The sequence below is a fragment of the Pseudomonas sp. NPDC087614 genome, assembly GCF_044743485.1.
Lineage (GTDB): Bacteria > Pseudomonadota > Gammaproteobacteria > Pseudomonadales > Pseudomonadaceae > Aquipseudomonas > Aquipseudomonas baetica_A.
The window spans coordinates 1-57,469 of the sequence record NZ_JBIUWN010000020.1 but is presented as its reverse complement, the minus strand read 5'-3'; the positions used below and the strand labels follow the sequence as shown (position 1 = coordinate 57,469).

Sequence of the window (57,469 nt, the reverse complement as noted above, 5' to 3'; positions counted from 1 at the left end):
TACCGACGAACAAGGATCCACCGTGCCGACTCCGCCTCCAGTTTCCCCGTTGGCCGCGAACATGGGCGACAGTCCGGCGCCCTTGTACGCGCGTGTCAAACAGATGATCACCCAGCAGATCGACAGCGGTAACTGGCCGCCGCACTACCGCGTGCCGTCGGAAAGCGAATTGGTCAATCAACTCGGTTTCAGCCGCATGACCATCAACCGCGCACTGCGCGAGATGACCGCCGACGGCCTGTTGGTGCGCATGCAAGGTGTCGGCACTTTTGTCGCCGAACCGAAGAGCCAGTCCGCGCTGTTTGAAGTGCACAACATCGCTGATGAAATCGCCTCCCGTGGTCATCGCCATACTTGCCAGGTCATCACCCTTGAAGAAGAGGCTGCTGGTTCCGAGCGGGCGCTGGCGCTGGACATGCGCGAAGGGCAGAAAGTCTTTCACTCGCTGATCGTGCATTACGAAAACGACATCCCGGTGCAAATCGAGGACCGTTTCGTCAACGCGCTGGTCGCCCCGCAATACTTGAAGCAGGACTTCACCCTGCAAACGCCTTACGCCTACCTCAACCAGGTCGCGCCGCTGACCGAGGGCGAGCATGTGGTTGAAGCGATTCTTGCCGAGCCGTCGGAGTGCAAGTTGCTGCAGATCGAGAAAGGCGAGCCGTGCCTGCTGATTCGCCGCCGCACCTGGTCGGGGCGTCAACCGGTGACGGCTGCGCGTCTGATTCACCCAGGTTCTCGTCATCGTCTGGAAGGACGCTTTCATAAATGAATGGTTTGAAAGTTTTACGCGCCGAAGGCTACCCGCGCATGCCGTGGAAGAACGGCGGCGGCAGCACTGAAGAAATCACCCGCGATGCGGGCGCAGGTCTGGAGGGTTTTGGCTGGCGCCTGTCGATTGCCGATATCGCGGAGTCGGGCGGTTTTTCGACCTTCGCCGGTTATCAACGGGTGATCACCGTGTTGCAGGGTGACGGCATGACCTTGTGTGTGGACGGTGACGACACCCAGCCTCTGTTACCCCTCGACCCGTTCGCTTTCGGAGGTGAAAGCCAAGTGTCCTGCACGTTGCTTGGCGGGGCGATTCGCGATTTCAACCTGATCTATGCTCCGCAGCGCTACAGCGCACGTTTGCAATGGCTGGACGGCGCGCAGCGGTTTTTCAGCTCGGCGGGGACGCTGCTGGTGTTCAGTGTCAGTGAGTTGCTGCAAGTGACAGTCGGTGAGGACAGGGCACAACTTGGCCGGCATGATTGCCTACAACTGGACGGTAACACCGGGTTGGTTGAAATCTCCGTCGATGGCGGTTGCTGCGTAATCGAGCTGACAGCACGCTGACCTGAATCGGGTCACACATCCTGTGGCGAGGGAGTAAATCCCCTCGCCACCCATGTATTCACACTTCTTGTTTCCCCGGCGCACCAATTTGTTACCGAACGCCCCAGCGTGGCGCAATACCACGCTTTCGTAACCCTCTCGCAATGCCCCAAACACACCCCCGCGAAAAATTTAACCCACGCCAGAAACCTTGATTCAGGCGTCCTCCAGCCTCGTCCGCTATGTTTCTTGAGCCGCCCTTCAACAAGTTGGCCGCTTGATTGCATATGCTTGTATGTACAAGTAAAGACGTATGCGTATGAGTCGCTCGAGACTCTCTGCAGCGTCCACTGATTCGCTTGCGCGCATTGAAGCGCACAGGCTGCTTGCCCACTGCCAGGGTTGGTTTGAATTGATCGCTGAGGAGTCTTTTTCGTGACTGACAACAAAATGACCGCTGCCCCTTTTACAAAGCACCGTGACGTCGAAATCCGTGCCGCACGCGGTAACAAGCTGACCGCCAAAAGCTGGCTGACCGAAGCGCCGCTGCGCATGCTGATGAACAACCTTGATCCGCAAGTGGCCGAAAACCCGAAAGAACTGGTGGTCTACGGTGGCATCGGTCGCGCGGCGCGTAACTGGGAGTGCTACGACAAGATCGTCGAGAGCCTGACCAATCTCAATGACGACGAGACCCTGCTGGTGCAATCCGGCAAGCCGGTCGGCGTGTTCAAGACTCACAGCAACGCCCCGCGCGTACTGATCGCCAACTCCAACCTCGTCCCGCATTGGGCGAGCTGGGAGCATTTCAACGAACTCGACGCCAAAGGCCTGGCCATGTACGGCCAGATGACCGCCGGCAGCTGGATCTACATCGGCAGCCAGGGCATCGTCCAGGGCACCTACGAAACCTTCGTTGAGGCCGGTCGTCAGCATTACAACGACAACCTCAAAGGCAAGTGGGTCCTGACCGCCGGGCTGGGCGGCATGGGTGGCGCTCAGCCTCTGGCCGCAACCCTGGCCGGCGCTTGCTCGCTGAACATCGAATGCCAGCAGGTCAGCATCGATTTCCGCCTGAAAAGCCGTTACGTCGACGAGCAAGCCACTGACCTCGACGACGCCCTGGCGCGCATCGACAAGTACACCAAAGAAGGCAAAGCGATTTCCATCGCGCTGCTGGGCAACGCCGCTGAAATTTTGCCGGAACTGGTCAAGCGTGGCGTGCGCCCGGACATGGTTACCGACCAGACCAGCGCCCACGACCCACTCAACGGCTACCTGCCGGCCGGCTGGAGCTGGGACGAATACCGCGCCCGCGCCAAGACCGAACCGGCCGCTGTGATCAAAGCCGCCAAGCAGTCGATGGCCGTGCACGTCAAAGCGATGCTGGAATTCCAGAAGCAAGGCATCCCGACCTTCGACTACGGCAACAACATCCGTCAGATGGCTCAGGAAGAAGGTGTTGAAAACGCATTCGACTTCCCGGGTTTCGTACCGGCCTATATCCGTCCGCTGTTCTGCCGTGGCATCGGTCCGTTCCGTTGGGCGGCCCTGTCGGGCGATCCACAGGATATTTACAAAACCGACGCCAAGGTCAAAGAGTTGATCCCGGACGACGCCCACCTGCACAACTGGCTGGACATGGCCCGTGAGCGCATCAGCTTCCAGGGCTTGCCGGCGCGTATCTGCTGGGTTGGCCTGGGTCTGCGCGCCAAGCTGGGTCTGGCATTCAACGAAATGGTCCGTAGCGGCGAGTTGTCGGCGCCGATCGTGATCGGTCGTGATCACCTCGATTCCGGCTCGGTGGCCAGCCCGAATCGTGAAACCGAATCGATGCAGGACGGTTCCGACGCCGTGTCCGACTGGCCTCTGCTCAACGCTCTGCTCAACACCGCGAGCGGCGCGACCTGGGTGTCCCTGCACCACGGCGGCGGCGTGGGCATGGGCTTCTCCCAGCACTCGGGCATGGTGATTGTCTGCGACGGTACGGACGAAGCGGCCGAGCGTATCGCCCGCGTGCTGCACAACGACCCGGCCACGGGTGTCATGCGTCACGCCGATGCCGGTTACCAGATCGCCATCGACTGCGCCAAGGAACAGGGCCTGAACCTGCCGATGATTACCGGTCAATAAACGCAACTCTGTGGGAAATGCTTTGGGTGGGGGTGGGCTTGCTCACGAATGCGGTGGATCAATCAGCACATGTTTTGAATGTGCCGACCCCTTCGCGAGCAAGCCCGCTCCCACCAAAAGCAACCCACGCAAGACGCTCAGTGAACTCGAATAACAATCCACAGAGGTTGAATCATGGCTGTTAATCCTGATCGTGCAGGCAACAAACCGTTGATCGAAAGGCGTTCGATCGACTACATCCCGGAAGCGGAAAGACACGGTCGTCTGTTTAGCCAATTCACCCTGTGGATGGGTGCCAACCTGCAAATCACCGCGATTGTCACCGGGGCGTTGGCCGTGGTGCTGGGCGGTGATGTGTTCTGGTCGTTGATCGGTCTGTTGATCGGTCAACTGCTGGGCGGCGGGGTGATGGCACTGCATGCGGCGCAAGGGCCGAAGCTCGGTCTGCCGCAGATGATTTCCAGCCGTGTGCAGTTCGGCGTTTATGGCGCGGCCATCCCGATTGTGTTGGTGTGCCTGATGTACCTGGGTTTCACCGCAACGGGCACGGTGCTTTCCGGCCAGGCGCTGGGCCAGTTGTTTGGCGTCAGCGACAGCGTCGGCATTCTGATCTTCGCCAGTGTCATCGTGCTGGTCACGGTGATGGGTTATCGGGTGATCCACTGGATTGGCCGCGTCGCCAGCGTCATTGGCGTGATTGCTTTCGTATTTCTGTTCTGGCGTCTGATGAGCCAGACCGACGTCGGTGCACTCCTGCAAATCCGTCACTTTAGCTGGAGCAGTTTTTTGCTGGCGGTGTCGCTCGCGGCGTCCTGGCAGATCGCTTTCGGCCCTTACGTGGCGGACTACTCACGCTACCTGCCGAGCAAGACGTCAGCGGTGAAAACCTTTTTCGCTGCGGGCGCCGGTTCGGTGATTGGCGCACAAGTGGCGATGATCCTTGGTGTGTTCGCTGCCGCTTCAGCCAACGGCCAGTTCGCCGGCCATGAAGTGGCTTATATCGTCGGTCTGGGCGGAACCGGTGCCACCGCTGCGTTGCTGTATTTCAGCATCGCGTTCGGCAAGGTCACCATCTCGACGCTGAACTCCTACGGCAGCTTCATGTGCATCGCGACCATCATCAGCGGTTTCCGTGGCCACCTGACGGTGTCGCGCTTGCAGCGTCTGGTTTTCGTGGTGGTCATCGTCGGGGCGGCAACGCTGATCGCATTGCTCGGTCAGCACTCGTTCCTCGGTGCGTTCAAGTCCTTCATTCTGTTCCTGCTGGCGTTTTTCACGCCTTGGAGCGCGATCAACCTGGTCGACTACTACTGCATCACCCGCGAGCGCTATGACGTGCCGGCACTGGCCGATCCAAATGGTCGCTACGGCCGCTGGAACGTCCTCGGTATCAGCGTCTATGTGTTCGGTGTGCTGGTGCAACTGCCGTTCATTTCCACCAAGTTCTACACCGGCCCGCTGGTGGCCGCCCTCGGCGATGTGGATATTTCCTGGATCATCGGCCTGGTGCTGCCCGCCGCCCTTTATTACGTGTGCGCAAAAAAATGGCACAGCACGGTGCCCGATCACCTGATTCTGCCGGTCGAGCAGGACAGCCATGCACAACCTGAGAAAAACAGGGCCAGTCGCGCTGCGGCGCAGGCCTGATTGGACGTGGACAGGGCTGGATGCCTCTTGACTGCCGTAAGCCCAACTCATGATTAGGAGCGTCACGACAATGAAATCGAACAAGACCCTGCTGACCACACTGCTTTCGATGGGCCTGCTCGCCAGTGCCGGCGCCACCCAGGCGGCCGGCTGGTGCGAATCGGGCAAACCGGTGAAATTCGCCGGGCTGAACTGGGAAAGCGCCATGCTGCTGACTGACGTGCTGCAAGTGGTGCTGGAGAAAGGTTACGACTGCAAGACCGATAGCTTGCCGGGCAACTCCATCACCATGGAAAACGCCCTGAGCAGCAACGACATTCAAGTGTTCGCCGAAGAATGGGTCGGCCGCAGCGAGGTCTGGAACAAGGCCGAGAAGGCCGGCAAGGTCGTTGGTGTCGGCGCGCCGATCGTGGGCGCCGTTGAAGGCTGGTACGTGCCGCGCTACGTGATCGAAGGCGACGCCAAGCGCAAGCTTGAGCCCAAAGCCCCGGACCTGAAAAACATCGCAGACCTGGGCAAATACGCCGCCGTGTTCAAGGACGCTGAAGAACCTTCCAAAGGCCGTTTCTACAACTGCCCGGCTGGCTGGACCTGCGAACTGGACAACAGCGAAATGCTCAAAAGCTATGGTCTGGAAAGCAGCTACACCAACTTCCGTCCGGGCACCGGCCCGGCGCTGGATGCGGCGGTGTTGTCGAGCTACAAGCGTGGTGAACCGATCCTGTTCTACTACTGGTCGCCGACCCCGCTGATGGGCCAGATCGACGCGGTCAAGCTCGAAGAAAAACCGGGCGTCGACAAGACAGTGAGCATCAAGGTCGGCCTGTCGAAAACCTTCCACGAGCAAGCCCCGGAACTGGTGGCCGTGCTGGAAAAGGTCAACCTGCCGATCGACCTGCTGAACCAGAACCTGGGACGCATGGCGAAGGAACGTATCGAGTCGCCAAAACTGGCGAAAATCTTCCTCAAGGAACATCCTGAAGTCTGGCACAAGTGGGTGAGCGACGACGCCGCCAGGAAAATCGACGCGGCCTTGTAGGTTGAGCTTCTCCGGCTGCCGGCATCGGCAGTCGGACGCTTGATCGCAACCCCTTGATTGAGAGTCTCTTATGTTTCCCGAAAGCTTTACCTTTTCCATCGCCGACTGGGTCAACGGTTGGGTCGATTCGCTGGTCACCAACTACGGCGATGTGTTCCGCCATATCTCCGACACGCTGCTGTGGGCCATCGTCAACCTCGAAGGCATGCTGCGTGCAGCACCCTGGTGGTTGATGCTGGCGATCGTCGGCGCCGTGGCCTGGCACGCCACACGCAAAGTGGCGACCACCGCGGTGATCGTCGGTTTGCTGTTTCTGGTGGGCGCTGTCGGCCTGTGGGACAAGCTCATGCAAACCCTGGCGCTGATGATGGTCGCGACGATCATTTCGGTGCTGATCGGCATCCCGCTGGGGATTCTCTCGGCACGCAGCAATCGCCTGCGTTCGGTGTTGATGCCGCTGCTCGACATCATGCAAACCATGCCCAGCTTCGTGTACCTGATCCCGGTGCTGATGCTGTTCGGTCTGGGCAAGGTGCCGGCGATTTTCGCGACCGTCATCTACGCCGCACCACCGCTGATTCGCCTGACTGATCTGGGCATTCGCCAGGTCGACGGCGAGGTGATGGAGGCCATCAACGCTTTCGGCGCCAACCGCTGGCAGCAACTGTTCGGCGTGCAACTGCCGCTGGCCCTGCCAAGCATCATGGCCGGGATCAACCAGACCACCATGATGGCCCTGTCGATGGTGGTGATCGCCTCGATGATCGGTGCCCGGGGTCTGGGTGAAGATGTACTGGTGGGCATTCAGACCCTCAACGTCGGACGCGGCCTCGAAGCCGGTCTGGCGATCGTGATTCTCGCAGTGGTCATCGACCGCATTACTCAGGCATACGGTCGGCCACGGCATGAGGTGAGCAAATGAACGACGCAACCGTGAGCAAGATCGAAGTCAAAAACGTCTTCAAGATTTTCGGCAACCGTGCCAAGGACGCACTGGCGATGGTCGGCCAGGGCAAGACCAAGGATCAGGTACTGAGCGAAACCGGTTGCGTGGTCGGGGTCAATGACCTGTCGCTGAGCATCGGCACCGGCGAGATCTTCGTGATCATGGGCCTGTCCGGCTCGGGCAAATCGACCCTGGTGCGCCACTTCAATCGTCTGATCGACCCGACCAGCGGCGCGATCCTGGTCGACGGCGTGGACATCCTGCAATACGACATGGATGCCCTGCGTGAATTTCGTCGGCACAAGATCAGCATGGTGTTCCAGAGCTTCGGCCTGCTGCCGCACAAGACCGTCCTCGACAACGTCGCCTACGGCCTGAAAGTGCGCGGCGAAAGCAAGCAGATGTGCTCTGAACGTGCGCTGCACTGGATCAATACCGTGGGCCTCAAGGGCTACGAAAACAAATACCCGCACCAACTGTCCGGAGGCATGCGCCAGCGTGTCGGCCTGGCCCGGGCTCTGGCGGCGGACACCGACATCATCCTGATGGACGAAGCGTTCAGCGCCCTGGATCCGTTGATCCGCGCCGAGATGCAAGACCAGTTGCTGGAGCTGCAAAAGACCCTGCACAAGACCATCGTCTTCATCACCCACGACCTCGACGAAGCCGTGCGCATCGGGAATCGCATTGCAATTCTCAAGGATGGCAAGCTGATTCAGGTCGGCACGCCAAGAGAAATCCTGCATTCGCCGGCTGATGAATATGTCGACCGGTTCGTGCAGCGGCGGGCGGCGGTGGTTTAGGCAGTTTTGTGTTGGCTGGTCCGGCCCCTTCGCGAGCAAGCCCGCTCCCACATTTGGAATGCGTCCCCTGTGGGAGCGGGCTTGCTCGCGAAGGCGTCGGTAAAGCTGCATCAATATTACGGTTGAGGTTTTAGATGTCCCAGGCTGAAAAAATCGTTATCACTGGCAGCCCCCTGCGTTGGCAGGACGTGGTCGCCGTCGCCCGGCACGGCGCGCAATTGGAGCTGTCGAGCGAGACCTGGGCGCGCATCGAAAACGCTCAGGGTATCGTCCAGCGCATCGTCGAAAGCGGCGAGCGCGCGTATGGCGTCAACACTGGTCTGGGCGGGTTGTCCAACGTCTCGCTCAAAGACGAACAACTCAGCCAGTTGTCGCGCAATACCTTGCTCAGCCACGCCTGCGGCGTTGGTCCGGTACTGCCTGACGAACAGACCCGCGCGATCATCTGCGCGGCGATCCACAACTACAGCCACGGCAAATCCGGCATTCATCGGCGGGTGGTCGAAGGGCTGCTGGCGCTGCTCAATCGCGGCATCACCCCGCAAGTGCCGTCGCAAGGTTCGGTGGGTTACCTGACCCACATGGCACACATCGGCATCGCGCTGCTGGGCGTGGGCAATGTCAGCTATCGCGGCCAGATCACCTCGGCGCAACAGGCGTTGGCCGAAGAGGGGCTGCAACTGGTGCCACTGGGGGCGAAGGACGGTTTGTGCCTGGTCAACGGCACGCCTTGCATGACCGGCCTCAGTTGCCTGGCGATTGCCGATGCCACGCGTCTGCTGCAATGGGCCGACGTGATCGGCGCGATGAGTTTCGAAGCCCAGCGCGGACAGATTGCGGCGTTCGATGCCGAGATCATCGCGCTCAAGCCGCACCCGGGCATGCAGCAGGTTGGTGTCAATCTGCGCGCCCTGCTCGACGGCAGTGAAGTGATCGCCTCAAGCAAAGGCATTCGCACGCAGGACGCCTTGAGTATCCGTTCGATCCCGCAGGTGCATGGCGCCGCGCGCGATCAACTGGCGCACGCGATCAAGCAGGTCGAAGCCGAACTCAACGGCTGCACCGACAATCCGTTGCTGCTTGGTACGCCGGATAACTTCCGGGTCATGTCGCAAGCCAATCCGCACGGCCAGTCGGTGGCGATGGCGGCGGATCTGCTGGCAATCGCCATGGCCGAAATCGGCTCGATTGCCGAACGTCGCCTCGATCGCTTGGTCAACCCGCACGTCAGCGGTTTGCCGGCGTTTCTGGTGGCCAACCCGGGGGTGAACTCGGGGATGATGATCGTGCAATACGTCGCCGCGTCGCTGTGTGCCGAAAACCGCCAATTGGCGCAGCCGGCGGTGCTCGACAACTACATCACCTCAGGCTTGCAGGAAGACCACCTGAGCATGGGCACCAACGCTGCGCTGAAGCTGCACCGCGCCCTGGAAAACTGCACGCAGATCCTCGCCATCGAATATCTGCTGGCGGCGCAGGCGTTTGAATTCTTGAAAGAGCAGCGTTTTGGCGCGGGCACTGATATCGCGTGGCGCCTGCTGCGTGAGAAAGTCCCGGCCTACGATCAGGACCGCTGGCTGGCGCCGGATATCGCCGCCGCTGCGAGCGTTTTGAAAGATACGAACGCGCTGCACAACGTATTACCGAATCTGCACTGACAAACACCCATACCAGCGTGCCAAGGCGCGGATCGTCCACAAGACGAGAAACGACGGATAACGGAATGCTCCGGAGCGACTGGTAGTTAATAACAAACTCTCAAAAGGAGCATTTAAATGACTGCGCTGAACCTGATCCCCGGCCAACTGAGCCTGGCCCAACTGCGTGACGTTTATCAGAACCCGGTCAAGCTGACCCTCGACAACAGTGCATCAAAGCAGATCGAAGCCAGCGTAGCCTGCGTCGAGCAGATCCTCGCCGAGAACCGCACGGCCTACGGCATCAACACCGGTTTCGGCCTGCTGGCCTCGACCCGCATCGCCAGCGAAGACCTGGAAAACCTTCAGCGTTCGCTGGTGTTGTCCCATGCCGCCGGTGTTGGCCAACCGATCAGTGATGACTTGGTGCGTCTGATCATGGTGCTCAAGGTCAACAGCCTCAGTCGTGGTTTCTCCGGCATCCGGCGTGTGGTGATCGATGCGCTGATCGCGCTGATCAACGCCGAGGTTTATCCGCACATTCCGCTCAAGGGGTCGGTGGGCGCATCCGGCGATCTGGCGCCATTGGCGCACATGTCGCTGGTGCTGCTGGGCGAGGGCAAGGCGCGGCACAAGGGCGAGTGGATGGAGGCGACCGAAGCGCTGAAAGTCGCCGGTCTGACGCCGCTGACGCTGGCGGCGAAGGAAGGTCTGGCGCTGCTTAACGGTACTCAGGTGTCTACTGCGTTTGCGCTGCGCGGTCTGTTTGAAGGTGAAGACCTGTTCGCTGGCGCCTTGGCGCTGGGCGGTTTGACGGTTGAAGCGGTGCTCGGTTCGCGCTCGCCGTTCGACGCGCGTATCCACGCCGCCCGTGGTCAGAAAGGCCAGATTGACGCCGCTGCCGCTTACCGTGATCTGCTCGGTGAGCGCAGCGAAGTATCCGACTCGCACCAGAACTGCGAAAAGGTTCAAGACCCTTACTCGCTGCGCTGCCAGCCGCAAGTCATGGGCGCGTGCCTGACCCAGTTCCGTCAAGCGGCTGAAGTGCTGGCGATCGAAGCCAACGCCGTGTCGGATAACCCGTTGGTGTTCGCCGCTGAAGGCGATGTGATTTCCGGCGGTAACTTCCACGCCGAACCGGTTGCCATGGCCGCTGACAACATGGCCCTGGCCATCGCTGAAATCGGCTCGCTGAGCGAACGCCGCATCTCGCTGATGATGGACAAGCACATGTCGCAACTGCCGCCGTTCCTGGTGGCCAATGGCGGCGTGAACTCCGGTTTCATGATCGCCCAGGTGACGGCGGCAGCGCTGGCCAGCGAAAACAAGGCGCTGTCCCATCCGCACTCGGTGGACAGCCTGCCGACGTCGGCCAACCAGGAAGATCACGTCTCGATGGCCCCGGCGGCCGGCAAGCGTCTGTGGGAAATGGCCGAGAACACCCGCGGGATTCTTGCGGTGGAGTGGCTGGCGGCGGCGCAGGGCCTGGACTTGCGTAACGGTCTGAAAACCTCGGCGAAGCTGGAACAGGCCCGGGCGATTTTGCGTAAAGAAGTGCCGTTCTATGAGAAGGATCGGTTCTTTGCGCCGGACATCAATGCCGCGACTGAGTTGTTGGCATCGCGTTGCTTGAGCGAGCTGGTTCCTGCCAGGCTTTTGCCGAGCCTGTGATGGCCTTTTCCCGAGCAAGCCCGCTCCCACAGGGGAACGCATTCCAAATGTGGGAGCGGGCGTGCTCGCGAATCGATTTTGAACAAGACGAGGACTTGGGATGAAAACCCTCTGGCAACACTGCCACGTCGCAACCATGGCGCAAGGCGTCTACTCGATCATCGAGGATGCGGCCATCGTGACGTCCGGTGCGCACATCGAGTGGATCGGCCCGCGCGCTCAATTGCCATCCGGCGAATACCCGGCGGTCAATGACTTGCAAGGCGCATGGGTCACCCCCGGCCTGATCGACTGCCACACCCACACGGTGTTCGGCGGCAACCGCAGCGGCGAGTTCGAAAAGCGCCTGCAAGGCGTTAGCTACGCCGAGATCGCCGCGGCCGGCGGTGGCATCGCCAGCACCGTACGTGCGACGCGCGAAGCGAGCGAAGACGAATTGTTCGCCAGTGCCGCCAAACGCTTGAAAAGCCTGATGCGTGACGGCGTGACCACGGTCGAGATGAAATCTGGCTACGGCCTCGATCTGGCCAATGAGCGCAAGATCCTGCGGGTGATTCGGCGTCTGGCTGCCGAACTGCCGATCAGCGTGCGCAGTACCTGTCTGGCCGCACATGCGCTACCGCCGGAATACAAGGATCGCGCTGACGATTACATCGATCTGGTCTGCACCCAGATGCTGCCAGCGTTGGCCGCCGAAGGTTTGGTTGATGCCGTGGATGCGTTTTGCGAATACCTGGCGTTCTCGCCGGAACAGGTGGAGCGCGTGTTCATCGCCGCCCACAAACTGGGTCTGCCGGTGAAGCTGCACGCCGAGCAATTGTCCTCGCTGCACGGCTCCAGTCTGGCGGCGCGCTACCACGCGTTGTCGGCCGATCACCTGGAGTTCATGGACGAAGCCGACGCCATCGCCATGGCCGAATCCGACACGGTCGCGGTGCTGTTGCCGGGCGCGTTCTACTTCCTGCGTGAGACCCAACTGCCGCCGATGGAAGCCTTGCGCAAGCACAAAGTGAAGATCGCCATCGCCAGCGACCTCAACCCCGGCACTTCGCCGGCGCTGTCGTTGCGCATGATGCTCAACATGGCGTGCACCTGTTTTCGCATGACCCCGGAAGAAGCCTTGGCCGGCGCGACGATTCATGCGGCGCAAGCGCTGGGCATGGCTGACACCCACGGTTCGCTGGAAGTCGGCAAGGTTGCGGATTTCGTCGCCTGGCATATCGATCGTCCGGCGGACCTGGCCTATTGGCTCGGTGGTGATCTGGACAAACGCGTCGTGCGTCACGGCGTCGAATCAAGTCTGTAGGAGAACGGATGTGGATAAGGTTCTGAGTTTCAAACAAGGTCGTGTGCCGCTGCTGATCAGCATGCCTCACGCGGGGCTGCGTCTGACGCCTGCGGTCGAGGCTGGCCTGATCCCTGATGCGAAAAGCCTGCCGGACACCGACTGGCATATTCCTCAGTTGTACGATTTTGCCGAAGAACTGGGCGCCAGCACTTTGGCAGCCGAATATTCGCGTTTCGTCATCGACCTGAACCGGCCGTCTGACGACACGCCGCTGTACGCCGGCGCCACCACCGGGCTGTACCCGGCGACGCTGTTCGATGGCATCCCGTTGTTCAAGGAAGGCCAGGCGCCTTCCAAAGAAGAACGCGCGACGTACCTTGAGCAAATCTGGACGCCGTACCACCGCACCTTGCAGGAAGAACTGGCGCGGTTGAAGGCCGAATTCGGTTACGCGTTGCTGTTCGACGCGCACTCGATCCGCTCGATCATCGCGCACCTGTTCGACGGCAAACTGCCAGACTTCAACCTCGGCACCTTCAATGGCGCCAGTTGTGATCGGCAACTGGCCACGCAACTGGAAGCGATCTGCGCCCGCCACGGCGAGTACAGCCACGTCCTGAACGGACGCTTCAAGGGCGGCCACATCACTCGCCATTACGGCAACCCGGCCGAGAACATCCACGCCGTGCAACTGGAACTGTGTCAGTGCACCTACATGGAGGAGTTCGAACCGTTCCGCTATCGCGCCGACCTGGCCGAGCCGACGCAAGTGGTGCTCAAGGAGTTGCTGCAGGGCTATCTGGCCTGGGCAAAGTCTCACTACACCGCATAACCCACTGTGGGAGCGGGCTTGCTCGCGAAGGCGTCACATCAGTCAACATATGGGTTGAATGACACACCGCTTTCGCGCGCAAGCCCGCTCCCACTCGGTTTATCGGCAGCAGAAAAATCGCGGTAGTGCACAGGCATGCTCATTGACGTAAATCGGGTTTATGATGCCCAACGGCAGAATAATAGAAGTCCCCCCAGGGATGACCTCGACCCCTTACGGAGCGCGCAATGCAGACTTTGTTCCCGCAGATCAAACCTCACGCCCGGCACGATCTGGCTGTCGACGACACGCATACGCTGTACGTCGACGAGAGCGGTTCACCGCAAGGCTTGCCGGTCGTGTTCATCCACGGCGGCCCTGGCGCCGGTTGCGATGCTCAGAGCCGACGCTATTTCGATCCGAACCTGTACCGCATCGTCACTTTCGACCAGCGCGGTTGCGGACGCTCCACCCCGCACGCCAGCCTGGAAAACAACACCACTTGGGATCTGGTCGCCGACCTTGAGCGCATCCGCCAGCACCTGGGCATCGAAAAATGGGTGCTGTTCGGTGGTTCGTGGGGTTCGACCCTGGCGCTGGCCTATGCACAAACCCATCCGGAGCGTGTGCATGGCTTGATCCTGCGCGGGATCTTTCTCTGCCGCCCGCAGGAAATCGAGTGGTTCTATCAGGCTGGCGCCAGCCGTCTGTTCCCCGATTACTGGCAGGACTACATCGCGCCGATCCCGCTGGACGAACGCGACGACCTGCTCAGCGCTTTCCACAAGCGCCTGACCGGCAACGACCAGATCGCCCAGATGCACGCCGCCAAAGCCTGGTCGACCTGGGAAGGGCGCACCGCGACCCTGCGGCCGAACCCGCTGGTGGTCGATCGGTTCTCCGAGCCGCAGCGCGCGCTGTCGATTGCGCGGATCGAATGCCACTACTTCACCAACAATGCCTTCCTTGAACCGAACCAACTGATTCGCGACATGGGCAAGATCGCTCACTTGCCGGGCGTGATCATTCACGGTCGTTACGATGTGATCTGCCCACTGGATAACGCCTGGGAATTGCATCAGGCGTGGCCGAACAGCGAGTTGCAGGTGATTCGCGACGCCGGTCATGCGGCGTCCGAACCGGGTATCACCGACGCGCTGGTGCGCGCCGCGGGCAACATGGCCCAGCGCCTGCTCGACCTGCCGCCCGAAGAAGCATGAAGGGCCTGTTACAGCGAGTGCGTGGCGCTCGCGTAGAGGTGGCGGGCGAAATAGTGGGTGCGGTCGATCAGGGGTTGCTGGTTCTGGTGGCGATCGAGCCCGACGACACGCGTGTCAGCGCCGACAAACTTCTGCATAAGCTGCTTAACTATCGGGTATTCAGCGACGCCGAGGGCAAGATGAATTTGTCCTTGGCGGACGTGGGAGGCGGGTTGCTGCTGGTCTCTCAGTTCACCCTGGCCGCCGACACCAAAAGCGGGTTGCGGCCGAGCTTTTCAACGGCGGCGCCACCGGCTCTGGGTGAGGAATTATTCGACTATCTATTAAGCAAAGCGAAACAGGTGCATGGCACTGTGGCATCAGGTAGATTCGGCGCCGATATGCAGGTGCATTTGGTCAACGATGGCCCGGTTACCTTTTTGTTACAGACCTGAAAACACCGGAAACACCTTCTTTAGGAAATTTCGACTGTTTTTAGGGTGTTTTCGCGATAAATACTTTGCTAGCCCTGATGCGTTGTCACGCGGGCTACTAGATAATCGCGCGCTATGGGGATCAGCGTTCGTTGGTCCATTTTTGACTTAGGTAGAGACTTGTCTGGATCCGATTGGGGAATCATTTTGCCCCAGCGGAGTCGGAACAATGCTCGCCAACCTGGCATATAGATAGCTGGCCGTTGGTTTTTTGATCTGTTTTCGGCGAGGGTTGCTCGTGATTGTTAGTCCCTGTAATGCAGCAAAATTGTCTGCCAAACGCGTTCGAAGTGCTTTGGTAGCGGGCTCCGCGCTCCTGTGCCTGCTCAGCGCCGGTCAGCTTTGGGCGTTCAATCTTGACGATGTATCGGCCAAGGCTAAAGAGCTGGCCGGACAGAAGTTCGAAGCCCCCCGCAGCAACCTGCCGAACGAATTCCGCGACATGAAATTCGCGGACTATCAGAAAATCCGCTTCCTCACCGAAAAGGCTGAGTGGGCTGATCAGAAGACCCCGTTCAAACTGTCCTTCTATCACCAGGGTATGCACTTCGATACACCGGTGAAAATCAACGAAATCACGGCTAACACCGTCGAAGAGATCAAATACGATCCTTCGCGTTTCGATTTCGGCGATCTGAAATTCGATCCCAAGGCCACCGATAAACTCGGTTATGCCGGTTTCCGTGTGCTGTACCCGATCAACAAGGCCGACAAGCAAGACGAAATCATGACCATGCTGGGCGCGAGCTACTTCCGCGTCGTCGGCAAGGGGCACACCTATGGGCTGTCGGCGCGTGGCCTGGCCATCGACACCGCATTGCCGTCGGGCGAAGAGTTTCCGCGTTTTCGCGAGTTCTGGATTGAACAGCCCAAGCCGGCTGACAAGCATCTGGTGATCTACGCCCTGCTGGATTCGCCGCGTGCCACCGGCGCCTATCGTCTGATCCTGCGTCCGGGCAGCGACACCATTGTCGACGTCAAGGCGCAGATGTTCCTGCGTGACAAGGTCGGCAAACTGGGCATCGCCCCGTTGACCAGCATGTTCCTGTTCGGCGCCAACCAGCCGTCCAAAGTCCTCAACTACCGTCGAGAACTGCACGACTCCAGCGGTCTGTCGATCCATGCCGGCAATGGCGAGTGGATCTGGCGTCCGCTGAACAACCCTAAACACCTGGCCGTGAGCAACTTCAGCGTCGACAACCTGCGCGGTTTTGGTCTGCTGCAACGTGGCCGTGACTTCAGCCACTACGAAGACCTCGACGACCGCTACGACAAGCGCCCAAGCGCCTGGATCGAGCCGAAGGGCGATTGGGGCAAGGGCACCGTTGATCTGGTAGAGATTCCGACCGCCGACGAAACCAACGACAACATCGTTGCGTTCTGGAGCCCGGAAAAAATGCCGGAGCCGGGCCAGCCACTGGACTTCGCCTACCGCATGCACTGGACCATGGATGAAGCCGCGATTCACGCACCGGACAGCGCCTGGGTTGCGCAGACGCTGCGTTCGACCGGTGACGTCAAGCAGTCGAATCTGATCCGTCAACCCGATGGCAGCGTTGCCTACCTGGTCGACTTCGAAGGTCCATCGCTGGCGGCGCTGGCCCCGGATGCCGACGTTCGCAGCCAGGTCAGCGTCGGTGACAACGCCGAACTGGTTGAAAACAGCGTGCGCTACAACCCTGAAACCAAGGGCTGGCGCTTGACCCTGCGGATGAAAATCAAGGACGCGAGCAAGTCGACCGAAATGCGTGCCGCACTGGTTCAGCCATTGGTAACCGCTGATCTGGCCAAGTCGGCCGTGCCGACGTCCAACTCCTCCGTTGCCAAAGCCGACAAGGTGGCCGCCAAGCAACAAGCGAAAGCCGACAAGGAAGCCAAGGCAGCCGAGGCCAAACAGGCAGATGCCAAGCCAGACGCAGAGGCCAAGGACAAGGCCAATAAAGACGCCAAGCAGCCAGCCGCTGCGGACGCGGCCCCAGCCACACCGGAATCGGCACCGACTGAAGAAGTCCTGACCGAGACCTGGAGCTATCAGTTGCCTGCCGATGAGTAACTCTCAAGTACAGCCAGAGACTCTGTCCGAGTATCTGGCGCATCTGCCGATGACCGACGAGCAGCGCGCGGAACTCGCGGGTTGCCAGTCGTTCAGCGAGTTGCATGAACGCCTGTCATCCTCGACGTTCGACGCGCCGACCGAAGCCGCCCAGGCTTCGGTGGGCAAGCGCCTGACCTTGAGCACGGCCGAAGCGCTGGAAGATGCGCAAATGCTGGTGCTCGACGCCAGCGGCCGGATCAGCCTCAAGGCCACGCCGCCGATTCGTCGCACCAAAGTCGTGCCGGAGCCTTGGCGTACCAATGTTCTGGTGCGTGGCTGGCGCCGCCTGACCGGCCGCACCAACCCGCCGCAACCGCCCAAAGACGAAAACGTACTGCCGGCCGCGCGCTGGCGTACCGTCGGTTCGATCCGCCGCTACATTCTGTTGCTGCTGATGCTCGGCCAGACCATCGTTGCCGGCTGGTACATGAAAGGCATCATGCCGTACCAGGGCTGGTCGTTCGTCGACCTCGACGAAGTCCTGCACCAGCCGCTGCTGCAAACGGCCACGCAAGTGCTGCCGTATGCGCTGCAAACCAGCATCCTGATTCTGTTCGGGATTCTGTTCTGCTGGGTGTCTGCCGGTTTCTGGACCGCACTGATGGGCTTTCTCGAATTGCTCACCGGTCACGATAAATACCGCATCTCCGGCAAAAGCGCCGGCAACGAGCCGATTCCAAAAGATGCGCGCACCGCACTGGTGATGCCGATCTGCAACGAAGACGTGCCTCGGGTGTTTGCCGGTCTGCGTGCGACGTTCGAATCGGTGGCCGCTACCGGTGACCTGGATCGTTTCGACTTCTTCGTGCTCAGCGACAGTAACGACACCGACATCTGCGTGGCCGAGCAACAAGCCTGGCTGGACGTCTGCCGCGAAGCCAAAGGCTTCGGCAAGATTTTCTATCGCCGCCGACGCCGCCGTGTGAAACGCAAGAGCGGCAACCTCGACGACTTCTGCCGTCGCTGGGGCGGTGACTACAAGTACATGGTCGTGCTCGACGCCGACTCGGTCATGAGCGGCGAGTGCCTGACCAGTCTGGTGCGCTTGATGGAAGCCACGCCGGACGCCGGGATTATCCAGACCGCGCCGCGTGCGTCGGGCATGGACACCCTGTATGCGCGCATGCAGCAGTTCGCGACCCGCGTGTATGGCCCGTTGTTCACTGCCGGTCTGCACTTCTGGCAGTTGGGTGAATCCCATTACTGGGGTCACAACGCGATCATCCGCATGAAGCCGTTCATCGACCACTGCGCCCTGGCGCCGTTGCCGGGCAAAGGCGCGTTTTCCGGGGCGATCCTGTCTCACGACTTCGTGGAAGCGGCGCTGATGCGGCGTGCCGGCTGGGGCGTGTGGATTGCCTACGACCTGCCGGGCAGCTACGAAGAGTTGCCGCCCAACCTGCTCGACGAACTCAAGCGTGACCGTCGCTGGTGCCACGGCAACCTGATGAACTTCCGACTGTTCCTGGTCAAAGGCATGCACCCGGTGCACCGTGCGGTGTTCCTGACGGGCGTGATGTCGTACCTGTCGGCGCCGTTGTGGTTCTTCTTCCTGGTGCTGTCCACCGCGCTGCTGGCGGTGAACACGCTGATGGAGCCGCAATACTTCCTCGAACCGCGCCAGCTCTATCCGCTGTGGCCACAATGGCATCCGGAAAAGGCAATCGCGCTGTTCTCGACCACGATCGTGCTGCTGTTCCTGCCGAAGTTGTTGAGCATCATCCTGATCTGGGCCAAGGGCGCGAAAGAGTTCGGCGGCAAGTTCAAAGTGACGCTGTCGATGCTGCTGGAGATGCTGTTCTCCATGCTGCTGGCGCCGGTGCGGATGATTTTCCACACCCGTTTCGTACTGGCTGCGTTCCTGGGGTGGGCCGCCACCTGGAACTCGCCACAGCGTGACGACGACTCCACGCCATGGAGCGAGGCGGTCAAGCGCCACGGGCCGCAAACGCTGCTGGGCTTCTGCTGGGCGCTGTTGGTGATCTGGCTGAACCCAAGCTTCCTGTGGTGGCTGGTGCCTATCGTCGGTTCGCTGATGCTGTCGATCCCGGTGTCGGTGATTTCCAGCCGTGTGGGTCTGGGCTTGAAGTCCCGTGACGAGAGCCTGTTCCTCATCCCTGAGGAATACAATCCGCCACAGGCGCTGTTGGCCACCGATCAGTACACCCACGAAAATCGCTGGCACGCACTGAACGACGGCTTTGTCCGCGCCGTGGTCGACCCGCAGCAGAACGCTTTGGCGTGCTCGCTGGCGACGGCCCGTCACGGCCAGGCGGAGCCGATCGAGTGGCTGCGTCAGGAGCGTGTGCGTCACGCACTGAAGGTTGGCCCGGCAGCGCTGAGCAACCATGATCGCCTGCAACTGTTGAGCGATCCGGTCGCTTTGGCGCGGCTGCACGAGCAGGTCTGGGCCGAAGGTCACGCCGAGTGGCTCAACGCCTGGCGCGCATCGGTGAAAGCCGACCCACACGCGCCGCTGCTACCGCTGCGACCGGTCAGCCCGCAGGCTCAACCGGCCTGATGAAAAAAACCCGCGAAAGCGGGTTTAATGAGATGGTCAGCCTGACCGAGAAGCCCTGCAGGTTTACGCTTGCAGGGCTTTTCTCGTTTTCGGCGGAGGATCTCTCATGAATACGATAACGCTTCTCGGTATCGACATTGGCAAACACAGTTTCCACCTGCATGGCCAGGATGCCAAAGGTCATCAGGTATTGCGCAAGAAAACCAACCGCGGCCAATTGCTCAGCACATTGGCGCAGGTACCTGAGAACCTGGCATAAAAATCAGCTTTAGAGGCTGAGGGTTTTTTCAGGACAGTCGGGAGCGGCTACTCATCGAGGGTCGAGCGTTGTTGCAGCAACGCTCACAATGAGCCCGGATACATTAGCGCAAGCCAGCTTTACCGAAAACAGCCCATGAGGTTGCAGGAGATGGGCTGACCATACATTTTATGGCGCTGAGAAGTCCCGCGCCTTGGGATGAAGCTGGCTGCCAGCGATAACATCACCTCGGGCCAGAGCGAACCGAGGCAGATCCGTTAGCTCAAACCTTGAATCGACCCACCAGCATTTGCAAATGCGTCCCCAGTCGCGCCAGTTCAACGCTGGACGCTGCTGTCTCTTCACTCGCCGCCGAGGTCTGATCCGACACATCGCGCACGTTCAGCACGCTACGGTTGATCTCTTCGGCCACGGCGCTCTGCTGCTCGGCTGCTGCCGCGATCTGCTGGTTCATCGCCTGAATCGCCGAGACGGTGCGGGTGATGCTTTCCAGCGAGCCGCCAGCACGACGAGTCAACTCAACGCTGCTGTCAGTCAGGCTGCGGCTGTTGTCCATGATCGTCGCCACTTGCTGGGTGCCGTTTTGCAGGCCTACGATCAGTTCTTCGATCTCTTCGGTGGACTTCTGCGTGCGCTGGGCAAGACTGCGCACTTCGTCAGCAACCACCGCGAAGCCACGGCCGGCCTCGCCCGCACGCGCCGCTTCAATTGCCGCGTTGAGCGCCAGCAGATTGGTTTGCTGGGCCACGGACTTGATCACGTCGAGCACGCTGCCAATCTTGTCGCTTTCGCGTTTGAGGTCGCCCATGGCTTCGGTGGAGTGGCCCACCTCAACGGCCAGACGCTCGATCTGGGTGATCGCCTCACCCACCACTTTGTCGCCTTCGCGGGCCTGCTGGTCGGCGGCAACGGCGGCTTCGGACGCCTCTTCGGCGTTGCGCGCGACTTCCTGCACGGTGGCGGCCATTTCGTTCATGGCGGTGGCGACCTGGTCGGTCTCGATCTTCTGATTGTTGACCCCGGCGCTGGTCTGCTCGGTCACGGCCGACAGTTCTTCGGCAGCGCTGGCGATCTGGGTCACGCCTTCGCTGATGCCACCGATCAACTCGCGCAGGCCTTGGGTCATGCTCTGCATCGAGCGTTGCAATTGGCCCAGTTCATCGCGCCGCAGCGAGACCAGGTTGTGGGTCAGATCGCCGGCCGCCACGCGTTCGGCAACCTGCAGGGTCTGGTTCAACGGAATGATGATCTGCCGGGTGATCGCCCAGGCCGCCAGTAGGCCGAAAGCTACCGCCAGCAGGGTGGCGATGATCAGCATGTTCTTGGCGTGTGCGGCATCGGTGTCGCGCACGATGGTCTGGGATTCGGTGAGTTTTTTGCTCACATTGAGGAGGATGTCGCCCTGAGCCGACATGATTGCCTTGGCCTTGGCGGTGTTGATCTGGGAGTCGCGGAACTGGGCGACCGCTGCGCGATAGGCCTTGATTGAGTCAGTGGCCTGCTGCAGGTTGGCGATGTGCTGTTCCGGCAGCTTCGATGGCAGGCCCTCGAGATTTTTCAGCGCATTGTCGATGGCGTCCAGCGCCGGCTGCTCAGCATCGGCCTTGCCGCTGTAGGTGTAGCCGCGCACCTGATAGCGCGCCTGCTGCAGCAGTTTGCTCAGTTCGATCACGCTGTTGAATTGGGCGACGCTGTCGCCCTGCAGCATGGATTTTTCAACTTCCGAAATCTTCGCCACGGCGTTGTCGGCATTGGCGCCAAGCTTGCTGCGGGCGTCTTCGCGCTGAACGGTGGCCTGGGTCATGTCGGCAAAGGCGCGTTTGTATTCGGCGACGGCGGCCAGTTGCTGATCGACCATTGCCGCATCGGAGGGTTGCTCGATCAGGGTGCGAGCGGTTTGCAGGCCGCTGTCGAGTTTGCCAAGCAGTTCGTTGACGGTGCCGGGACCTTGTTCGCCACGACGGGCTTCATAGTCCAGGCGCGCCAGGCGCAGATCCTTGGTCAGCTCGTTCAGGCCGGAGATGAAACCAAGCTTGTCGCCACGGCTGATGATGCCGCTCATGCCGGTCCAGCCGGTGAAGGTGATCAACAGCGTCAGCACCAGCACCAGGCCGAAACCGATTCCCAGCTTGCGTTTGACGCTGACGTTTCCAAGACTCTCGGCTAACCAACGGTACATGCGACGACTCCCTCAGACCACTCATTGGACTTATGGGAACTGTATCGGCCGGGTGATGGCAATCTGTAACGCCATTTGTCCGCCACAGGGGATGTGGCGAATTTAGAACAGGCGGGCGAGCAGGGCGGTCACGGCGGTTTCAACCCGCAAAATGCGCTCACCCAGTTGCACCGGTTGCAATCCGGATTTGGCCAGCAGATCGATTTCGTAGGGGATCCAGCCACCTTCGGGGCCGATCGCCAGGGTCACCGGTTCGTTGAGCGCGCGTGGGCACGGCGGGTAGTTGCCGGGATGGCCGACCAGGCCGAGAGTGCCGTCGGTGATGGCTGGCAGACGGTCTTCGACAAACGGTTTGAAGCGTTTCTCGATGATGATGTGCGGCAGGACGGTATCCCGGGCCTGTTCGAGGCCGAGGATCAATTGTTCGCGGATCGCTTGCGGTTCAAGAAACGGCGTCTGCCAGAAGCTCTTTTCGACGCGGTAGCTGTTGACCAGAATCACCTTCGACACGCCCATGGTCGCCACGGTCTGGAACACCCGACGGAGCATCTTCGGGCGGGGCAGGGCCAGCACCAATGTCAGTGGCAGCTTGGCCGGTGGCGGTTGGTCGAGGGTGACGCGCAGTTCAGCTTCACCCGCTTCCAGGCGCAGCAACTCGGCCGAACCCATCAACCCGTCTACACGCCCGACCCGCAGGCTGTCACCGACTTCCGAGCGGTGAACGTCCTGCATATGGGTCAGGCGACGATCACGCAGCACCACACGGTCGGGCGCAATGAAATCGGCCTCTTCGAGCAGCAGCAGGTTCATGCCTGGGTCGCTGGCGGCGGGTCGTTGTGATCGTCGGCTGCTTCTTCCGGGCGTTCGCGCTTGCTGACCAGGCTGCCGAACAGAATGCCGATTTCAAACAACATCCACATCGGCACGGCCAGCAGGGTCTGGGAGAAAATGTCCGGCGGGGTGAGGATCATGCCGACCACGAAGCAGCCGATGATCACGTACGGGCGGATCTTCTTCAGGTATTTGACGTCGACCACGCCGATCCACACCAGCAGCACCACGGCCACCGGGATTTCGAATGCCACACCGAAGGCGAAGAACAGCGTCATGACGAAATCGAGATAGCTGGCGATGTCGGTCATCATTTCCACGCCGGCCGGGGTGGCGGCGGCGAAGAATTTGAAAATCAGCGGGAACACGAAGTAATAGGCGAAGGCCATGCCGGTGTAGAACAGCAGGATGCTGGAAACCAGCAGCGGCACGGCAATGCGCTTCTCATGCTTGTACAGGCCCGGCGCGATGAAGCCCCAGATCTGATGCAGAATCACCGGAATCGCGAGGAACAGCGAAACCATCATCGTCAGCTTCAGCGGCGTCAGGAACGGCGACGACACGTCGGTGGCGATCATCGTCGCGCCCACCGGCAGGTACTGGCGCAGCGGCGTCGAGACGAAGGTGTAGATCTGCTGGGTGAACGCGAACAACCCGGCGAAGATGATGAAAATCGCCGCCACGCAACGCAGCAGACGGGTGCGCAACTCGGTGAGGTGCGAAACCAGCGGCATGTGCTGGTCGTTTTCGGGGAGATCGCTCATGGGGCTCGCGGCGGCAGTGTAGGGTCGTGAGGCGCTGGTGTGGTCGGCGCGGCGGTTGGGGCTACGTGTTCAACCGAAGTATTTGCAGCAGCGGGCACTGGTTCTGTCGGCGCTGCAACAGGTGCAGGTGCAGGTGCAGGTGCAGGTGCAGCGGGCGCGGCTGGCGCATGAATCGTCTGCTCGCCGACATGCTCAACCGGGGTCGGCTCCTGCTGAACCGGATTGAAAATCTTCCGCGCCTCCTGCTCCAGCGACAGAATGTGCTCGTTGTGCAGTTGCCGACGAATCTCGTCGGCACCGATTTCACGTTCAACTTCCTGTTTGATCGCGTTGAAGCTGCGCTTCAGTCGCCCGACCCACAGGCCGGCGGTGCGTGCAGCGCCCGGCAGTCGCTCGGGGCCCAGCACCAGCAGGGCGACGAGGCCGACGAGCAGCAGTTCAGTGAAGCTGATACCAAACATTAGTCAGTGCTCACACGTCTTTGCGGATCGGCTCTTCAACTTTCTGCGCCTGCACATCGATGGTGTGCGGCGGATTGGCCTGAGCGGTGGCTTGCGGCTGCACCGGTGGCACCGGCTGCGCAGGCGTCACGGTTGGATCGGCGGCTGGCTTCTCGTCGTCGTTCATGGCTTTGCGAAAGCCCTTGATCGACTCACCCACGTCGGTGCCCAGGTTTTTCAGTTTCTTGGTGCCGAACACCAGCACCACGACTACCAGAATGACGATCCAGTGTTTCCAGTCAAAAATGCCCATGTTGCAGTTCCTCTCTCAAAGTTGTTCAGGCGGACGGACGCGAGGCTTTCTCGACGTGTCCGGACAGACCGAAGCGACGATCCAGTTCATCGAGCACTGCCTGCGGATGCTGCCCCAGTTGGGCGAGCATGACCATGCTGTGGAACCACAGGTCGGCGGTCTCGTAAATCACGTCGCTGCAATCACCGCTGATGGCGGCGTCCTTGGCGGCAATAATGGTTTCGACCGACTCTTCGCCGACTTTCTCCAGAATCTTGTTCAGACCCTTGTGATACAGACTAGCCACATACGAGCTGTCGGCAGCGGCGCCTTTGCGCTCTTCGAGCACTTCGGCCAGACGGGTCAGGGTGTCACTCATGTTTGTGTCCTGCGCAATAGATGGCGTGCGGGTCTTTGAGTACCGGGTCGACTGTTTTCCAGTCGCCGTTTTCGAAGACACGGTAAAAGCAGCTTTGACGGCCGGTATGGCAAGCGATGTCGCCGATCTGTTCAACCATCAGGATGATCACGTCGGCGTCACAGTCCAGACGCATTTCATGCAGGGTCTGTACGTGGCCGGACTCTTCGCCCTTGCGCCACAGCTTGCCACGGGAACGTGACCAGTAGATGGCACGGTTTTCCGCCGCTGTCAGTTCCAGCGCTTCGCGGTTCATCCAGGCCATCATCAGCACGCGTCCGGTCTTGTGATCCTGGGCAATCGCCGGCACCAGGCCATCAGCGTCCCACTTGATCTCGTCCAGCCAGTTTTTCATCTTCGACTCCGACAGCGAACCCGCACTTCTAATAGTCGGGTTCAGGCGTTGAAACAGTGTGCCAGCCGATCATGGAACTGGCTATCGGCGAACGACCAGATACAAGCCGACAGCCACCATGATCCCGGCAGGCCAATGCCCCAGTTCGTTCAGCGGGCCACCGGCGGCGAGGACCGTACCGCCCGCCAGATGGGCACTGCCAAGCAGGCGCAGGAACCAGTCGTCCTTGCGTTTGTGCCACGGTGGCGGTGGGTCGTTGGCATGGGGCTGGGACATGCGCTCGAGCAGGTCGCGGGCCATATTGGCCAGGTGCGGCAACTGTTCGAACTGGCTCTGCACGTTGCCGATCAAGGTTTTCGGGCTGACGCGCTCGCGCATCCAGCGTTCTAGGAACGGCTGCGCGGTGTTCCACAGATCCAGATCCGGGTACAGCTGACGGCCGAGGCCTTCGATGTTCAATAACGTCTTTTGCAGCAGCACCAACTGCGGCTGCACTTCCATGTTGAAGCGCCGCGCGGTCTGGAACAGGCGCATCAGCACCTGACCAAATGAAATATCTTTTAATGGTTTTTCGAAGATCGGTTCGCACACGGTACGGATCGCCGCTTCGAATTCGTTGAGCTTGGTTTCTGCCGGCACCCAACCCGAATCAATGTGCAGTTGCGCCACGCGGCGGTAGTCACGCTTGAAGAAGGCGAACAGGTTGCGCGCCAGGTAATCCTGATCCTCGGGGGTCAGGCTGCCGACGATGCCGCAGTCGATAGCAATGTACTGCGGACTCCACGGGTTGACCGTGCTGACGAAGATGTTGCCCGGGTGCATGTCGGCGTGGAAGAAACTGTCGCGGAATACCTGGGTGAAGAAAATCTCCACGCCGCGTTCGGCGAGCATTTTCATGTCGGTGCGCTGGTCGGCGAGGGTCGCCAGATCCGTCACCTGAATCCCGTAGATACGCTCCATCACCAGCACTTTCGGGCGGCACCAGTCCCAATGGACTTGCGGCACGTAGAGCAGCGGCGAGCCTTCGAAGTTGCGCTTCAACTGGCTGGCGTTGGCTGCCTCGCGCAGCAGATCGAGTTCGTCGTAGATGGTTTTTTCGTAATCCTGAACCACGTCAACCGGGTGCAGCAGACGGGCATCCGCCGATACTTTTTCGGCGGCGCGGGCGAGGATGAACAGCCATGCCAGATCCTGCGCGATCACCCGTTTCAGGCCCGGGCGGATGACTTTGACCACCACTTCTTCGCCGGTTTTCAGTTGCGCGGCATGCACCTGTGCAACCGAGGCCGAGGCCAGTGGTTTGACGTCGAAGCGGCTGAAGACTTCGTCGATCTTTCTGCCCAGTTGCTCTTCGATCAGCTTGATTGAAACCTGCGAATCGAACGGCGGCACGCGATCCTGCAGCAGCATCAGTTCATCGGCGATGTCTTCCGGCAGCAGGTCGCGACGGGTCGAGAGAATCTGCCCGAACTTGATGAAAATCGGCCCCAAATCCTGCAATGCCAGGCGTAAACGCGCACCCCGGCTCAGATCCAGCGGCTTGCGCGCAAACCAGCGCCACGGCAGCACAAAGCGCAGCGCCAGGAGGAACCAGGGCAGCGGCAGATCGAACAGCAGGTCATCGAGGCGGTAGCGGATCACGACGCGCTGGATGCGCAACAGACGGCGGACGGCAAGCAGCTTCATGCGTTATCGCTTGGGTCGAGGGATCGGGAAAGGCGCTCGAAACGCGCCTCGAGACGTTCCAGATCAAGTTTGATCCGGTCCAGTTCGCTGAACCGCGCTTCGGCTTCGCGCTGCCCGACGAGGGTGCGTGATTCTTCGGCGAGGTATTCGGCGAGGTTCTGGTTGAGACTGGCAAATCCTTGTTGATACCAGCGTGCGCGGCTGCGCAGATGGCCACCGACCAGATGTGTGGCGACAGGGCCGAGCCAGCGCGAGAGTTCGTACTCCCAGTCCAGCTCGAGGTCCTGCAACACGCCGGCCAGTTCCAGCAGCACGCCGCTGTCGCCATCGAGCTCGACTTGCGGGGCATGCAGCACCGCGGTCTTGTCTTTGCTCAGGGCCAGTTTCACCAGGCTTGAAGCCGGAGCGCGCAGGGTGCAATCGACGCCGGTTTCCCAGTGGGAGGCCAGCATCAGCCCTTCATCACTCGGCAGGATGAACAGTTGCAACGCCGGGCTGCGGCAATCGACGGCAATCACTTTGCCAGTCAAATGCGCCAGCCGCGCCAGCGCCGTGCTGTCGAGACGCAGCACCCGGTTCAGGCCGAGTTCGACGCTGGCCAGCAGCCCGGTGAGCAACATCAGGGCTTGATGCCGCGGTGCAGGGCAACGATGCCCGAGGTCATGTTGTGATAGGTCACGCGGTCGAAACCGGCGTCGACCATCATCGACTTCAGGGTTTCCTGATTCGGGTGCATGCGGATCGACTCGGCCAGGTAGCGATAGCTCTCCGAATCGTTGGTGATCAGCTTGCCCATCAGTGGCATGAAAGCGAACGAGTAGGCGTCGTAGGCTTTGGACATCAGCGCGTTGGTCGGCTTGGAGAATTCCAGCACCAGCAGACGGCCGCCGGGCTTGAGTACGCGCAGCATCGAGCGCAGGGCGTCTTCTTTATGCGTCACGTTGCGCAGGCCGAAGGCGATGGTCACGCAGTCGAAATGGTTGTCCGGGAACGGCAGTTTTTCAGCGTCCGCCTGAACGAATTCGACGTTGCCGGCCACACCCAGATCCAGCAGACGGTCACGGCCGACCTTGAGCATCGATTCGTTGATGTCGGCCAGTACGACCTGACCGGTCGGGCCGACCAGGTGGGAGAACTTCTTGGTCAGGTCACCGGTGCCGCCGGCGATGTCGAGCACGCGATTACCGCTGCGCACGCCCGACAATTCGATCGCGAAACGCTTCCACAGACGGTGCATGCCGCCCGACAGAAGGTCGTTCATCAGGTCGTACTTGGCGGCTACGGAGTGGAACACCTCAGCGACTTTTTCCGCTTTCTGGCTTTCCGGAACGTTTTTGAAGCCGAAGTGAGTGGTGGGTTCGGCATCGCTGCCTTTGCGCTGATCAGTCATATCGCTGTCACCAAAAGAGAATGCGCGACATTCTAATCCCCAAGCCATGCTTTGTCTTGGAATGGCTAAAGGTAAGATGGGCAACCTTCGGGACGATTTGCCGCAGATGCGGTCAAGATTTACCGACAAGCATTCATAAAGCAGGAGTCATTCAATGGCCCGTATTAGTGTTGAGCGTGCCCACAACCTGGGCAAGGAAGTGGCCCGCGAGAAGGCCGACAAGCTGGCGCAGAAACTGTCCGATCAATATGGCCTGGAGCCGCGATGGTCGGGCGACACCTTGAACCTCAAGCGTTCGGGCGTTAAAGGTGCGGTGCATGTCGCCGACGATTCGATCAGGGTCGACGTGGAGCTGGGCCTGATGATGTCGGCCATGAGCGGCATGATCAAAACCGAGATCGAGAAGGCGCTGGACAAAGCGCTGGTCTGATTTACGCCTGCAATCCAATCCCCTGTGGGAGCGGGCTTGCTCGCGACAGCGGTCTGTCAGTCAATGCATAAGGTGACTGACACGACGCCTTCGCGAGCAAGCCCGCTCCCACATTTGTTTCGTGGTGCTCCTGCTGTTTATGTCGGTTGTTAGGGTGCCGTTTCTAATTTTTCTGCCTACTTTGTGCCTGAGCCCGACACTTTCGCGGGCAGTTCCTCAAACCTTCTGCGCGTGAGGTGCACCATGGCCAAAGTAATTTTGAAGAAAAAAATCGACGCTTCGACTTCAGCCCTGAGCGACGTGAAATCCTATGCCCGCAAGATCTGGCTGGCAGGCCTGGGTGCCTACGCCAAGGTCGGCCAAGAGGGCAGCGACTACTTTCAAGAGCTGATCAAGGCCGGTCAAACGGTTGAAAAGAAAGGCAAAAAAGCCGTCACCGAAAAACTCGAAGCGGCCAACACCGAGATCGATGAAGTCAAGGGTGAGGTCAGCTCTTTCAAAGGTCGCGTCGAAGTTCAACTCGACAAGGTCGAGAAGGCCTTCGACTCCCGTGTTGCAAGCGCCTTGAATCGTATCGGCATTCCGTCTAAACATGACGTTGAGACACTCTCTGCTAAGCTCGATGAGCTGACGGCATTGCTCGAACGCGTCGCGCGTAAATCTTAAGGAGAACGGGATGGCTGGTAAAAAGAACACCGATAAAGAAGGCAGCTCGTGGATCGGGAAAGTCGAAGACTACTCCCGCAAAATCTGGCTGGCTGGTTTAGGCGTGTACTCGAAGATCGACACTGACGGCAGCAAACTCTTCGATACATTGGTCAAAGACGGTGAGAAAGCCGAGAAGCTCACCAAATCGGCCGTCGGCAAAAAAGTCGATGCCGCCAAGGACTCTGCTTCTTCGGCCAAGTCGCGCATCAGCGGCGTAAAAGATCGCGCACTGGGCAAGTGGGACGAGCTGGAAGGGGCGTTCGACAAGCGCCTGAACAGCGCGATTTCGCGCCTGGGCGTTCCGAGCCGCAATGAAGTGAAAGCGCTGCACAGCAAGGTGGAAACCTTGACCAAGCAGATCGAAAAACTTACCGGGGAGAAAGCTCGCCCGGTAGCGGCGAAAACCGCTGCAGCCAAGCCAGCAGCCAAAACGGCGGCCAAGCCACTGGCTAAAGCGGCTGCAAAACCTGCGACCAAACCGGTTGCTGCCAAAGCCGCTGCCAAGCCTGCTGCAAAAACTGCCGCAAAACCAGCAGCTAAACCTGCCGCAAAACCAGCAGCTAAACCTGCCGCCAAGCCAGCAGCGAAAACCGCAGCCGCCAAACCTGCTGCCAAGCCAGCGGCCAAACCGGCTGCGGCGAAGAAACCGGCAGTGAAAAAACCGGCCGCACCGAAAGCCGCTGCGCCGAAACCGGCCGCTCCAGCGGCCAAGCCTGCCACTTCGGCAACCCCGGTGAGCACGTCGAACTCCGCCGCTGCACCGACTCCGGCGGCCACCCCGACTGTTGCATCGACCCCGTCGACGCCAACCAGTCAGTCCTGATTTTTCAGGAAGCAAGAAAACGCCCGGCCTGCCAAGGTCGGGCGTTTTTGTTTGTGTAGATAATCTCAAGCCGACTGCGAACCCCTGTGGGAGCGGGCTTGCTCGCGAAGGCGGCATTCCGGTCACACAAGATGTCGCGGATGTACTGGCCTCTTCGCGAGCGAGCCCACTCCCGCAGGGTTCCTGGTATTTTCGATTAGTCGTGATCTTCCAGGTATTGCAGCGCCATCCGCTCCGTCGCCACCTTCACCGGCGGCAGCAAGTGCGGCGCCACCAGCATCATGATCTGGTAAACCACCAATCTGACTTCCCCCTCCCGATCAAGAATCCGCTGATAGTCCAGTGAAAACAGCAGCGTCAGGGTGATCTGCTCCACCAATTGCCCCAGCGCCTGCGTATCGCTGACCAACTGTCCTGCCGCCTTCAACCGCGCCAGCAACGATGCCAGTGTGCGTTTCAAGGCATTGAGCAAATGACGAATCCCCTTCGCCAGTTTCGGCAGGCGTCCGGCCAGGTTCGACAGGTCCTGAAACAGGAACCGATACTGCGCCAGTCGCTCGACGATCAGATGCAAGAACAGCCAGTAATCTTCCGGCGCCAACTCCACCTCCGGCGGCGGATCCAGCAGCGGCGCCAACTCATTCTGGAAACGTTCGAACAGTCCGAGTATCAGTGGCTCCTTGCCGTGGAAGTGGTAATAGAGGTTGCCGGGGCTGATCCCCATTTCATTGGCAACTTCCATGGTGGAAACGTTCGGCTCGCCCTTTTCGTTGAACAGTTGCAGAGCACATTCGAGAATCCGGTCGCGGGTTTTCATCCAGTCTTCTTAGAAAAATTCGGTTAAGCGTCAGCGCACATGCACGTAAGTGCCGGGTGCTGCCTCCATCGGTGGATAGTTCGGGTTGCCGAGGGTCATCTGGGTTTCGTGCTGGTCGCCGGAGCGTTGCTGAATCCATTCCAGCCACTGTGGCCACCAACTGCCGTCGACGTGTTTGCCGTCGTAGTACCAGGCGCGCGGATCGCTGCTCATCTTGCCGTTATCGATGTAGGCGGCTTTCGGGTTGGTCGGTGGGTTGAGAATGCTCTGTACATGGCCGCTGTTGGACAGCACAAAACGTCGATCACCCCCCAACAGCAAGGTTGAGCGATACACCGCATCCCATGGAGTGATGTGGTCGTTCATGCCGGCGACGCTGAAACTGTCGACAGTGACTTTCTGCAGATCGATCGGCGTACCGCAGACCTCAAGACCACCGGGGTGGGTCAGCGGGTTGTGCTTGAAGAAGTCCAGCAGGTCGCCGTGAAACGCGGCGGGCAGGCGAGTGTTGTCGTTGTTCCAGTAAAGAATGTCGAAGGCTGGCGGCTCTTTGCCCAACAGGTAGTTGTTGACGAAGTAGCTCCAGATCAAATCGTTGGGGCGCATCCAGGCGAAAACCTTGGACATGTCGCGACCGTCCAGCACGCCCTTCTGATAGGAACGGCGTTTGGCGGCTTCAAGGGTTTGCTCATCGGCAAATAGCGTGGCCGGGGTTTCGATCTGGCTGTCGAGCAGGCTGACCAGATAGGTCGCGCTGGAGACCCGCCGCAGTTGCCGTTTGGCCTGCAAATGCCCTTGCAGAGCGGCGATGGTCAGCCCGCCGGCGCAGGCGCCCATCAGGTTGACCTCGCGGGCGCCGGTGATCGCCCGGCACACGTTCATCGCTTCTTCCACCGCTTCAACGTAAGTCGAAAGGCCCCATTCGCGGTGGCGCACATCGGGGTTGCGCCAACTGATCATGAAGGTCTGCAAGCCGTTTTTCAGGGCGTATTGGACGAAGCTGTTTTGCGGACTGAGGTCAAAAATGTAGTACTTGTTGATTTGCGGCGGTACTACCAGCAGTGGCTTGGCGTACTGTTTTTCGCTCATCGGTCGATACTGGATCAGCTCCAGCATCTCGTTGCGAAACACTACTGAGCCGGTGGTGGTGGCGACGGTTTTGCCAACTTCGAATGCTTGCTTGGTGACCTGCCGAGGCAGGCCGTCGTTGTGCAGCAAATCATCAAACAGATGACTGAGGCCGCGCACCAGACTGTGGCCGCCGGAGTTGAACAACTCCTTGATCGCCAGCGGGTTGAGCAACGTATTGGACGGCGCTACGGCGTCGTTGAGCAGGGTGAAGGCAAACTGCGCGCGCGCGCGATCGTCCGGGCTCATGTTGCTCTCGTCGATCCAGCTTTTGACCTGTTTCTGCCAGGCCAGATACGCCTGCAGACTGCGCCGGTAAAACGGATTCAGGCTCCATGCCGGGTCGGCGAAGCGGCTGTCCTGTGGATTGGTCGGGTGCAGGGTTTCGCCCAGCAGCACGCGGCCCAATTGGCCGCCGAGTTTCAACGCGTGCTTCGCGCTGTGGATCGGGTTGCGCAAGCCATGGACGGCCACGCTGCGCAGGGTCGAGATCAGGTCTCGGCCACGCAGCCCGGCGATCGCACTTTGTGCATTGATGAACACGGCGGAGCTGGGTACAACGCCCTTTGCTGGTTTTTCGCGCATGTATCAACACTCCTTCGTCTTCAGGCCAAAAACAAACTCACCGAACCAGAACACCATAGTCGCTGTTGCGGGTTGTTGCCTGCGGGGCGTCCTGCCACGCATTCTGAAAAGGCACTGCATAAAACCTGCCGTAGCGGTTAGCCGCCCAGCGGTGTCGGGTGCGGGTGCATCACCGCGCGCTGACGTTCCTCCTCGAGGAATTTCATGATGATCGGCGCCACGGCTTCGGCGCGGGTAATCAGGAACAGGTGACCGTCATCGATGATGTGCAACTGCGCGTTGGGAATGCGCCAGGCGAGCATGCGCATGTTGACCAACGGGATCAGTGGATCGTCATCGCCGGCCAGCACCAGCGTCGGCTGGTGGATCTTGTGCAGCCAGTGAATGCTGGTCCAGCCCAGACCGGCGAACAGTTGCCAGTAGTAACCGAGCTTGCCCGCCGAACGCACTTTTGCTGCGTGGCTGGCGGCCAGGGTCGGGTCACGGCGGAACGAACCGCCGTAGATCAACGGTGCGATACGGATGACATGGGACGGCTGAATGTAGCGCCGGGGGCTGGCCATCATCCACAGCACTTTCGGTTTGCCCGGCACCATCACCGCACCGGCAGCGGTCGCCGCCAGCACCAGTTTCTTGCAGCGCTCGGGGTAGTCGTAGGCGAACTGCTGCGCGAGCGCGCCGCCCCACGACACACCGATCACGTTGACCTGACCATAGTCGAGGTAATCGAGCATCCGTGACGTCAGCTTGGCCAGGCCGGGAAAGCGATACGGTCGGTTCGGCGTCGAGGAACCACCGACACCGGGCACGTCGAAGGCGATCACTTCCAGATCCGGGTCCAGCGCCGCGACAAACGGAAACACCAGCTCCAGGTTGGCGCCGATGCCGTTGAAAATCAGCAAGGGCGTCAAGTGAGGCTTGCCGGGGCGTACCGCCGTGCGAATGGTCTGGCCATCCAGATCGACGGTACGGAATATGAACGGTTGCGGCATGCTTCAGGCCCTGTGGGTCGATCTCAATATCACCCTTAACCCTTGTGGGAGCGGGCTTGCCTGCGAAGGCGTCATGTCAGTCAATATCGATACTGGCTGAACGATCGCTTTCGCGAGCAGGCTCGCCCCCACATTGGGGATGAGGTGTGTCAATTACCGCTCATGTACATAAGTGCCCGGCGATGCTTCGCCTGCCGGATGCGCCTTGTTGCCCAGTTTCATTGGAGCCTTTTTCAGATTGCCCGAGCGCTCGGCCTGCCACGCCTGCCAGTACAGCCACCAGGAATCCGTGTGCTTGGTCGAGTTCTCTTGCCAGTCATCGGCGTTGGCGGCCATCCCTTCGCTGGTCATGTAGCGCGATTTCGGATTACCCGGCGGGTTCAGAATGCTCTGGATGTGGCCGCTGCTCGACAATACGAATTCAACCTTGCCACCAAACAACTGCGCCGACTTGTAGCAGGACTTCCACGGGGTAATGTGGTCGTTGGTGCCGGCCAGCGAAAAGATATCGGCGGTGACTTGCTTGAGGTCGATCGGCGTGCCGCACACTTCCAGTGCATTGGGGCGGATCAGTGGATTGTTTTTGAACATCTCGATCAGGTCGCCGTGGAACGCGGCCGGCAACCTTGTGGTGTCGTTGTTCCAGAACAGAATGTCGAACACCGGCGGCTCATTGCCAAGCAGGTAGTTGTTGACCCAGTAGTTCCAGATCAGATCATTCGGGCGCATCCACGCGAAAACCTTGGCCATGTCTTTGCCTTCGAGCACGCCGGCCTGATACGAGTGGCGCTTGGCGGTCTCCAGGGTCTGCTCGTCGACGAACAGGGCGACATCGCTGTCCAGGGTGGTATCGAGCACGCTGACCAGCAGGGTCAGGGCGTTGACCTTATTCTGGCCAAGGGCTGCGTAGTGGCCGAGCAGGGCGGTGCAGGTGATGCCACCGGAACAGGCGCCGAGCATGTTGATGTCTTTGCTGCCGGTGATCGCGGTCACCACATCGACCGCTTCTTTCAGCGCATCGATGTAGGTCGACAGACCCCACTCACGCTGGGCCTTGGTCGGGTTGCGCCAGCTGACGATGAACGTCTGCACGTTATTGCGCAGGCAGAAACGCGCCAGGCTCTTGTCCGGGCTCAGGTCGAATACGTAGAACTTGTTGATTTGCGGCGGCACGACGAGCAACGGACGCTCGTGGACTTGCTCGGTGATCGGCTTGTACTGGATCAGCTCCAGCACGTCGTTGCGAAACACCACCGCGCCTTCGGTCACGCCCAGGCTCTTGCCGACCTCGAATGCGCCCATGTTGACCTGGCTCGGCATGCCGCCGTTGTGCACCAGATCCTTGGCCAGATGCGAGAGGCCATCGAGCAGGCTTTTGCCGCCGGTCTCGAAGAAGCGTTTGACCGCCGCCGGGTTGGCTGCCGTGTTGGTCGGCGCCATCGCTTCGGTCATCAGATTGATCACGAAATGGCCGCGAGCAACGTCTTTGGGTGACAGGCTGCTGTCGTCGATCCAGGCGTGGAGTTCCTTGCGCCACGCCAGGTAAGTTTGCAGGTAGCGTTTGTAGAGCGGGTTCTGGCTCCACGCAGGATCGGCGAAACGACGGTCATCGCCTGCCGGTTGCAGTTCGGATTTGCCGAACAACACGTTCTTCAGTTCGAGACCGAAATGGGTGACGTGCTTGACGCTATGGATCGGTTGTCTGATGGCCTGTTTCAGCACCATACGAGCAGAGGCCAGCAGATCCTTTCCGCGCAGCCCAACGACGGGATTAAGCCCCAGAGTGTTTTCCGAGGCTTGATACTTCAGGTCATCGTTATTCTTGTTACTCATCTACGACGCTCCATTGTCCTGAGACGAGTACCCGGTTTTCTGCTGTGCAGTTCCACAGCCAATGCCAGGTACTACTGCTCGGGTGACCGTTAATTCTGCATAGCTGCTTTACAGTCGTAGAGCACTGCAGGGAACTTGCCAGCTCCATTGGTTACCCGAGTTTAATTTTTTTCGCAAGCGGGCCGATCCTCGACGCCGCAGCAGAGCATTCAAACAGATGAATTTAGAAAATGCCCTCTAAAGAGCAAGAGGCTGGGACTAGAGCATCAGCTTGACGATCGACTGATCCGGATCGCGGGTTTTTCCGGCTGCTTTGAGCTCAGCCAGATAATCGGCCCAGAGTGCGTCATGACGTCGCCCCAGCTCATAGAGATATTCCCAAGTGAACAGGCCGCTGTCGTGCCCGTCGTCGAAGGTCAGTTTCAGTGCGTAGTGACCGGCCGGTTCCAGCTTGCTCAAGCCAACGTTGAGCTTGCCGAATTGCAGGATGGGTTTGCCGTGGCCCTGGACCTCGGCGGAGGGGGAATGCACACGCAGGAATTCGGCGGGCAGGGTGAACTCCTCGCCGGACGCGTAGGTGAGCGTCAGGGTTTTCGAGGCTTTGTGCAGTTTGATGTCGGTGGGAATTGAGGTCATGGTCTGGCGTCCGTTGTGTGGGCGACCCTGATTCAAATGTGGGAGCGGGCTTGCTCGCGAAAGCGGTGCGTCAGCCAACATTGATGTCGACTGGCACGGCCTCTTCGCGAGCAAGCCCGCTCCCACAGGGTCCGCTACCGCTGTAAGTATGGCTTACAGGATATAACGGGACAGGTCTTCGTTCTGCGCCAATTCGCCGAGGTGGCTGTTGACGTACGCCGCGTCGATCAGGATCGGCTTTTCATCATGGGTGCTGGCCATATCGCCGGCACTGAACGACACCTCTTCGAGCAGACGCTCAAGCAGCGTGTGCAGGCGACGGGCACCGATGTTTTCGGTTTTCTCGTTGACCTGCCAGGCGATCTCGGCGATGCGCTTGATGCCTTCGGGCTGGAACTCGATGTTCAGGCCTTCGGTTTTCAGCAGCGCGCAGTATTGCTCGGTGAGCGAGGCATGCGGTTCGCTGAGGATGCGCTCGAAATCTTCCGGGCTCAGGGCCTTGAGTTCGACGCGGATCGGCAGACGACCTTGCAGTTCGGGCACCAGATCGCTCGGTTTGCTCAGGTGGAACGCACCGGAGGCGATGAACAGGATGTGATCGGTCTTGACCATGCCCAGCTTGGTGTTGACGGTGCAGCCTTCGATCAGCGGCAGCAGGTCGCGCTGCACGCCTTCACGGGAGACATCGGCGCCGCCGACATTGCCGCGCTTGGCGACCTTGTCGATCTCGTCGATGAACACGATGCCGTGCTGCTCAACGGCTTCCAGGGCCTTGGCCTTCAACTCTTCTTCGTTGACCAGGCGCCCGGCTTCTTCGTCGCGCACCAGTTTCAGCGCTTCTTTGACCTTGAGCTTGCGGGACTTCTTCTTGCCCTTGCCCATGTTGGCGAACAGGGACTGCAACTGGTTGGTCATTTCTTCCATGCCTGGCGGCGTGGCGATCTCGATGCCGGCCACTTCGGCGACTTCGATTTCGATTTCCTTGTCATCCAGTTGGCCTTCGCGCAGACGCTTGCGGAACAGCTGACGGGTGTTGGAATCGGAGCTTGGCGCTTCTTCGTTGCTGAAGCCCATGCGGGCCGGTGGCAACAACGCATCGAGGATGCGGTCCTCGGCAGCGTCTTCAGCGCGGTGGCGCACGCGGGTCATTTCCTGCTCGCGCAGCATCTTGATCGCCGCGTCGGCCAGATCACGGATGATCGATTCGACGTCACGGCCGACATAGCCAACTTCGGTGAATTTGGTCGCTTCGACCTTGATGAACGGCGCGTTGGCCAGTTTCGCCAGGCGACGGGCGATCTCGGTTTTACCGACGCCGGTCGGGCCGATCATCAGGATGTTCTTCGGGGTCACTTCAACACGCAGCTCTTCAGGCAACTGCATCCGGCGCCAGCGGTTGCGCAGGGCAATCGCGACGGCGCGCTTGGCATCGTCCTGGCCGATGATGTGGCGGTTGAGTTCGTGGACGATTTCGCGGGGAGTCATGGACATAATAATTGGCGGTCCTCAAGCAAAAAAAGCCGTGGCACAGGGGCCGTATCAGGCTTCTTCAGCGAGATCCTGCTCCTCAATGGTCTGAGTGTGGTTGGTGAATACACAGATGTCGGCGGCGATACCCAAAGCGGTTTCGACGATTTCACGGGCCGACAGGTCGGTCTTTTTCAGCAGCGCGCTGGCCGCAGCCTGGGCGTAACCGCCACCGGAACCCATGGCGATGAGACCATTTTCAGGTTCAACCACGTCACCGTTGCCGGTGATGATCAACGAGGCATCTTTGTTGGCGACCGCGAGCATGGCTTCGAGGCGGCTGAGGGAGCGGTCGGTGCGCCATTCTTTGGCGAGTTCGACGGCGGCGCGGATCAGGTGGCCCTGATGTTTCTCAAGCTGGCCTTCGAAGCGTTCGAAGAGGGTAAAGGCGTCAGCGGTGGCACCGGCAAAACCGGCGATGACCTGGCCGTGGTAAAGGCGACGGACTTTCTTCGCGTTGCCTTTCATCACGGTGTTGCCGAGAGAAACCTGGCCGTCGCCGCCCATGACGACTTTGCCGTGGCGGCGGACTGAAACGATGGTGGTCAAGGGAAGAGTCTCCACACTGCGGGGCGAAAATGCCTTATGCCCATTCATATGGGGGTGGAGAAGCGGATTTCAACCGGGGAGGGTGCAGGGGGACGAACGGCGAGGGTGTGTCAGGATGACGGGGTGTCAGCCATGACGCCTTCGCGAGCAAGCCCGCTCCCACAGGGTTAGCGCAGATCCTGTGGAAGCGGGCTTGCTCGCGAAGAGTGATGACGCGGGACCGCTGATGGGATCAGCGATTCTGGCGTTGTTGTAACAACAGGTTGCTAAAACCAGCGCCAGCCAGTTGCTTCTGGGCCGTGGTCAGTTGTTCGCGGTTGCTGAACGGACCGACCAATACGCGGTACCAGGTTTCATCCTTCACCGTGCCGGACTCAACGGCCACCGACTGACCCAGCAGAATGATCTGCGCGCGCACCTTGTCCGCATCGGTCTCTTTACGGAACGAACCGGCCTGCAGGAAGAACTTGGTCACCGGCGCCGCTTTCGCCACCGGTGGCGCGGGCGGCGGGGTAATGCCCGACAGCGCAGCTTGAGCCCGTGCCGTGTCGATTTTCGCCGCTTCGGCAGGTGTTACCGGCGTCGTCGGGATGGTCGGCACTTGTGGTGTCGGCAGGGTTTTCTCCGGCACGGCGTCCGGCGGTACGATCACTTCCGATTCCGGCAGCAGGGTGTAGAAGTCGTACTTCGGCTTCACGGGCTGCGTCGGGCTCGGCGGGGTCTTGTTGGCCTCGGCGATTTTCGACGCTCTCTGCTGCTGTTGTTCGACCTTCTCACGCTTGACCGTGTCGCTGCCCTTGCCCGGTTCCAGTTTCATCAGGAACACGATGAACGCACCGACCGTCAGGCCGATGGCCATCCACAGCCAACCCGGAATCGGTTGCTTCGCAGGAGCTTGGTAACGGCTGGCGCCACGCTTGGGTGCAGGTTTTTTCTTGGCAGCCAACTTACATACGCTCCAGAGTTTCCAGACCCAACAGCTCCAGGCCTTGCTTGAGGGTGCGACCGGTCAGCGCGGCCAGACGCAGACGGCTCTGCATCTGTGCTGGCGTCTCGGCGGCGAGGATCGGGCAGTTCTCGTAGAAGCTGGAGAACAGACCGGCAACGTCGTACAGATAAGTGCAGAGGATGTGCGGCGTGCCTTTGTCGGACACGTTATTCAGCACTTCGCCGAACTGCGCCAGTTTCGCCGCCAGCTCAAGTTCGTGCGCCGCTTCGAGAACGATCTGACCGTCGACTTCGCTGAAGTCCTTGCCCAGTTTGCGGAACACACCGGCCACGCGGGTGTAGGCGTACAGCAGGTATGGCGCGGTATTGCCTTCGAAGTTGAGCATCAGGTCGAAGTTGAAGCTGTAGTCGCTGGTGCGGTGCTTGGACAGGTCGGCGTATTTCACCGCACCGATGCCAACGACTTTGGCGATATTGCGCAACTCGTCTTCGGCCAGCGTCGGGTTCTTCTCTTTCACCAGGCTGTAGGCACGTTCCTGCGCTTCGGTGAGCAAGTCGATCAGCTTCACGGTGCCGCCGTCACGGGTCTTGAACGGACGGCCGTCGGCGCCGTTCATGGTGCCGAAGCCCATGTGCTCCATTTCCATCGGATGGGTCACGAAACCGGCCTTGCGCGCCACGGCGAACACTTGCTGGAAGTGCAGGGCCTGACGCTGGTCGACGAAGTACAGCGCGCGATCAGCCTTCAATTTGCCACTGCGGTAGCGCACGGCTGCCAGGTCAGTGGTGGCGTACAGGTAACCGCCGTCAGCCTTGACGATGATCACCGGCAGCGGGTCGCCGTCGGCGTTCTTGAATTCGTCGAGGAACACGCACTGGGCGCCGTTACTCTCGACCAGCATGCCGGCGGCTTTCAGGTCGTTTACAACGTTGATCAGGTCGTCGTTGTAGGCGCTTTCGCCCATCACGTCGGCCATGGTCAGCTTGACGTTGAGCAGTTCGTAGATCTTCTGGCAGTGCGACAGCGAGATGTCCTTGAACCTGGTCCACAGCGCCAGGCACTCGGCATCGCCGGCCTGCAACTTGACCACCAGGCCACGGGCACGGTCGGCGAACGCTTCGGATTCGTCGAAACGCTGCTTGGCGGCGCGGTAGAAGTTTTCCAGATCCGACAGCTCATCGCTGGTGATCGGGTTTTCCTGCAGATACGCCATCAGCATGCCGAACTGGGTGCCCCAGTCGCCGACGTGGTTCTGGCGGATCACTTCGTCGCCGAGGAATTCCAGTACACGGGCCACGCCGTCACCGATGATGGTCGAGCGCAAGTGGCCGACGTGCATCTCTTTGGCCAGATTCGGTGCCGACAGGTCGACCACGGTGCGCTGCGCCGGGCCGGCCTTGCGCACGCCAACATGGGCGTCAGCCAGGGCAGCGTCGAGGCGGTTGGCCAGGGCCTGAGTGTTCTGGAAGAAGTTGATGAAGCCGGGGCCGGCGATTTCCGCTTTGGTGACGTTCTCGTCGGCAGGCAGTGCGGCAATGATTTTTTCCGCCAGATCGCGCGGCTTCATACCCGCAGGCTTGGCCAGCATCATGGCGATGTTGCTGGCGAAGTCGCCGTGGGTCTTGTCGCGGGCGTTCTCCACCTGGATCGCCGGCGTCAGGCCTTCAGGCAACACACCTTCGTTGACGAGTTGGGTGAGGGCTTGTTGGATCAGCTGGCGGATGGTGTCTTTCATGGTCTTCTCTTTCGACCGCAAGCGCGGCGGCGCATCGATGCGCGGGTGGAAAAACTGGGCATTATCCGTTGCGAAGACGGGCTTGCCAACCTTAGCAGGCAGCTTATGGATATGTGGTGACAATTCGGGCCTTTTCGCGAGCAAGCCCGCTCCCGCAAGGGATCGGTGCCAGACACATAATGTATGAACGCCGCAGATCCAATGTGGGAGCCTGCTCGCGAAGGCGATCTTCAGGTCAATACAGATCCACGGGATCGACATCCAGCGACCAGCGCACCGCCCGCCCACTCGGCATCTGTTCCAGCACCAGCAACCAAGTGGCGAGCAACCGATGCAGTGGCCCCCGTGCTGTCGCCTGTAAAAGCAGTTGCGCACGGTAGCGCCCCGCCCGCCGTTCCATCGGTGCCGGCACCGGCCCGAGCAATTCGATCCCGCTCAGATTCTGCTCAGCCAACAAACGTTCGGCCTCGCTGCATGCCTCATCGAGAAAGCCTTCGGCCTGCCCCGGCTTGTGCGCTTCGGCGCGCAACAGCGCCAGATGTGAAAACGGCGGCAGGCCGGCGGCGCGGCGCTCGCTCAACGCCTGTTCGGCGAACGCGAAGTAACCCTGCTCGGTCAGTTGCACTAATAAAGGATGGTCGGCCAAGTGCGTCTGAATGATCACTTTGCCCGGCTCTTCCGCTCGTCCGGCACGCCCGGCAACCTGAACGATCAACTGCGCCATTCGCTCGCTGGCGCGGAAGTCGCCGGAGAACAGCCCGCCGTCGGCATCGAGGATCGACACCAGCGTTACTCGCGGAAAGTGGTGCCCCTTGGCCAGCATCTGCGTGCCGACCAGAATGCACGGCTGGCCCTTCTGAATCGTCGCGAACAACTGATTCATCGCGTCCTTGCGCGAAGTGCTGTCGCGGTCAACGCGCAGCACCGGGTAATCGGGGAACAGAATCGCCAGCCGTTCTTCGGCACGCTCGGTACCGGCGCCGACCGGGCGCAGATCAACCTTGTTGCACTTGGGGCACTGGCGCGGCACGCGTTCGACGTAACCGCAATGGTGGCAGCGCAGTTCGCCGTGACGCTGGTGCACGGTCATCCGCGCGTCGCAGCGCGAACACTCGGACATCCAGCCGCAATCGTGACAGAGCAGCGTCGGCGCAAAACCTCGACGGTTGAGGAACACCAATACCTGTTGGCCGTTGGCGAGCGTCTGGCCGATGGCTTGCTGCATCGGGCCGGAAATGCCGCTGTCCAGCGGACGACTTTTTACATCCAGGCGCAGGAAGCGTGGTTGCTTGGCACCGCCGGCGCGCTCATTCAGTCGCAGGAGGCCGTACCGACCGGTGTAGGCGTTGTGCAGACTTTCCAGCGAAGGCGTGGCCGAACCCAGGACGATCGGAATGTTTTCCTGCCGCGCGCGCACCAGTGCCAGGTCGCGGGCGTGATAGCGCAGGCCTTCCTGCTGTTTATAAGAACCGTCATGCTCCTCGTCGATGATGATCAGGCCCGGGTTTTTCATCGGGGTGAACAGCGCCGAACGGGTGCCGATAATAATGTCGGCCTCGCCATCGCGGGCGGCAAGCCAGGCGTCGAGGCGCTCGCGGTCATTGACCGCCGAGTGCAGCAGGGCGATGCGCGCATTGAAGCGCTGCTCGAACCGCGCCAGGGTTTGCGGGCCGAGGTTGATCTCCGGGATCAGCACCAGCGCCTGCTTGCCGGCCTCGAGGGTCTCGCGGATCAGTTGCAAATAGACTTCGGTCTTGCCGCTGCCGGTGACACCGGCCAGCAGAAACGCATGATAACTGTCAAAGCCTGCGCGAATCGCTTCATATGCGGCGCGTTGCTCAGTGTTGAGCGGTAATTCCGGCTGCGCGAGCCAGTGCTCGTGGCGTGCACCGGGTGCATGCCGGCGGATGTCGACTTGCACCAGATTCTTGGCCAGCAACAAATCGAGGCTGTCCTTGCTCAGCATCAGCTTGCTCAGCAACTGATGGGCAACGCCGTGCGGGTGTTGGGCCAGGGTGGCCAGTGCCTCACGTTGGCGCGGGGCGCGTGCGACACGCGGATCATCGAGGCTGGCGCCGGGGGTGATCGACCAGAAGCGTTCCTGCCGCGCTTCGGCCAGTTCGCCCTGACGCAACAGCACCGGCAGCGCCCAGCTCAGAGTGTCGCCAAGGCTGTGCTGATAATACTGCGACGTCCACAGGCACAGCTTGAACAGCGCCGGTGGCAGTGGCGGCGTGGTATCGAGCAGGGCCAGTGCCGGTTTGAGCTTTTCCACCGGCACTTCGCTGGTGTCAGTGACCTCGACCAGAATCCCGATCATCTCCCGCCGGCCGAACGGCACCCGCAGACGCATGCCTGGTTGTAACTGGGCGCGCAGCACGCCGGCCGGGGCTCGATAGTCGAACAGGCGGCGCAAGGGTGAAGGCAGGGCGAGGCGCAGAATGGCGTCGGGCACGCGGGGGTCTCTATCAACACAAAAGAAGGGCGAGCGCAGATCAATTGTGGCAGCGGGCGTGCTCGCGAATGCGGTGTGTCAGGCACCGTAATGTTGGGTGAGACGCCGCATTCGCGAGCAAGCCCGCTCCCACAGGAGAATGTGTTCGAGGCCGGGAGCCTAGCAGACGGTCGGTCTAAGGGACAGCTTGCACGATTGACATTGTCTGGTAGAATCCGCGGCCTAATTACGTGCGGTATTCAACAATAGTGTTGGATGGCGGCACGCTAGCTGAGGAAGACACCATGAAAGCTGATATCCACCCGAACTACCCAGAAATCGCTGTTACCTGCAGCTGCGGCAACAAATTCGAAACTCGTTCGACCTTCGGCAAAGCCCTGGCGATCGACGTTTGCAACGAATGCCACCCGTTCTACACCGGTAAGCAAAAGACTCTGGACACTGGCGGCCGCGTTCAGCGCTTCGCCGACCGTTTCGGTGCTTTCGGCAAGAAACCTGCTGCTGCAGAGTAAGGTTGAAGAGCCCGGTGGGCTGTTCCTCACTGCTGAAAAAGGCGTCCCTCGCGGGCGCCTTTTTTGTGTCCGCGATTTGGCTGTCCGCAGCGCAAGCCTTCTGTCCTGTGCCCTCGGGGCTGACTACCGTGGCAGTGCAGCGCGTGGTCGATGGCGACACCTTGCGCCTGAGCGACGGGCGCAGCGTACGCATGATTGGTCTCAATACGCCTGAACTGGGCAGGCAGGGTCGCAGCGACGAACCGTTAGCCGTGGCGGCACGCAAACGCCTCGAAGCGTTGGTGGCTGCCAGTGGCGGACGTGTCGGTTTGCTCCCCGGTAAGCAAGCGAAAGACCATTACGGTCGTACGCTCGCCCACCTCTATAGCGTCAGCGGCGCCAATCTTGAAGCGCAAATGCTCGCCGACGGCCTCGGTTTTCAGGTCGCCGTAGCACCGAATGTCGATTTGGTGGCCTGTCAGCAAGCCGCCGAGCGCAGCGCGCGACAGGCTGGGCGAGGTCTCTGGCGGCAATCACCTGTACTGAAAGCGGAGCAGATCCAGCGCTCGGGTTTCGCGGTGGTCAGTGGTCGTGTGAGCAAGGTGCAACGCAATCGAGGTGGAATCTGGATCGAGTTGCAGGGCGCACTTGTATTGCGCGTTGCACCCAATCTGGTCGGACAATTTGACAGCGCTCGCCTGCAAGCGCTGAAGGGCAAGCAAATCGAGGCTCGTGGCTGGGTGGTTGATCGTTCGCGTCGCGGTGGGTTGCAACCGGGTCAGCCGCGTTGGCTACTGCCACTGACCGATCCGTCGATGTTTCAACGCGCTCGCTGAGTAAACTTGTAGACATTTTTCCTGTTGATTGTGAACAGTCAAGCCCTTGCCCGCCGTGGCTCTTGGCCCAAAGTCGTAGGGCTGGGTGCTTGACAGGGGTGACTGCTCAGTCTTGTGGGGACTTTGCGAGGCGCGTATCCTCGCTGACCAGTCTGTCCAACAGTAAAAAAGCGGAATGCCAAAATGTCTGATCTGAAAACTGCCGCTCTCGAATATCATGCCAATCCTCGTCCGGGGAAGCTGAGTGTCGAGCTCACCAAGGCCACTGCTACCGCCCGCGACCTGTCGCTGGCCTACAGCCCCGGCGTAGCTGAACCAGTGCGTGAGATCGCTCGCGATCCTGAACTGGCCTACAAGTACACCGGCAAGGGCAACCTGGTTGCAGTCATTTCCGATGGCACCGCGATTCTCGGCCTGGGCAACCTCGGCCCATTGGCTTCCAAGCCTGTAATGGAAGGTAAAGGCGTACTGTTCAAGCGCTTCGCTGGCATCGACGTTTTCGACATCGAAGTCGACTCCGAAAGCCCGCAAGCCTTCATCGACACCGTCAAGCGCATTTCCATCACCTTCGGTGGCATCAACCTGGAAGACATCAAGGCACCCGAGTGCTTTGAGATCGAACGCGCTCTGATCGAGCAGTGCGACATTCCAGTGTTCCACGATGACCAGCACGGCACTGCAATCGTGACCGCTGCAGGCATGATCAACGCCCTGGAAATCGCTGGCAAAACCCTGGCTGACGCCAAGATCGTCTGCCTGGGCGCTGGTGCTGCTGCCATCTCCTGCATGAAGTTGCTGGTGAGCATGGGCGCAAGCATCGAAAACATCTTCATGGTTGACCGTACTGGCGTGATTCACTCCGGCCGTGACGACCTGAACCAGTACAAAGCCGTGTTCGCCCACGCCACCGAGAAGCGCACCCTGGCTGACGCTCTGAAAGGCGCTGATGTGTTCGTTGGTCTGTCCGGCCCGAACCTGCTGAGCGCGGAAGGCCTGCTGTCGATGGCGGCCAACCCGATCGTGTTCGCGTGCTCGAACCCGGATCCGGAAATCTCCCCGGAACTGGCGCACGCCACCCGTAACGACGTGATCATGGCCACCGGCCGTTCGGACTACCCGAACCAGGTCAACAACGTACTGGGTTTCCCGTTCATCTTCCGTGGTGCCCTGGACGTTCGCGCCAAGCGCATCAACGAAGAAATGAAAGTGGCTGCTGCCAACGCCCTGCGTGAACTGGCCAAACTGCCAGTCCCTCAGGACGTGTGCGATGCCTACGGTGGCGCCCCGCTGGAATTCGGTCGTGAGTACATCATTCCGAAGCCAATGGACCAGCGCCTGATCACCCTGATCTCCGATGCCGTGGCCAAAGCCGCCATCGAGACCGGTGTGGCAACCCTGCCGTATCCGAAGAACTACCCGCTGAAAAGCGTCGATGATGTGTTCAACGGCTAAGTCGTTGTAGCGCTTCAAGCGAAAGCCCCGACTCGCAAGAGTCGGGGCTTTTTTGTTTCTGATGTCTCCTCGCGCGCAAGCCCGCTGCCGCAGGGGGGGGGCTCGCATAGTGGGTGCGCGAGCGGTTTTACCTGTGAAGAAGGCGGTACATCCACTGCAAATCCTGAAGGCACAAAAAAGCCCCGCACTTCTCTCGAAGGTGGGGCTTGTCGGCGGATCAGGATCAGAACAAATCGATTGGCGCCTGTTCATCCGCTGGCAACGGACTGCCCGGTGCGGTGCCGTTACCCAGTTCATTCACCGATGGCGGCGTGTCTTCGGCCTTGAACAGCTCGAAGTAGGCGCCCGGCGTGCTCGGTGTTGCCGCACGGCCGCTGACCGGATCAACCCGCAGGCTTAGGATGCCTTCCGGCTCAGGCTGCACGTGTGGCGGCTTGTCCTTCAGCGCAGCCGACATGTAGTTCATCCAGATCGGTAGCGCCACCGTGCCGCCGAATTCACGGCGGCCTAGGCTTTCCGGCTGATCGAAGCCTGTCCAGACCGTGGTCACGTAATCGGCGTTGTAGCCAGAGAACCAGGCATCTTTCGATTCGTTGGTCGTACCGGTTTTACCGGCGATGTCGCTGCGACCCATGGCCAGTGCGCGACGGCCGGTGCCGAGCTTGATCACGTCCTGCAACATGCTGTTGAGGATGTAAGTAGTGCGACCATCGACGATCCGCTCGGCCACTGCCGGCACTTGTGGAGCTGCTGTGTTGTCTGCGGATTCGCCCGGAACCGGCGCCGTGTCGACGGTGAGCGGTTGAGTGGCTGGCGCCGCGATGCCGTCCGTGGCCGAGCCGCCCTGCGGCACGGTTGGCGGGTTGGCGACGAACAGCGTGTCGCCATTGCGGCTTTCAATCTTGTCGATGAGATACGGAGTGATCTTGTAGCCGCCGTTGGCGAACGTGCTCCAACCGGTAGCGATCTCCATTGGCGTCAGGGTCGCGGTGCCCAGCGCCAGAGACAGGTTGGGCGGCAGATCCTGCTTGTTGAAGCCGAAGCGGGTGATGTAGTCGATGGTCTTGCCGACGCCCATCGCCTGCAGCAAACGGATCGACACGAGGTTGCGTGACTTGTACAGCCCCTCGCGCAGACGGATCGGACCCAGGAACGTGTTGTTGTCGTTCTTTGGTCGCCAGACCTTGTCCATGTATTCGTCGACGAAAACGATCGGTGCGTCGTTCACCAGGCTGGCGGCGGTGTAGCCGTTATCCAGCGCAGCACTGTAGACGAACGGCTTGAAGCTCGACCCCGGCTGACGCTTGGCCTGCATGGCGCGGTTGTAGTTGCTCTGCTCAAAGGCAAAACCGCCGACCAGGGAGCGAATCGCACCGTTCTGAGGATCCAGCGACACCAGCGCACCTTGCGCTTGCGGAATCTGGCTGAATTTCAGCGAATTGTCCTTCTGGCGCTGTACTCGCACCAGGTCGCCGACCTGCGCGACATCCGACGGCTGACGCGGGGTGGCGCCCATGCTGTTGGTGTTGAGGAACGGCCGCGCCCATTTCATGGTGTCCCAGGCGACATGTTCTTCACCGGTACGGGTCAGCACTTGCAGGCCGTTCTTGTCGACCTGGGTGACGATCGCCGGTTCCAGGCTGCTGATGGTGCGCTGTTTGGTCAATTCGTTGGCCCAGGCTTCGCGGGTTTTGCCCGGCAAGCGCGATTCAGGGCCGCGATAGCCGTGACGCTGGTCGTAGGTCATCAAACCTTCGTGCAGCGCAGTGTTGGCCATTTCCTGCAGGTTGCTTGGCACCGTGGTGGTGACGCGGAAGCCTTCGGTGTAGGCGTCGCTCCCATAGCGACCGACCATTTCGGCGCGGGCCATTTCGGCGATGTACGGCGCGTTCACTTCTGGCGTCGGTACGTGATAGCTGGCGTTCAGCGGTTCGTTGACCGCGGCGGTGTAGTCCGCCTCGCTGATCTTGCCGAGTTTGTACATGCGCCCCAGGATCCAGTCGCGGCGTTCTTTGCTGCGCACCGGGTTCGCCAGCGGGTTGAAGCGCGACGGGGCTTTTGGCAGGCCGGCGATCATTGCCATTTGCGCCAGGCTGATGTCGCGGATCGACTTGCCGTAATACACCTGCGCCGCCGCCTCGATGCCGTAGGCGCGGTTGCCCAGATAGATCTTGTTCACATACAGCTCAAGAATCTCGTCCTTGGTCAGCTGTCGTTCGATTTGCAGGGCCAGCAAGATCTCGGTGGTTTTGCGCGAGAAGCTGCGTTCGCTGCTCAGGAAGAAGTTCTTCGCCACCTGCATGGTGATGGTGCTGCCGCCGGACTGAATGTGGCCGCTTTTGACCAATTGCGTCGCGGCGCGCATCAGGCTGCTCGGATCGACACCGTAGTGATTGGCGAAATTGTCGTCTTCAGCACTTAGTAACGCATTAATGAAATTGGGGGGAATGTCGGCGAAACGGATCGGAGTCCGGCGCATTTCGCCAAATTCTGCGATCAACTTGTTGTCGCTGCTGTAGACCCGCAGTGGAATCTGCAACTGAATGCTTCTCAGCGCCTCCACAGATGGCAAACCCGGACTAAGGTAAAGATACGCGCCGCTGAGACCTAATAGCAGTCCGCAGAAAACGGCGACGATGGACCAACCGAAAAATTTCAGCAGACGAATCAAGGCTTTTGGACATCCAGGGCAAAGAATGAATTTGGCGACGGGGTTCCGGCTATACACAGAACGGCCCGCGCTGGCAGTAAAAAGCGGAAAAAATCGCTGGGCATTATAAGCACTTTTCTGCCGGAGGCGTCATTGGCGCTTCTGTCAAGACGGGGTGAAGGAACGCAATGCGTATTACAGAGTCCGTAACTCACGGAAAGTCATAGGGAATTGGTAGTGCTGGGACTCTTCAATAAAAAGGCCAATACGTTACTGGGGATCGACATCAGTTCCACGTCGGTGAAGCTGCTGGAGTTGAGCCGTCAGGGTGACCGCTACCGGGTCGAGGCATACGCGGTGGAGCCGTTGCCAGCTAACGCTGTGGTCGAGAAAAACATCGCCGAGCTCGAAGGTGTCGGCCAGGCGCTGAGCCGGGTGCTGGTCAAGGCGCGCACCAGCAACAGGAGCGTGGCGGTGGCGGTGGCCGGTTCCGCGGTCATCACCAAAATCATCGAAATGGACGCCGGACTGTCAGACGACGAGCTGGAAAACCAGCTCAAGATCGAAGCTGACCAATACATTCCCTATCCGCTGGACGAGGTTGCTATCGACTTTGAAGTCCAGGGCGTGTCGCCGCGCAACCCCGAGCGAGTCAACGTGTTGCTCGCTGCCTGCCGAAAGGAGAACGTCGAAGTCCGTGAAGCAGCCCTCGCGCTCGCCGGGCTGACGGCTCGCGTGGTGGACGTCGAGGCGTATGCGCTGGAACGCTCGTTCGGCCTGCTCGCGACGCAACTGGCGGCCTCCCAGGAGCGCCTGACCGTGGCGGTGGTCGACATCGGCGCAACCATGACCACCCTCAGCGTTCTGTACAACGGCAAGATCATCTACACCCGAGAGCAACTGTTCGGCGGTCGTCAACTGACCGAAGAAATCCAGCGTCGCTATGGCCTGACCGTCGAGCAGGCGGGGCTGGCGAAGAAACAGGGTGGCCTTCCCGACGACTATGTCAGCGAGGTGTTGCAGCCGTTTCGTGAAGCGCTGGTGCAGCAGGTTTCGCGTTCGTTGCAGTTCTTCTTCGCCTCAGGACAGTACAACGCGGTCGATCACATTCTGCTGGCCGGCGGCACCGCATCGGTGTCGGGTCTGGATAGATTGATCGAGCAGCGCCTCGATACGCCGACTCAGGTGGCCAATCCTTTTTCCGACATGGCCTTGAGCAGTAAGGTCAACGCCGGGGCCCTGGCCAGTGACGCGCCGGCCCTGATGATTGCCTGCGGGCTCGCGCTCAGGAGTTTCGACTGATGGCGCGGATCAACCTTTTACCCTGGCGTGAGGAGCGCCGCGAAGCACAGCGCAAACGCTTCCTGCTGGTGCTGACGGGCGTGTTGGTCGGCTCTGTGGGCGCAGTGTTTATCGCCGATCAGATCATCAATACGGCCATCGCCCGGCAAGCGGCCCGTAACGACTACATTGGCAAACAGATTGCTGTAGTCGACGAGCGAATCAAGCAAATCAGCGAGCTTAAGGCTCATCGCCAACAATTGCTCGAGCGCATGAACATCATCCAGGACCTGCAGGGCAACCGGCAGGTCATCGGGCGGATTTTCGATCAACTGGCGCGCACTTTGCCCGATGGCGTGTATTTCACTGACGTGAAAATGGCTGGTAAAACCCTGTCGATCAGTGGGGCGGCGGAGTCGAACAATCGTGTTTCCGAGTTGATGCGCAATCTGGAGGCGTCCGACTGGTTCGAAGCGCCGAGTCTGAACGAAGTGAAGGCCGCTTCAGCCGACCAGGTGGAGCAGGCCAACGTCTTTCAATTGACTGTTCGTCAGACCCAGCCCATGACGCTGGAGGGCGAGCAATGAAGCCGTCCGAATGGCTGGAGAGTCTGCGCAACGTCGATTTCAACGATCTGGACACCAGCAACATCGGTTCCTGGCCGGCCGCGGTGAAGGCCATCGCCGGCGCGCTGGTGATGGTTCTGGTATTGGCGTTTGGCTATAACTTTTTCATCAGCGACATGGAAAACCAACTTGAGGCCAGGCGCCTGGAGGAGGCCGCGCTCAAGGAGCAGTTCGCCAGCAAGGCGCACCTGTCGGCCAATCTCGAGTTGTACACCCAGCAGATGAAGGAAATGGAAAACTCCTTCGGCGTGTTGTTGCGGCAATTGCCGAGCGACACTGAGGTGCCGGGTTTACTGGAAGACATCACCCGCACGGGATTGGGTAGCGGCCTGGAGTTCGAGGAGATCAAACTGCTGCCGGAAGTGACTCAGCCGTTCTACATCGAACTGCCGATCCAGATTACCGTCACCGGCTCCTATCACGATCTTGCCACTTTCGTCAGCGGAGTGGCCGGGTTGCCGCGCATTGTCACGCTGCATGATTTCGAACTGGCACCGGCCAATAAGGAAGGCGGGCCGAAGCTGCGCATGAGCATTCTCGCCAAGACTTACCGCTATAACGACAAGGGGCTGCAGAAATGACCCTGACTCGTTATCTCGCGCTGTCGGCGGCGCTGCTGGCATTGAGCGGGTGTGGCGGCAGCGAAGGTTTCAGTGACCTCGACGCCTATATGAATGAAGTGCGTCTGCGCCCGGCGGGCAAGATTGAACCCACGCCGACATTCCACACTTACCCGAAATTCACGTATAGCGCCGCCAATCTGCGCAGTCCGTTCTCACGTCAGGTGCGTGTCGATCTGGCCGGGCAGAAGCATGGTTCGCGCAACGTCAAACCTGACCCGAACCGGGTCAGGCAATACCTCGAAGGCTTCAACATCGAGCAGTTTGAAATGGTCGGCACGATTTCCAATGCCAGCCGCTCCTTTGCGCTATTGCGCGGGGCGGGCGGGGTGCATCGGTTGAAGGTCGGCGACTACCTGGGGCGCAACGACGGGCGCATCGTTGCCATCAGCGCCACTCAGGTCGATGTCATTGAAATCGTGCCCGACGGCGAAGGCGCCTGGCTGGAGCGTCCACGCACCATTCCTTTGAAAGAGCACTCTTAGTGGAAGTCGAATAATGAACAGGATTTTCTCCACCCTCGGTTTTTCGCTATGGATAGCGCTGATGTCGCCGATGGTAATCGCGGCCAATCTGAAGACGCTGGACGTGGCGGCATTGCCGGGTGATCGCGTCGAACTGAAGCTGTCGTTCGACGGCCCTCCACCGCAACCCAAGGGCTACACCACCGAATCCCCGGCGCGGATTGCCCTGGATTTGCCCGGTGTAGCCAGTCATTTGGCCAAAAAGAATCTCGATCTGGGCCGCGGCAATGCGCGCACGGCCACGGTGGTTGAAGCCAAGGATCGCACCCGCCTGATCGTCAGCCTGACGCAGCTTGCGCCTTACAGCACGCGGGTCGAGGGTAAGAATCTGTTCGTGGTGGTAGGTCAGGGGGCTCCAGCGGCCACGCCGCGTTCCGCCGCTGTTGCAGCGCCGCGCGTGACCACGGCGGCGCCTCCCGCCACGGCGTTCGTCGCCAAGGCCCGAGCCATTCGCGGCGTTGATTTTCAGCGCGGTACCGCAGGCGAGGGCAACGTGGTCATCGACCTGTCTGACCCGACCATCGCCCCGGATATCCAGGAACATGATGGCAAAGTCATCCTCAGCTTCGCGCGCACCCAGTTGCCCGACAAGTTGCGGGTGCGCCTCGACGTCAAGGATTTCGCCACGCCTGTGCAGTTCGTCAATGCTGCCGCGACCGGCAATCGTGCAATCATCACCATCGAGCCCAGCGGCACTTTCGATTACTCCACATTCCAGACCGACAACAAGCTGACCGTCAGCATTCGTCCGATGACGATGGACGACCTGCAAAAACGCAACGCTGACCGTCAGGCCTACACCGGCGAAAAACTCTCGCTGAATTTTCAGGACATCGACGTGCGTTCGGTGCTGCAACTGATCGCTGATTTCACCAACCTCAACCTCGTGGCCAGCGATACGGTGCAGGGCGGCATCACCTTGCGCCTGCAAAATGTGCCGTGGGACCAGGCACTGGATCTGGTGTTGAAAACCAAAGGGCTGGATAAACGCAAGATCGGCAATGTGCTGCTGGTGGCGCCGGCCGATGAGATCGCCGCCCGTGAGCGCCAGGAGCTGGAATCGCAGAGGCAGATCGCTGAATTGGCACCGTTGCGCCGTGAACTGCTGCAGGTGAACTACGCCAAGGCCGCGGACATCGCCAAGCTGTTCCAGTCGGTGACCAGCGCCGAGGCGAAAATCGACGAGCGCGGTTCGATCACCGTCGATGAACGCACCAATAACATCATTGCCTACCAGACTCAGGATCGTCTTGATGAGCTGCGGCGGATCGTGGCGCAATTGGATATTCCGGTGCGCCAAGTGATGATCGAGGCACGAATCGTTGAGGCCAACGTCGATTACGACAAAAGCCTGGGCGTGCGCTGGGGCGGCTCCATCCAGAACAAGGGCAACTGGAACACGTCTGGTGTGAGCAACGGTTCTTCCACCACCATCGGAACGCCGGGCAGCACCAGCACCAACTCGCCGTTCGTCGACATGGGCACCGTCAACAACACGTCCGGGATTGGTATCGCTTTTATCACTGACAACGTGTTGCTCGATCTCGAGCTGACGGCCATGGAAAAAACCGGCAACGGCGAAATCGTCTCGCAACCGAAAGTCGTCACCTCCGACAAGGAAACCGCCAAGATCCTCAAAGGCACCGAAATTCCCTACCAGGAAGCCAGCTCCAGCGGCGCCACCTCGGTGTCGTTCAAGGAGGCTTCGCTGTCGCTGGAGGTGACGCCACAGATCACGCCAGACAACCGCATCATCATGGAGGTCAAGGTCACCAAGGACGAACCGGACTACCTGAACAAAGTGCAGGATGTCCCGCCGATCAAAAAGAACGAGGTCAACGCCAAGGTGCTGGTCAATGACGGCGAAACCATCGTGATTGGGGGCGTTTTCTCAAATACTCAAAGCAAGGTCGTAGATAAGGTGCCATTTCTTGGCGATGTGCCGTATCTTGGCCGCCTTTTCCGGCGTGATGTGGTTTCGGAGAAAAAATCCGAGCTGCTGGTATTTCTCACTCCGCGTATCATGAATAACCAGGCGATTGCTGTGAGTCGTTGATTCTGTGCGAAATTTGATTCTTGTAGGACCGATGGGCGCTGGAAAAAGCACCATCGGCCGGTTGCTGGCCAAAGAGCTGCGCCTGCCGTTCAAAGATTCCGACAAGGAAATTGAACTGCGCACGGGCGCCAATATCCCGTGGATCTTCGACAAGGAAGGCGAGCCGGGCTTTCGCGACCGTGAGCAGGCGATGATCGCCGAACTGTGCGGATTCGATGGCGTGGTGTTGGCGACCGGCGGTGGCGCAGTCATGCGCGATGCCAACCGCAAGGCCCTCCATGACGGCGGGCGTGTGGTGTATTTGCACGCCTCTGTCGAACAGCAGGTTGGCCGCACCTCCCGCGATCGCAATCGGCCGTTGCTGCGCACCGCTGATCCGGCGAAAACCCTGCGAGACCTGCTCGCGATCCGTGATCCTCTTTATCGGGAAATCGCCGATCTGGTGGTGGAAACCGACGAACGGCCGCCACGCATGGTGGTGCTCGACATTCTCGATCGCCTGGCGCAGCTTCCACCCCGTTAAAGCATCGCCCGAAATGCGCTATCCTCGGCGTCCTATCACAGCCCGTCGAGGTTGTGGCGGATGGCGTGCGAGCGGCGTCATACCCGCTATAGGCCGCAGACAACCAATAATTCAGGGCAGGACGCCTGCTTCCATCTTCACTGTGGGGACACATGCAGACACTCAAGGTCGATCTAGGCGAGCGCAGCTACCCGATTCATATTGGCGAAGGTTTGTTGGATCAGCCGCAACTGCTGGCTCCGCATATTCACGGGCGGCAGGTGGCAATCATCTCCAATGAGACCGTTGCGCCGCTCTATCTCGAACGTCTGACCCGCAGCCTGGCGCAGTTCTCGGTGATTTCCGTGGTGTTGCCCGACGGCGAAGCCTTCAAGAACTGGGAAACCCTGCAACTGATCTTCGACGGTCTGCTGACCGCCCGTCATGACCGCCGCACGACCGTTATTGCCCTGGGTGGCGGTGTGATCGGCGATATGGCCGGTTTCGCCGCGGCCTGTTACCAGCGTGGCGTCGATTTCATCCAGATTCCCACCACTTTGCTGTCCCAGGTCGATTCGTCGGTGGGCGGCAAGACCGGTATCAATCATCCGCTGGGCAAGAACATGGTTGGCGCGTTCTATCAGCCGAACGTGGTGCTGATCGATACCGCTTCCCTGAAGACGCTGCCCGAGCGCGAGTTGTCGGCGGGGCTGGCGGAAGTCATCAAGTACGGCCTGATTTGCGACGAACCGTTCCTGACCTGGCTCGAAGACAATGTAGACGCCTTGCGCGCGCTGGATCAAAAGGCCCTGACGTACGCCATCGAGCGCTCCTGCGCAGCCAAAGCTGCGGTGGTCGGCGCTGATGAGAAGGAAACCGGCGTACGCGCCACGCTCAACCTCGGTCACACCTTCGGCCACGCCATCGAGACTCACATGGGCTATGGTGTCTGGCTGCATGGTGAGGCGGTGGCGGCTGGCACCGTGATGGCGCTGGAGATGTCCGCGCGTCTGGGCTGGATCAGCGAGCAGGAGCGTGATCGCGGTATTCGCCTGTTCCAGCGTGCAGGTCTGCCGGTGATCCCGCCTGCCGAAATGACCGAAGCCGATTTTCTTCAACACATGGCAATCGACAAAAAAGTGATCGACGGTCGCCTGCGCCTGGTGCTGCTGCGCCGGATGGGCGAAGCGGTAGTGACCGACGATTATCCGAAAGAGGTTCTACAGGCCACGCTGGGAGCGGATTACCGCGCCTTGGCACAGCTTAAAGGTTAATAAGATTCCGATGACTAGTTTGCATGCCGACGAGGCGTTCCTCGGCCATTTTCAGTTAAGTCACGATCCCTTCGCGCCGCGGGTGCCGGGCTTCAAGTTCTTTCCGGCCCAGCGCAAACCGGTGCTGGGACAATTGCATCATCTGGCGCGTTACAGCCAGTTGCTGCTGGTGGTCACCGGCCCGGAAGGCAGCGGCAAGACCCTGCTGCGTCAGGCGCTGGTCGCCAGCACCAACAAACAATCTGTGCAGAGCGTGGTGGTTTCCGCCCGCGGTGCTGGTGATGCGGCTGGCGTGCTGCGCCAGGTGGCGCAGGCGCTGAACGTCGCTCAGGCCGATGTCGCTGCGATTCTGGATCAGGTGGTGCAACTGGCGCTGACCGGCCAGGAAGTCTATCTGCTGGTGGACGATGCCGAGCAACTCGACGAATCGGCCCTCGATGCGCTGATGGCACTGGGTGCCGGCGCGCCGGAAGGTCGCCCGCATGTATTCCTGTTCGGTGAATCGTCGCTGATCGCTCAACTCGAGGCTTTGCAGCTCGAGGAAGAACGCTTCCACGTCATCGAGTTGCAGCCTTACACCGAAGAAGAGACCCGCGAGTATCTCGACCAACGGCTCGAAGGTGCAGGCCGGGGTGTCGAACTTTTCACCGCGGATCAGATCTCTGATATTCACGAAAGCGCCGAGGGTTGGCCGGGTAACATCAACCAGGTCGCTCGCGATGCTCTGATCGAAGTCATGATTGCCAGCCGCTCTGCGGTCAAGCGTCCAAGTATGGGGTTTAACATGCCGAAGAAACACGTATTGGCGATTTCTGCCGTCGTTGTGGTCGCGGTTGCCGCCGCCTGGTTGATGCCGGGTCGCAGCAAGGCACCCACCACCGGCGCGCCGGCCAATGAGCAGGCTCAACTGCCATTGGGTCAGGGCGCAGCGAATGGCGGTGCTCCAGCGGTCGAATTCGCCGGTAATACACAGCCGATGCCGTTGCCGCTGGTCGGCAACTCGCAACCCGTCATGCGCGGCCCATTGGCCGAAGCGGCTGGCGGTATCACTGAAGGCGACGACGGCGTGCCATTGGAAGGCTCCAGCGATACGCCGCCAACCGTGACCACTTCGGCGCCACCGGCGGGTGTTCCGGCCGGTCCTGCACCGACGCCGGCACCGACGCAAATCGCCACTGCCAAGCCTGCTCCGGCAGCGCCAGCAGCCAAACCGGCTCCAGCGCCTGCCAAGCCAGTGGCAGCCGCTAAACCGGTCGAGAAGCCGGTTACTGTCGCCAAAGCCGCCGGTGGCAGCTGGTACGCCGGGCAACCGACGGGCAACTACGTGGTGCAGATCCTCGGCACCAGCTCCGAAACGAGCGCACAAAACTTCGTCAAAGAGCAGGGCGGCGAGTACCGTTATTTCAAGAAAATGCTCAACGGCAAGCCTCTCTACGTGATCACCTACGGCAACTTCGCCAATCGTGACGCGGCTGTTTCTGCCATCAAGGCCTTGCCAGCGAAGGTTCAGGCTGGTAAACCTTGGCCTCGCACTGTCGCCAGCGTCCAACAGGAACTGGCAACAACTCGCTGAAGATTCGGCGGCCTTACCCAGGCCGCCTCTCCAAGCACCTCAAAATTTCTACGAGTGCGCGCGTCCTTCCAGGTCGCGTGCCTTGTGGTGTCTGCGTCACAGTAGTCTTTGAGTCGTTGCGGTCAAAATTAAAAAAGTTTTGACTAGCACAGCAGATCGCTTTAAACCTTTCACAAATGCGACATGAATTTGCGACATTTCG

49 protein-coding genes and 4 pseudogenes are annotated in these 57,469 nt (G+C 60.3%); 31 read left to right on the top strand and 22 right to left on the bottom strand.

Translation table 11 applies throughout. The annotated features are described in order from the left end of the window. The first annotated feature begins 61 nt into the window (after nt 1-61). The 16 genes and pseudogenes from hutC to ACIOWA_RS10625 all read left to right on the top strand — a co-directional run. Nucleotides 62-772 carry a histidine utilization repressor gene (gene hutC, locus ACIOWA_RS10700; RefSeq protein ID WP_221733185.1) on the top strand — a complete coding sequence of 237 codons (711 nt, stop codon included), beginning with the start codon at nt 62-64 and terminating at the stop codon, nt 770-772. Beyond that, nucleotides 769-1,338, top strand: coding sequence for a HutD family protein (locus ACIOWA_RS10695; RefSeq protein WP_339432983.1), 570 nt, complete (start codon nt 769-771; stop codon nt 1,336-1,338). Before hutC ends, ACIOWA_RS10695 begins: the two co-directional genes overlap by 4 nt. A 429-nt stretch (nt 1,339-1,767) precedes the next feature. Further along, nucleotides 1,768-3,450, top strand: coding sequence for a urocanate hydratase (gene hutU, locus ACIOWA_RS10690; protein WP_339464023.1), 1,683 nt, complete (start codon nt 1,768-1,770; stop codon nt 3,448-3,450). Between the two features lie 174 nt (nt 3,451-3,624). Further along, nucleotides 3,625-5,097 carry a cytosine permease gene (locus tag ACIOWA_RS10685; RefSeq protein WP_339432982.1) on the top strand — a complete coding sequence of 491 codons (1,473 nt, stop codon included), beginning with the start codon at nt 3,625-3,627 and terminating at the stop codon, nt 5,095-5,097. Between the two features lie 70 nt (nt 5,098-5,167). Beyond that, nucleotides 5,168-6,136 (top strand): ABC transporter substrate-binding protein, encoded by a 969-nt coding sequence (locus ACIOWA_RS10680; protein WP_339432981.1) that lies wholly within the window; start codon nt 5,168-5,170, stop codon nt 6,134-6,136. A gap of 70 nt (nt 6,137-6,206) precedes the next feature. Beyond that, nucleotides 6,207-7,058: a proline/glycine betaine ABC transporter permease gene (locus tag ACIOWA_RS10675; protein WP_221733120.1), complete on the top strand. Its 852-nt coding sequence runs from the start codon at nt 6,207-6,209 to the stop codon at nt 7,056-7,058. Then, on the top strand, nt 7,055-7,885 hold the full coding sequence (locus ACIOWA_RS10670; RefSeq protein ID WP_339464000.1) for a glycine betaine/L-proline ABC transporter ATP-binding protein: 831 nt from the start codon (nt 7,055-7,057) through the stop codon (nt 7,883-7,885). Before ACIOWA_RS10675 ends, ACIOWA_RS10670 begins: the two co-directional genes overlap by 4 nt. 134 nt (nt 7,886-8,019) lie before the next feature. Next, the gene (hutH, locus tag ACIOWA_RS10665; protein ID WP_401159713.1) at nt 8,020-9,543 is read left to right on the top strand and encodes a histidine ammonia-lyase; all 1,524 of its coding nucleotides are present in this window, start codon (nt 8,020-8,022) and stop codon (nt 9,541-9,543) included. Between the two features lie 117 nt (nt 9,544-9,660). Next, the gene (gene hutH / locus ACIOWA_RS10660; protein ID WP_401159711.1) at nt 9,661-11,193 is read left to right on the top strand and encodes a histidine ammonia-lyase; all 1,533 of its coding nucleotides are present in this window, start codon (nt 9,661-9,663) and stop codon (nt 11,191-11,193) included. A gap of 100 nt (nt 11,194-11,293) precedes the next feature. Beyond that, nucleotides 11,294-12,499 (top strand): imidazolonepropionase, encoded by a 1,206-nt coding sequence (gene hutI / locus ACIOWA_RS10655; RefSeq protein ID WP_401159709.1) that lies wholly within the window; start codon nt 11,294-11,296, stop codon nt 12,497-12,499. Nucleotides 12,500-12,509: 10 nt separating this feature from the next. Beyond that, nucleotides 12,510-13,313, top strand: coding sequence for an N-formylglutamate deformylase (hutG, locus tag ACIOWA_RS10650; RefSeq protein WP_339432976.1), 804 nt, complete (start codon nt 12,510-12,512; stop codon nt 13,311-13,313). A 227-nt stretch (nt 13,314-13,540) separates the two neighbouring features. Further along, complete coding sequence (gene pip / locus ACIOWA_RS10645) at nt 13,541-14,512, top strand: prolyl aminopeptidase (RefSeq protein WP_339432975.1); 972 nt, start codon at nt 13,541-13,543, stop codon at nt 14,510-14,512. Further along, the gene (dtd, locus tag ACIOWA_RS10640) at nt 14,509-14,946 is read left to right on the top strand and encodes a D-aminoacyl-tRNA deacylase (RefSeq protein ID WP_339432974.1); all 438 of its coding nucleotides are present in this window, start codon (nt 14,509-14,511) and stop codon (nt 14,944-14,946) included. Before pip ends, dtd begins: the two co-directional genes overlap by 4 nt. A 277-nt stretch (nt 14,947-15,223) precedes the next feature. Continuing rightward, nucleotides 15,224-17,038 carry a glucan biosynthesis protein G gene (locus ACIOWA_RS10635; RefSeq protein WP_339507942.1) on the top strand — a complete coding sequence of 605 codons (1,815 nt, stop codon included), beginning with the start codon at nt 15,224-15,226 and terminating at the stop codon, nt 17,036-17,038. Then, complete coding sequence (mdoH, locus tag ACIOWA_RS10630) at nt 17,031-19,601, top strand: glucans biosynthesis glucosyltransferase MdoH (protein WP_339494834.1); 2,571 nt, start codon at nt 17,031-17,033, stop codon at nt 19,599-19,601. Before ACIOWA_RS10635 ends, mdoH begins: the two co-directional genes overlap by 8 nt. A gap of 106 nt (nt 19,602-19,707) precedes the next feature. Continuing rightward, nucleotides 19,708-19,839, top strand: a pseudogene (locus ACIOWA_RS10625) (IS110 family transposase); the annotation flags it as partial. A gap of 283 nt (nt 19,840-20,122) precedes the next feature. On the opposite strand, the gene ACIOWA_RS10620 reads toward ACIOWA_RS10625, so the two are convergent. The 11 genes and pseudogenes from ACIOWA_RS10620 to ubiE form a co-directional block, all read right to left on the bottom strand. After that, nucleotides 20,123-20,836, bottom strand: a complete 714-nt coding sequence (locus ACIOWA_RS10620; RefSeq protein ID WP_401159731.1) for a methyl-accepting chemotaxis protein — start codon at nt 20,834-20,836, stop codon at nt 20,123-20,125. 141 nt (nt 20,837-20,977) lie between these two features. Then, a pseudogene (locus tag ACIOWA_RS10615) lies at nt 20,978-21,922 on the bottom strand (methyl-accepting chemotaxis protein); the annotation flags it as partial. Nucleotides 21,923-22,141: 219 nt separating this feature from the next. Then, a complete protein-coding gene (locus ACIOWA_RS10610) occupies nt 22,142-22,849 on the bottom strand; it encodes a 16S rRNA (uracil(1498)-N(3))-methyltransferase (protein WP_339432970.1) in 708 nt (235 codons plus the stop codon). Then, a complete protein-coding gene (gene tatC, locus ACIOWA_RS10605) occupies nt 22,846-23,634 on the bottom strand; it encodes a twin-arginine translocase subunit TatC (protein WP_260455779.1) in 789 nt (262 codons plus the stop codon). Before tatC ends, ACIOWA_RS10610 begins: the two co-directional genes overlap by 4 nt. Further along, entirely contained in the window at nt 23,631-24,095 is a 465-nt protein-coding gene (tatB, locus tag ACIOWA_RS10600) for a Sec-independent protein translocase protein TatB (RefSeq protein WP_401159705.1), read from the bottom strand. The genes tatC and tatB overlap by 4 nt, the downstream gene beginning before the upstream one ends. Before the next feature lie 10 nt (nt 24,096-24,105). Then, a complete protein-coding gene (locus ACIOWA_RS10595; RefSeq protein WP_003220847.1) occupies nt 24,106-24,387 on the bottom strand; it encodes a twin-arginine translocase TatA/TatE family subunit in 282 nt (93 codons plus the stop codon). Nucleotides 24,388-24,412: 25 nt separating this feature from the next. Then, nucleotides 24,413-24,745 carry a phosphoribosyl-ATP diphosphatase gene (locus ACIOWA_RS10590; protein ID WP_007909355.1) on the bottom strand — a complete coding sequence of 111 codons (333 nt, stop codon included), beginning with the start codon at nt 24,743-24,745 and terminating at the stop codon, nt 24,413-24,415. After that, complete coding sequence (gene hisI, locus ACIOWA_RS10585; protein WP_123470722.1) at nt 24,738-25,139, bottom strand: phosphoribosyl-AMP cyclohydrolase; 402 nt, start codon at nt 25,137-25,139, stop codon at nt 24,738-24,740. Before hisI ends, ACIOWA_RS10590 begins: the two co-directional genes overlap by 8 nt. An 81-nt stretch (nt 25,140-25,220) precedes the next feature. Then, nucleotides 25,221-26,825: a ubiquinone biosynthesis regulatory protein kinase UbiB gene (ubiB, locus tag ACIOWA_RS10580; RefSeq protein ID WP_339432968.1), complete on the bottom strand. Its 1,605-nt coding sequence runs from the start codon at nt 26,823-26,825 to the stop codon at nt 25,221-25,223. After that, a complete protein-coding gene (locus tag ACIOWA_RS10575) occupies nt 26,822-27,445 on the bottom strand; it encodes an SCP2 domain-containing protein (RefSeq protein WP_339432967.1) in 624 nt (207 codons plus the stop codon). The genes ubiB and ACIOWA_RS10575 overlap by 4 nt, the downstream gene beginning before the upstream one ends. Next, nucleotides 27,445-28,215 (bottom strand): bifunctional demethylmenaquinone methyltransferase/2-methoxy-6-polyprenyl-1,4-benzoquinol methylase UbiE, encoded by a 771-nt coding sequence (gene ubiE, locus ACIOWA_RS10570; protein ID WP_221731323.1) that lies wholly within the window; start codon nt 28,213-28,215, stop codon nt 27,445-27,447. Before ubiE ends, ACIOWA_RS10575 begins: the two co-directional genes overlap by 1 nt. 154 nt (nt 28,216-28,369) lie before the next feature. On the opposite strand from ubiE, the gene ACIOWA_RS10565 reads away from it, so the two are divergent. The 4 genes and pseudogenes from ACIOWA_RS10565 to ACIOWA_RS10550 form a co-directional block, all read left to right on the top strand. Further along, on the top strand, nt 28,370-28,645 hold the full coding sequence (locus tag ACIOWA_RS10565; protein ID WP_401159702.1) for a polyhydroxyalkanoic acid system family protein: 276 nt from the start codon (nt 28,370-28,372) through the stop codon (nt 28,643-28,645). 243 nt (nt 28,646-28,888) lie between these two features. Continuing rightward, nucleotides 28,889-29,311, top strand: coding sequence for a phasin family protein (locus ACIOWA_RS10560; RefSeq protein ID WP_221731321.1), 423 nt, complete (start codon nt 28,889-28,891; stop codon nt 29,309-29,311). A gap of 10 nt (nt 29,312-29,321) precedes the next feature. Beyond that, a pseudogene (locus tag ACIOWA_RS10555) lies at nt 29,322-29,717 on the top strand (phasin family protein); the annotation flags it as partial. A 90-nt stretch (nt 29,718-29,807) separates the two neighbouring features. Continuing rightward, a pseudogene (locus ACIOWA_RS10550) lies at nt 29,808-30,068 on the top strand (hypothetical protein); the annotation flags it as partial. A gap of 304 nt (nt 30,069-30,372) precedes the next feature. Here ACIOWA_RS10550 and ACIOWA_RS10545 read toward each other — a convergent pair. The 10 genes from ACIOWA_RS10545 to ACIOWA_RS10500 form a co-directional block, all read right to left on the bottom strand. Beyond that, nucleotides 30,373-30,993, bottom strand: coding sequence for a TetR/AcrR family transcriptional regulator (locus ACIOWA_RS10545; protein WP_339432964.1), 621 nt, complete (start codon nt 30,991-30,993; stop codon nt 30,373-30,375). Between the two features lie 30 nt (nt 30,994-31,023). Further along, nucleotides 31,024-32,706, bottom strand: coding sequence for a class II poly(R)-hydroxyalkanoic acid synthase (phaC, locus tag ACIOWA_RS10540; protein WP_401159700.1), 1,683 nt, complete (start codon nt 32,704-32,706; stop codon nt 31,024-31,026). A gap of 137 nt (nt 32,707-32,843) precedes the next feature. Next, complete coding sequence (phaZ, locus tag ACIOWA_RS10535; RefSeq protein ID WP_221731317.1) at nt 32,844-33,698, bottom strand: poly(3-hydroxyalkanoate) depolymerase; 855 nt, start codon at nt 33,696-33,698, stop codon at nt 32,844-32,846. Between the two features lie 153 nt (nt 33,699-33,851). Continuing rightward, nucleotides 33,852-35,531, bottom strand: a complete 1,680-nt coding sequence (phaC, locus tag ACIOWA_RS10530; RefSeq protein ID WP_339432962.1) for a class II poly(R)-hydroxyalkanoic acid synthase — start codon at nt 35,529-35,531, stop codon at nt 33,852-33,854. A gap of 258 nt (nt 35,532-35,789) precedes the next feature. Further along, complete coding sequence (locus ACIOWA_RS10525) at nt 35,790-36,167, bottom strand: gamma-butyrobetaine hydroxylase-like domain-containing protein (protein WP_221731315.1); 378 nt, start codon at nt 36,165-36,167, stop codon at nt 35,790-35,792. Nucleotides 36,168-36,320: 153 nt separating this feature from the next. After that, entirely contained in the window at nt 36,321-37,658 is a 1,338-nt protein-coding gene (gene hslU, locus ACIOWA_RS10520; protein WP_221731314.1) for an ATP-dependent protease ATPase subunit HslU, read from the bottom strand. A gap of 48 nt (nt 37,659-37,706) precedes the next feature. Next, nucleotides 37,707-38,243, bottom strand: coding sequence for an ATP-dependent protease subunit HslV (gene hslV / locus ACIOWA_RS10515; RefSeq protein ID WP_003220875.1), 537 nt, complete (start codon nt 38,241-38,243; stop codon nt 37,707-37,709). 232 nt (nt 38,244-38,475) lie between these two features. Beyond that, nucleotides 38,476-39,189 (bottom strand): SPOR domain-containing protein, encoded by a 714-nt coding sequence (locus tag ACIOWA_RS10510; protein ID WP_401159698.1) that lies wholly within the window; start codon nt 39,187-39,189, stop codon nt 38,476-38,478. Between the two features lies 1 nt (nt 39,190). Next, entirely contained in the window at nt 39,191-40,927 is a 1,737-nt protein-coding gene (gene argS, locus ACIOWA_RS10505; protein WP_401159696.1) for an arginine--tRNA ligase, read from the bottom strand. 235 nt (nt 40,928-41,162) lie between these two features. Then, nucleotides 41,163-43,382 (bottom strand): primosomal protein N', encoded by a 2,220-nt coding sequence (locus ACIOWA_RS10500; RefSeq protein ID WP_339432958.1) that lies wholly within the window; start codon nt 43,380-43,382, stop codon nt 41,163-41,165. A 284-nt stretch (nt 43,383-43,666) separates the two neighbouring features. On the opposite strand from ACIOWA_RS10500, the gene rpmE reads away from it, so the two are divergent. From rpmE to ACIOWA_RS10485, 3 genes are all read left to right on the top strand, one after another. After that, complete coding sequence (gene rpmE, locus ACIOWA_RS10495) at nt 43,667-43,894, top strand: 50S ribosomal protein L31 (RefSeq protein ID WP_339432957.1); 228 nt, start codon at nt 43,667-43,669, stop codon at nt 43,892-43,894. 14 nt (nt 43,895-43,908) lie between these two features. Then, nucleotides 43,909-44,709, top strand: a complete 801-nt coding sequence (locus ACIOWA_RS10490; RefSeq protein ID WP_339538319.1) for a thermonuclease family protein — start codon at nt 43,909-43,911, stop codon at nt 44,707-44,709. Between the two features lie 183 nt (nt 44,710-44,892). Continuing rightward, nucleotides 44,893-46,161 carry a malic enzyme-like NAD(P)-binding protein gene (locus tag ACIOWA_RS10485; protein ID WP_339432955.1) on the top strand — a complete coding sequence of 423 codons (1,269 nt, stop codon included), beginning with the start codon at nt 44,893-44,895 and terminating at the stop codon, nt 46,159-46,161. A 223-nt stretch (nt 46,162-46,384) separates the two neighbouring features. Here the strand turns inward: ACIOWA_RS10485 and ACIOWA_RS10480 are convergent, their stop codons facing one another. Beyond that, nucleotides 46,385-48,829, bottom strand: a complete 2,445-nt coding sequence (locus ACIOWA_RS10480; RefSeq protein WP_401159729.1) for a penicillin-binding protein 1A — start codon at nt 48,827-48,829, stop codon at nt 46,385-46,387. A 219-nt stretch (nt 48,830-49,048) separates the two neighbouring features. On the opposite strand from ACIOWA_RS10480, the gene ACIOWA_RS10475 reads away from it, so the two are divergent. From ACIOWA_RS10475 to ACIOWA_RS10440, 8 genes are all read left to right on the top strand, one after another. Continuing rightward, the gene (locus tag ACIOWA_RS10475; RefSeq protein ID WP_339464012.1) at nt 49,049-50,113 is read left to right on the top strand and encodes a pilus assembly protein PilM; all 1,065 of its coding nucleotides are present in this window, start codon (nt 49,049-49,051) and stop codon (nt 50,111-50,113) included. After that, nucleotides 50,113-50,679 (top strand): PilN domain-containing protein, encoded by a 567-nt coding sequence (locus ACIOWA_RS10470; RefSeq protein ID WP_339464015.1) that lies wholly within the window; start codon nt 50,113-50,115, stop codon nt 50,677-50,679. The genes ACIOWA_RS10475 and ACIOWA_RS10470 overlap by 1 nt, the downstream gene beginning before the upstream one ends. After that, nucleotides 50,676-51,299: a type 4a pilus biogenesis protein PilO gene (gene pilO, locus ACIOWA_RS10465; protein WP_339432951.1), complete on the top strand. Its 624-nt coding sequence runs from the start codon at nt 50,676-50,678 to the stop codon at nt 51,297-51,299. Before ACIOWA_RS10470 ends, pilO begins: the two co-directional genes overlap by 4 nt. Further along, nucleotides 51,296-51,823: a pilus assembly protein PilP gene (locus tag ACIOWA_RS10460; RefSeq protein ID WP_401159692.1), complete on the top strand. Its 528-nt coding sequence runs from the start codon at nt 51,296-51,298 to the stop codon at nt 51,821-51,823. Before pilO ends, ACIOWA_RS10460 begins: the two co-directional genes overlap by 4 nt. Nucleotides 51,824-51,836: 13 nt before the next feature. Beyond that, nucleotides 51,837-53,918, top strand: coding sequence for a type IV pilus secretin PilQ (pilQ, locus tag ACIOWA_RS10455; RefSeq protein ID WP_339432949.1), 2,082 nt, complete (start codon nt 51,837-51,839; stop codon nt 53,916-53,918). Between the two features lie 4 nt (nt 53,919-53,922). Then, entirely contained in the window at nt 53,923-54,441 is a 519-nt protein-coding gene (gene aroK, locus ACIOWA_RS10450; protein ID WP_221731302.1) for a shikimate kinase AroK, read from the top strand. Nucleotides 54,442-54,593: 152 nt separating this feature from the next. Further along, the gene (gene aroB, locus ACIOWA_RS10445) at nt 54,594-55,694 is read left to right on the top strand and encodes a 3-dehydroquinate synthase (protein ID WP_339432948.1); all 1,101 of its coding nucleotides are present in this window, start codon (nt 54,594-54,596) and stop codon (nt 55,692-55,694) included. 10 nt (nt 55,695-55,704) lie between these two features. Beyond that, a complete protein-coding gene (locus ACIOWA_RS10440; protein WP_339432947.1) occupies nt 55,705-57,267 on the top strand; it encodes an AAA family ATPase in 1,563 nt (520 codons plus the stop codon). Nucleotides 57,268-57,469: the final 202 nt, after the last annotated feature.

Bases quoted from the DNA above. Each gene is read 5' to 3' on its own strand.
- hutC (WP_221733185.1), top strand. From the start codon at position 62: ATGGGCGACAGTCCGGCGCCCTTGTACGCGCGTGTCAAACAGATGATC.
- ACIOWA_RS10695 (WP_339432983.1), top strand. From the start codon at position 769: ATGAATGGTTTGAAAGTTTTACGCGCCGAAGGCTACCCGCGCATGCCG.
- hutU (WP_339464023.1), top strand. From the start codon at position 1,768: ATGACCGCTGCCCCTTTTACAAAGCACCGTGACGTCGAAATCCGTGCC.
- ACIOWA_RS10685 (WP_339432982.1), top strand. From the start codon at position 3,625: ATGGCTGTTAATCCTGATCGTGCAGGCAACAAACCGTTGATCGAAAGG.
- ACIOWA_RS10680 (WP_339432981.1), top strand. From the start codon at position 5,168: ATGAAATCGAACAAGACCCTGCTGACCACACTGCTTTCGATGGGCCTG.
- ACIOWA_RS10675 (WP_221733120.1), top strand. From the start codon at position 6,207: ATGTTTCCCGAAAGCTTTACCTTTTCCATCGCCGACTGGGTCAACGGT.
- ACIOWA_RS10670 (WP_339464000.1), top strand. From the start codon at position 7,055: ATGAACGACGCAACCGTGAGCAAGATCGAAGTCAAAAACGTCTTCAAG.
- hutH (WP_401159713.1), top strand. From the start codon at position 8,020: ATGTCCCAGGCTGAAAAAATCGTTATCACTGGCAGCCCCCTGCGTTGG.
- hutH (WP_401159711.1), top strand. From the start codon at position 9,661: ATGACTGCGCTGAACCTGATCCCCGGCCAACTGAGCCTGGCCCAACTG.
- hutI (WP_401159709.1), top strand. From the start codon at position 11,294: ATGAAAACCCTCTGGCAACACTGCCACGTCGCAACCATGGCGCAAGGC.
- pip (WP_339432975.1), top strand. From the start codon at position 13,541: ATGCAGACTTTGTTCCCGCAGATCAAACCTCACGCCCGGCACGATCTG.
- dtd (WP_339432974.1), top strand. From the start codon at position 14,509: ATGAAGGGCCTGTTACAGCGAGTGCGTGGCGCTCGCGTAGAGGTGGCG.
- mdoH (WP_339494834.1), top strand. From the start codon at position 17,031: ATGAGTAACTCTCAAGTACAGCCAGAGACTCTGTCCGAGTATCTGGCG.
- ACIOWA_RS10620 (WP_401159731.1), bottom strand. From the start codon at position 20,836: ATGAACGAAATGGCCGCCACCGTGCAGGAAGTCGCGCGCAACGCCGAA.
- ACIOWA_RS10610 (WP_339432970.1), bottom strand. From the start codon at position 22,849: ATGAACCTGCTGCTGCTCGAAGAGGCCGATTTCATTGCGCCCGACCGT.
- tatC (WP_260455779.1), bottom strand. From the start codon at position 23,634: ATGAGCGATCTCCCCGAAAACGACCAGCACATGCCGCTGGTTTCGCAC.
- tatB (WP_401159705.1), bottom strand. From the start codon at position 24,095: ATGTTTGGTATCAGCTTCACTGAACTGCTGCTCGTCGGCCTCGTCGCC.
- ACIOWA_RS10595 (WP_003220847.1), bottom strand. From the start codon at position 24,387: ATGGGCATTTTTGACTGGAAACACTGGATCGTCATTCTGGTAGTCGTG.
- ACIOWA_RS10590 (WP_007909355.1), bottom strand. From the start codon at position 24,745: ATGAGTGACACCCTGACCCGTCTGGCCGAAGTGCTCGAAGAGCGCAAA.
- hisI (WP_123470722.1), bottom strand. From the start codon at position 25,139: ATGAAAAACTGGCTGGACGAGATCAAGTGGGACGCTGATGGCCTGGTG.
- ubiB (WP_339432968.1), bottom strand. From the start codon at position 26,825: ATGAAGCTGCTTGCCGTCCGCCGTCTGTTGCGCATCCAGCGCGTCGTG.
- ACIOWA_RS10575 (WP_339432967.1), bottom strand. From the start codon at position 27,445: ATGTTGCTCACCGGGCTGCTGGCCAGCGTCGAACTCGGCCTGAACCGG.
- ubiE (WP_221731323.1), bottom strand. From the start codon at position 28,215: ATGACTGATCAGCGCAAAGGCAGCGATGCCGAACCCACCACTCACTTC.
- ACIOWA_RS10565 (WP_401159702.1), top strand. From the start codon at position 28,370: ATGGCCCGTATTAGTGTTGAGCGTGCCCACAACCTGGGCAAGGAAGTG.
- ACIOWA_RS10560 (WP_221731321.1), top strand. From the start codon at position 28,889: ATGGCCAAAGTAATTTTGAAGAAAAAAATCGACGCTTCGACTTCAGCC.
- ACIOWA_RS10545 (WP_339432964.1), bottom strand. From the start codon at position 30,993: ATGAAAACCCGCGACCGGATTCTCGAATGTGCTCTGCAACTGTTCAAC.
- phaC (WP_401159700.1), bottom strand. From the start codon at position 32,706: ATGCGCGAAAAACCAGCAAAGGGCGTTGTACCCAGCTCCGCCGTGTTC.
- phaZ (WP_221731317.1), bottom strand. From the start codon at position 33,698: ATGCCGCAACCGTTCATATTCCGTACCGTCGATCTGGATGGCCAGACC.
- phaC (WP_339432962.1), bottom strand. From the start codon at position 35,531: ATGAGTAACAAGAATAACGATGACCTGAAGTATCAAGCCTCGGAAAAC.
- ACIOWA_RS10525 (WP_221731315.1), bottom strand. From the start codon at position 36,167: ATGACCTCAATTCCCACCGACATCAAACTGCACAAAGCCTCGAAAACC.
- hslU (WP_221731314.1), bottom strand. From the start codon at position 37,658: ATGTCCATGACTCCCCGCGAAATCGTCCACGAACTCAACCGCCACATC.
- argS (WP_401159696.1), bottom strand. From the start codon at position 40,927: ATGAAAGACACCATCCGCCAGCTGATCCAACAAGCCCTCACCCAACTC.
- rpmE (WP_339432957.1), top strand. From the start codon at position 43,667: ATGAAAGCTGATATCCACCCGAACTACCCAGAAATCGCTGTTACCTGC.
- ACIOWA_RS10485 (WP_339432955.1), top strand. From the start codon at position 44,893: ATGTCTGATCTGAAAACTGCCGCTCTCGAATATCATGCCAATCCTCGT.
- ACIOWA_RS10470 (WP_339464015.1), top strand. From the start codon at position 50,113: ATGGCGCGGATCAACCTTTTACCCTGGCGTGAGGAGCGCCGCGAAGCA.
- pilO (WP_339432951.1), top strand. From the start codon at position 50,676: ATGAAGCCGTCCGAATGGCTGGAGAGTCTGCGCAACGTCGATTTCAAC.
- ACIOWA_RS10460 (WP_401159692.1), top strand. From the start codon at position 51,296: ATGACCCTGACTCGTTATCTCGCGCTGTCGGCGGCGCTGCTGGCATTG.
- pilQ (WP_339432949.1), top strand. From the start codon at position 51,837: ATGAACAGGATTTTCTCCACCCTCGGTTTTTCGCTATGGATAGCGCTG.
- aroB (WP_339432948.1), top strand. From the start codon at position 54,594: ATGCAGACACTCAAGGTCGATCTAGGCGAGCGCAGCTACCCGATTCAT.
- ACIOWA_RS10440 (WP_339432947.1), top strand. From the start codon at position 55,705: ATGACTAGTTTGCATGCCGACGAGGCGTTCCTCGGCCATTTTCAGTTA.